Genomic DNA, 56024 nt, shown 5'->3' with positions numbered 1-56024 from the left:
TGCGGGAGGGCCGGAAAGTAGACGCGCCATCTTGGCGCGTTCTTTGAGCCAACGAAAACCCCAAGAACGCGCCAAGATGGCGCGTCTACTTTGCGGGCGTTCTCGCCGACTTACTTCATTAGCAGCGAAGCGAAGACGAGGCCGGCGGTACGGCAAGGGCGCGCCGCCGGATGCTTTCGTACCGCTGGCGTCCCGCCGGCCTTGTCTTTGGGTGCTCGCCACCGCCCCGAAGAACGCGCCTGGAAGGCGCGTCTACGGTGCGGGCATGCTGCCGGGGTTTGTGGCGTCTGCCGAAGCCGTTCCGACAAGAGACTGCCGCGCTTCGCTCGCAGTGACGGGGGAGGCGCGTGTTTCCGTCATTGCGAACGAAGTGAAGCAATCGCTTGCACGCAGAGCGTCGGCGGGAACGAGACTGCCGCGCTGCGCTCGCAGTGACGGGGGAGACGCGCCGCGCGCCGCAAGAAATGTAGACGCGCCTTCCAGGCGCGTTCTTTGGGTTAACGCATGTCCCAAGAACGCGCCTGGAAGGCGCGTCTACGGTGCGGGCATGCTGCCGGGGTCAATTCCGGGACACCGGGCAGGTGCAAGGCGACAGCCGTGGTGAAAGCCCGGGGCGCGGCAAGCAGCGCCCCTACTGGAGGTGGCCGAGGTCATCGGTCCGACCTCCGGCACGCGACCGTAGGGGCGCTGCTTGCTGCGCCCTCTTCTTCAGCATCATGACGTGCCCCTCCCTCATCACGTCACCCATCAGTCCGGTCGTTTCCCGACAGGTGTGACCCTTCTCTCTGTCTGATCCCGGGCCTCGGACGTCCCCCTGCGTTGGAACTCCCCCCCTTGAGCGGCTATACTTCGCCCGGTTGTATGCCGCCTGAAGAAGAGGAACGCCGCATGATCCCGCCGCGCCATGCCCCGGCGGTCCCTGTGGGGCCGCTGAAAACCTTTGGCCCCGCCAGCCTTGCCGTCTATGAGACCCCGTTCGCCTCGATCCCGGTGCTGCGGGTGTCGGGAACGCCGCGGGAGATGGGGTGGCAGTACGGGTTTCTGGTCGGGGACCGGGTGCGGCGCATCGCGGACATGCTGGTGTCCATTTTCACGGAGGCGGGGCTTCCGGAGTTTGTGGTCCACAACCTTCTGGACAACGCGTGGGCGCGGATGCTCCCGCACACGCCGGAGCGTTTCCTGGAGGAAATCACCGGCATCGCGCAGGGGGCGGCGGAGGCGGGCGTTTCGCTGGCGGAGGAGGACCTGTTCCGCATTGTGGCGGCGACCAACCTCGACCTGTACAAGCGCGACGAGCGCGCCTTTGAGTTTGTCAGCCCCGAGATCCTTGAGATGCTCCAGAATCCCCCGGAGTTGCCGGAGGGCCCTTCCTGCACCATGTTCGCGGTGTGGGGGGCGCGGACGGTGGGGGGCAAGATGTTCTCCGTGCGGAATCTGGACTGGTTGTCGCAGTCGGGCATGCACACGGAGCGCCTGGTCACGGTGTACAGCCCGGCGGACGGCATCCCCTGTGTCACCACGGGCTACGCGGGGGTCATCGGCGCGCTGGCGGGCATGAACGCCCGGGGCATCACGCTCTCCGAGGTGGGGGCGTTCAGCGTGCGCGAGGAGCTGGACGGCACGCCGTGGACGCTCATGGCGCGCCAGCTTCTCGAGGAGTCCGCCTGCCTGGAGGACGCCGTCCGCATCATCGCCTCGGCGCGGCACACCATCGGCTACAACTACCTCATCGCCGACGGCGACCCGGAGAACTACGGCACGGCGGCGTTCCAGCCCCGTGCGGCGGCGTTCGAGACCAACCACGAGGTCTGCGAGGTTTTCCTCGACAACGACCCGAAGGAGGCCGCCGCCGTCTGGCAGGCCCCGGACGGGCGCGAAACGCCCTACGGCCTGCCCCTGACGGAGGCGGTGATGCGGGCGGACACGGCCTTCGGGCCGAAGGCCCGCGCGCTTCAGGCGGCGGACGACGGCCCCGGCGACCCGGAGAACACGGGGAACCCGCTGGGCCGGGACGGCTCGGGCAGCACCTACACCACCTGCCACAAGCCCATGCACGACATGATCCGGGCCTACGAGACGGGGTCGGAATACATTTTTCCCGTGCGGAACACGAAAGTCGTCGAAGCGGGCGCCCCGCGCAGGATCGGCCCGGAGGAGGCCATGACCATCGCGGCCACGGTGGCCCACAATACGGAGATGCTGGCGGAGAACGACTGGAACGTCATGAGCGTGGTGTACGCCCCCACAGACGGCAAGCTGTGGCTCGGGTTTGAGCACCTTCACAAGGACGGCCACTGGACCAACGCCCCGGACAGTGGCTACATGGAGTTCGGCGCGGCGGACCTTTTCGGCTGAGCCGTCGGCGTGCCGGCGCATCCAATAGGAGACTGAGACATGATGACCTGGGTGGGTGTGATTCTGGCGCTGGCCGGGGGAATCCCGGCGGCCATGATGTTCTTCGGCATCGCCCCGGACCTCCTGGAGAAGATTCCCCTGGGCATGACCCCGCTCATCGGCATCGCCGTCATCGGCGTGGGCATCGTCCTGTGGAACCGGCGTCCGGGGAACTAGGGCCGATGAGAAGGGACGAGGACACCCGCAACGGAGAGGGCCCCCTGCTGGTCCGCGCGCTGCGCGGCGACGCGGTGGAGCGCACTCCCGTTTGGCTCATGCGCCAGGCGGGGCGCACCGACCCGGCCTATCTCGCGTTCCGCGAGGCCCATCCCCTGCCCCTTCAGGACCTGTTTTCCAGCGCGGAGGCCGCCGCGCAAATCACCCTGCTGCCCGCGCGCCTGGGCGTGGACGCCCTCATTGTCTTCCAGGACATCCTGACCCCCCTGGGCCCCATGGGCGCGCCATTCCGCTTCGCGCCCGAACCGGTCATTGAGAACCCCCTGGACGGGCCGGAGGCCCTGCTCGCCCTTCGCCCGCTCGACCCCGCCGCCGACATGCCCCATGCGGCGCCGCTCTTCCGTTCGGTGCTCCAGGAGGCCGATGGTCTGCCGGTTCTGGGCTTTGCGGGCGCGCCGCTCACCCTGCTGGCCTTTCTCGCCGAGGGCCGGGGCTTCCGGGACGGCATCCCGCGCACCCGCGCCCTGCTGTCGGAACACCCCGACGCCGCCGAGGCGGTGCTGGGTGTGCTGGCCGATTCTGTGGCGGCGTGGCTCGGGCACCAGTTCGACTGCGGCGCGGCGGCGGTCCAGCTCTTCGAGTCCGCCGCGCACCTGTTCATGCCGGAGGAGTACCGGCGTTTCGCCCTGCCCTTCCAGCAGCGCGTCTTCGGCGCCCTCCGGGGCCGGGGCACGACCATCCACTTCGCCCATTTCCCCGACGCGGCGCCGCCGCCGCGCCTGCTCGCCGACGCGGGGGCGGACGTCCTCAGCCTGCCCGTCCCACTGTCCGTCGCTGAAGCGCGCGCGGAACTCGGCGCGAACACGGTGGTGCAGGGGAATCTGGACAACCAGCTGCTCGCGTCCGGCCCCCTGGACGCCGTGGACGCGGCGGCGCTGGAGTGCCTGCGCCAGGGCGGCGGCAGGGGCCATGTCTTCAACCTCGGCCACGGCCTGCTCCGGGAAACGCCCCACGAACATGTAGTACACTTGCTCTCCCTGGTGCGCTCCGTGCGGTGGGACCGTTAACACCACCCCTGCCCCACCGGGAACCACCGGCAATGACAAGACAACGGAGGAACATCCAATGGCGCGAGTGGGATTCGGCATCATCGGCTGCGGGAACATCGGCCCCGTGCACGCGGCGGCCATCGCCGCCTCCAAGTCCGCGAAACTGGTCGCGGTCTCCGACGTGTTTGAGCCTGTCGGCCGCCGGCTGGCGGACAAATACGGCGTGGAGCTTTACACCGACTACAACCGCCTGCTGGAGCGGAAGGACATCCAGGCGGTGTGCCTGTGCGTGCCCAGCGGGCTGCGCATGGAGATCGCCGTGGCCTGCGCGCGGGCCGGGAAACACGTGCTGTCGGAGAAGCCCCTCGATGTGACCACGAAACGCATTGACAAGATCATCGCCGCCACGGAAAAGGCGGGGGTCCGGCTCGGTTGCATTTTCCAGAGCCGCTTCGCCGAGGCAAACCGCCTCATCAAGCAGGCCATTGACCAGGGGCGCTTTGGAAAACTGGTGCTCGGCGACGCGTACATCAAGTGGTACCGGTCGCCGGAATACTACGCCAGCGGCGCGTGGCGCGGCACGAAAAAACTGGACGGCGGCGGCGCGCTCATGAACCAGGGCATCCACCAGATTGACCTGCTCCAATGGTTCATGGGCCCCGTGGCGAAGGTGCGGGCGCAGACCACCCGCGCCCTGCATGCCGGACTGGAGGTCGAGGATCTGGCGACGGTCATGCTGGAGTTCAAGAGCGGGGCCTTCGGCGTGATCGAGGGCAGCACCGCCATCTGGCCGGGCCATCCGGCGCGCGTGGAGGTCCACGGCACCGACGGCAGCGCCTATGTCGAGGACGGGGCGATCAAGTTCTGGCAGTTCAAGAAGGCGCGGGCTGTGGACAAGAAAGTGGCGGCCATGATGAACTGCGAGTCCGAGCTGGGCTCCGGCGCGGGCGACCCCCTGAGCAGCCTCAAGATCGGGGGACACCTGCTCCAGATCGAGGACTTCGCCCAGGCCATCCTGAAGGACCGCCCGGCGTACATTGACGGGCGCGAGGGCCGCAACGCCGTCGCGCTCATTGAGGCCATTTACAAATCCGCCGAAACCGGCAAGGCGGTGACACTGTGAGAGCCGCGGGCGCACTTCTGGTCTGGGCCGTTCTTCTCCCCGCCCTTGCGGGGGCCGGGGAAGCCGCGCCGCCTGAACTCCCCCCGCTGCCGGAAAAAATCGCGCAGGTTGGTCAGTACGTCATCACAGGCGAGGAGTTCCAGCGGGATTTGACGATCCGCGCGCGCCAGCTCGCCGCCCGCACGGGCCGTCCGGTGATCCGTGACGGGGCGTTCCGCCGCGAGACGCTGGGCGCGCGGATTGACGCCGTCGTTCTCCAGCAGATCGCCGAGGCCTCGGTTTCCATCGAAGACGCCGCCGTCGAGAAGGAGTTCGCGCGGGCGCGGGCCGGGTTCCCCTCCGAGGAGCGCTTTCAGGAGTGGATGACCCGCACGGGCGTCAATGCGGACACCCTGCGCCGGGAAATCCGGGCACGGCTGGCCATCCGCGCCTATTCCGACCAGAAGACCGCGAACCTTTCCGTGACAGAAGACGAGGTCCGGGCGCACTACGACGCCCTGAGCGCGGAGGGCCTCATGCGCCGCTCCGTTCGGACTGCGGACGTCTCCCACCTCGTGGTGACTGTCAAAGGGGACACCCCGGAGGACTCGCAGCACGCCAAGGAGCGCGCGGAGGCGGCGCGCAGCCGCATTCTGGCGGGCGAGGCCTTCGAGGAGGTCGCCCGGGAGATGAGCGAGGACCCCGCGGTTTCCGAGCATGGCGGGCGTTTTCTTGAGGCGTCGGGCGCCGGCTTCCCGCCGTTGATCGCCGAGAAGATATTCCTTCAGCCCGCCGGTGAGCTGCCCGAGCCCTTCGAGGGGGGCGGCGCGTGGCATCTGCTGCGCGTGGACGGCGTGAACGAGCCGGGGGTGGTCCCCTACGAGAAGGCCTCGGAGCGGCTCCGCGCGGCCGTCCTCGCGCGGAAGAAACAGGAGGTGCTGGAGACCCTGGTGGACTCGGCGAGGAAGGTCACGCACATCGAGGTGTTTTCCGGGGACATGGCCCCCGATGTGAGGCCGCCGCTCCCCGAAAAGAAGGAGGCGCCATGACGGAACGTGTCCTCACCATAGGACTCGTCGGCGCCGGCATGTTCGGCGGCGACGTGCATCTGCGCACCTATGCCCAGCTCCAGCGCGGCGGCCTGCCACCCTGGCTGGGACGTCTCGGGCTGGATGACCGCGCCCGGGAACTGGGCGACATCCGCGTGAATTTCGTCGCCCTCGCCACGAACACCGAGGCCAGCGGCCTGCGCAAGCGGGAGGAGTTCGCCGCGCACGGCCCGGACTTCGCCCTGTACCACGGCGAGACCCCCTGGGTGGACCTTCTGAACGGCTTCCCCGACCTCGACATCCTCGCCGTGGCCACGCCGGACCACCTGCACACGGCGCCCATCCTGGCGGCGCTGGAGCGCGGCGTCCACGTCATCACGGAAAAGCCCATGACGCTGGACGCCAACGAGGCGGACGCGGTGCTCGTGGCGGCGCGGAAGGCCAACCGCATCGTGGGCGTGGACATGCACAAGCGCTACGACCCCGACCACCTGCGCCTGCGCGACGACATCGCAAACCGCATCGGCGACCCGCTCTACGGGCGCGCCGTGCTGGAGGAGCCGCTGTCAGTGTCCACCGGGGCCTTCGCGAAGTGGGCCGGGAAGAGCGACCCCTTCAGCTATGTGGGCTGCCACTGGACCGACCTCTATGTCGCCTACTTCGGCGTCAAGCCCGTGTCCCTCCACGCCGTCGGCCAGAAAAAGAAGCTCCGCCGCGACTTCAACCTGGACGCGTTCGACGCCGTGCAGGTGAAGGTCCAGTTCGACAATGGCATGAGCATTGACTTCATCAACAGCTGGATCCTGCCGGAGGGTTTTGAGGGGCCGGTCAACCAGGAGAGCCAGCTTTTCGGCACCGACGGGCTGGTGGAGTCCGACAGCCAGTACCGGGGCCTGCGCTTTCTGCACCGGGGCGGGGGCATGCGCACGGCCAACACCCACTTCACCCGCGACGTGCCCCGGGAAAGCGGCCCGCCCGCCTATGTCGGCTACGGCGTGGACAGCCTCGTGGTCTGTGTGGAAAAGGTGGCGGAAATGAAGTTCCTGGGGAAAACCCTGGACGAGCTGGCCCCCCACTATCCCAACGCCGAACAGGCCCGCGTCTCCGTGCTCATCGTGCACGCCGCCCGCGAGGTGGTCCGGCGCAACCACGAATACCTGGAAAAGGGCCTCGGCGCGCCCGTGACGGCCATCTTCAACCGGAACGGCATCACGGTCTTCGACCCCTACGCCGGACCGGCGCGCATCTACACCAACCCGGTGTGATCCCCCGGCAAAGAAGAAGCCTCCGCAACGCGTTGCGGAGGCTTTCATTGTCTGAAATGGTGCCCGAGGCGAGACTTGAACTCGCACCCCGTGAGGGACTAGATCCTTAGTCTAGCGTGTCTGCCAATTCCACCACCCGGGCATAAGTTATAAACGCCGCATTATCAAGCGTTTAGAATATGCCGCCCTGTTCTAATTCAACTATCGCCAGTAGTGAATAATGCCCAAGTTTTCGGCCTGTTTTGGCACACTTTTTGGGCACACATTCAACCCGGTCTGTTCAATTGTCGGCGTTCAGTCTACCGTTTCCGCCGTCCCGTGTCAATGTAAAGCGCGCTTTACCCTCCCCGGGTGTCTGGTAACGTCCTAATTTTAGGGTTTTATCAGGCCCTGAAACGGCTGGTGTCACTTGATTTTTACAGGGGGTGTCTGATACACTTTGGACATGTTAGGCTAAGGTAGTACAGAATAGGAGACAGCAAATGTATTTACGGGTTGCCCAAGTCGCCGAAGAACTTCAATGTTCCCCGGTTACAGTTTACCGCTTGGTTGCCTCCGGGCGGCTGGCCGCTGTCCGTCTTGGGCGCGACTTGCGCATATCCCGCGAGGCGCTGGCCGCGCTGGCCGTCGGATTTGAATCCGCCTCCGGGGCTGTAACTCCAGGGGCAAAAAGAAAAGGCCCCGCCAGCTGTAACTAGCGAGGCCAGAATGTCGCCGGGTTCCCTGATTGTGCGTTCCCGGGACGGAGGTAACAAAATGAGTCTAACTGATCACGCCCAAGAAGTCAAGCAGGAAAAAAGGGGTGGCGTGTACGAGTACACGGACCACCCAATCGCGGAACTGTTCCCGCTCATGTCTGACGCCGACCTGGCCGAACTCGCAAAAGACATAAACGAGAACGGCCAGCGCGAGGACATTGTTGTCTACCAGGGGAAAATCCTAGACGGGCGCAACAGATACCGCGCCTGCCTTCTGGCGGACGTGGAACCGCGCGTCACGTCCTACGTTGGCACGCAGCCTGTCCTAGACGTTCTGTCGTGGAACCTTCACCGCCGCCACCTCACCCCCGGACAGCGGGCCGCAATAGCAACAGACGTCTTGCCCCTGCTGGAACCGGAGGCGCGGGAAAGAAAGGTTGAGGGCGCCAAAAAGGGCGCAACAATCGGAGGCAAGGGAAGGCCTGGAAAGACGCCCGATAGGGATAGTGCAAATTTGCACGGAGGCAATCCCGAGACGGAGAGGGAGCACCGCGCCGCAGACGACGCGGCTGCAATGCTGGGTGTGTCCGCCCGCTCTGTCGCCACCGCCAAGAAAATCCAGCAGGAGGCCCCCGAGCTTCTGGAAAAGGTGAGGGCCGGGGAAGTCTCATTGAACGCCGCTGACCAGCAGGTGAAGAAGGCGGAACGAAAGAAAAAAGAGGACGCGCGACCCGTCTATGACTTCCGGGTTCTGGCGATTTACCCCGACTGGAACATGGAGCACAAGACGCTCCGCCGCCTTGAATTTCCAGACACGGAAGAATGCTTCCATGCCTTTGTCGTGGTTCCCAATGAACGCATGAATGACGGGCTTTGCCTGTTTCGTGATTGGTTCGGCGTTCCCCCGTCCTGCATGTTCACTGTTAGGCGCGAGGCCGTGGTGAAGGTGGACGGCGTGTCCACGGACACGGACATTGTTTTCTACGCCCCTATCGGGGCGCCGGAATGGGTCAATGGGGGACCGCAGAGCACCCGAGAGACAGGAGCCCTTTCCGAGTTTTGGCAGAAGGTTGAGTCATGGACGGACGGCCCGCGCGTGTCTGTCGGATTCGAGGCGGAGGGCTTCAAATGTCTGCCGCTGTAATGTCCCAAGATTCAGACCTTTCGCGGATTGTCCGCGCCAGTTTCGCCCCCGCCGAAAGCCAGCCGCCTGTTGAGGCTGAGCGCGCCCTGCTGGGAGCCCTGCTACTCTCCCCGGACCGCGCCTTGCCGGAGGTGCGCGGAATCTTGGAGGCGACAAAGGACCCCTTCGCCGTCGGCCAACACCGCGAGGTCTGGACCGCGATTGTTGACCTTGCCGACTCCGGGAAACCTGTTGACCCCGCCACGGTGACGGAGTACCTCCGGGCGCATGGGGGACCGCTGGCCCCAAATGCCGAGCAGGTGTCCGCCCTGACAGATTCCGCGCCGACCTCATGCCATGCGCCCGCATACGCGCGGGACGTTGCCGCCGCCGCCCGTGCCCGTGACGCCGAACGGACCGCCGCGTTGCTGGCCGGGTGCCTGCGGAACGGAGACACCGCAGACGCCGCCGCGCTGGCCGCGCGCGTGGTGGAACTCACCACCGGGTCCGCAGACGAGGGCCTTGTGCCGTCTGACATTCTCGGCGCGCCGGAACCGCCGGAACCGCTTTTCCGGAACGGTCCACCGCCGGGAACGTTCGGCGTGCTCTTAGGTGACAGTGGCCTCGGGAAGTCTCATTGTGTTCTAACGCTGGCCGTGTCCAGCGCGACAGGCTTCACTGTCTGGCCGAGCTTCGCACCCGCCCGTCCGTTGCGTGTCGCCGTTGTCGCCGCTGAAGATTCGCGCGAGATTGTCCGCAAGCGACTGCTTACCTTGTGCGCATACTCCCGCGTCCCGCAGAACGCTCTCCGCGAGGCGTTCAATGAGGGCCGTCTTGCCGTGTTCAATGACATGGGAACCCTGTTCACTCTGTCGGAAAACGGGGCCGTCGTACAGACTGCGGCATACGAAAAGCTCCGGCAATGGGTGCGCCAGAATAAACCGGACGTGCTTTTTCTTGACCCGCTGGCGTCCATTATGGAGATTCAGGAAAACGACAACGGGAGCATGAACGCCATAGCCCAGGAGCTGGCGCGTCTGGCCGAGTCTACCGGGTGCGCCGTGGTAGTGAGTCACCACGTCAACAAACTTAGTGCCGCAGCCGGAGGCCGTGCCGACCAGCACGCCGCGCGTGGTGGAAGTGCTCTGACATGTCGGTCTCGTTGGGTAGCCCTTCTGGCCCGTGAGGACAGAAAAGGCCTGTTCCTGGGAATCGTGAAAAACAGCTACGGACCCGGTGCGCATGTCGCGCTGGAAAGGACGGAGCACGGCGCGCTTGTTGAGGTGGACACCCGCCGCAACGCCGAACAGGCCGCGCATGAGCTTGTCCAGTGGCTACGCGACAACCCCCGCGCCGCCGTCACGGAATCGGGTATCCGAAACCAGCGCAACGCTGGCCGGGAACTGACAGACGCTTTGGACTGGACACCCGCGCACGCGCTGGAAGCTCTCAAAACCGCCGAAGCTCACCGCCTTGTCCGCAGGGAACAGCGGACACCGGAGGGCGGTGGAAGGGCCTATGAGGCGATTGTTCCCACTGGAACATTCCAGAGCATGGGGGAGGTGGCGGACAATGATTGCCCATTCTGACCCCTATCAGTATAACAATACAGACGGAACGGCGTACGCGGGCCTTAAAGAAACCGCAACCGCATACGACGTGAGAGAGGGAGAAATCCCCCCTAAGAACCCCCCTGTTCCGGAAGGTGCGCAAGAGGTGGCGCACCGTTCCGGAAACGGAAGAGGGCCGGACGGACGAACGCTTTCAGCGTCTCGCCCGTCGGCCCAAGACATGGAGGCAGGCCCCGCCGCCGGGACGCCGGAGGCGTCCGGCTGTCGGGCCGTCCATGACTTCGGTTCCCAGCTTCGGGCCGGAACTCTTGGGCCGTGCCAACTGGCCAGCCTGTTCCGGCAAACGGTCCCGGGATTCATGGAGTACAAGCCCGCCACATTGAGGGAGGATAAAGACGGGGTTGATTACTGGCTGGCCGTCACCGGGGAACCGCGCCTTGTCCCGTGCCAGCTCAAAATCAGGCCGTACAGGAAACGGCTGTCAGACGTTCTGGTGGAGCTTGCGCACATCGGCCCGCGCCGTGTCTGGCCGGGGTGGATTCAGGACCGCCCCGCCCGGGTGTTCCTGTACTACTTGCCGACCCCCAAGAGGTGCCTGTCTGTCAATGGCCACGAGCTTTACGGAGCATGGCGGAAGCACGGCTTGCAATGGGCTGATCACTTCGGGGCCCGTCTGGCGCGGAACGCGGATTACACCACCGTCTCCGTCCCGGTCCCTGTCGCCGAAGTGCGGGCCGCGTGTCCGTCCGCGCGCGTCTTGGAGGTGAGGCTGTGAACAGGGAAACCGAACTCCGCGCCGAAGTCGCCCGCATGGAAGCTGCTGGCCGCCCGTTCTATGAAGTCCGCGCCGTTGTCGCCCAGCTCCGCGCCGAAGTCGCGCGCCGCGTGGAAAAAGAAACCGCCGCAGAGGCCCGTAGAGGCGCGATCACCTCCGAGGCCTTGTCTGTATCCGCTGAAACCCTAAAAACGCCCCAAGGGCCGGAAACAGGCCAGAACGGGCAAGCCGTGAAAGGAAACCACAATGACCCATGCTAACCCCCATTTTGCCGCGCATCCTCCACAACCGAATGACCCGCCGAGGCCGCGCCCCATTGGTAAGCCGACCCCGCCGCCCTCCGGTCTGTTTGGTCTGGACCTTGACGGCGAATTGACCGCCCAGGAGGAAACGGAAAAGTTTCTGCGCCTGCTGCCGTGGTGTGGAATCCATGGCCAGCCGTTCCGACCGCGCCTGTCGCGTGCCCAGTGCCTTGAAGCCGAAGCCAAGATTTTTTTGTGCCGCTGATCATCAACTGAAAGGAATCTAACAATGACCGCTAAGACCAAACAGACCGCCCGCGCTGATCACTTCATGCCCGCCGAAGTCCACGCCACCGCCGACCGCCTCCGAGACGCCCGCGCGCTACTGGCCCAGGCCGAAGCCAACGCCGCCAAATTGTGGACGGCGTATCAGCATGAATTGCGCATGAACACGAAAGACCCGGAGACGCCGCGCACCCGCTGGGAAGCCGCCCAAGCTGACCGCGAGTCCCGGCGCATGGCCGTTTCCCTTCTGGAGTCCGACCTTGCCGCCGTGCTGCGCGACCTGGCCGAAGGTGCCCACCGTCCCGGAAGCCCGTTCCGTGACGCGCAGACCGAAGACCACCGCGCCGCGCTGGCCGCCGAGGGTGCCCGCCGTGACATGGTGCGCGAGGCTGTGGACCTGCTACAGCGCGCCGCCGCCATCGGCGCGGACGAACTCGGTAGCCCGCGCACCGCTGCCGCTGAAAGTGAATACCGCGCGCTGGCCGAGCTGCTGCCCGATCACGCCGTAGACCTGATTGCACGGTGCCGCGTGTCCCGCGTATCTCTCCCCGGTTCTGCGCCGCTTCTGCATGAGGTGGTGTTGCGCCTGCGAGGCGCGACGGTGCCCATCAACTAACGCTTTCAGTCGCTTCGTCTGGGAAGGCCCTTTATGCCTCTCCCCCGGTCGGGGTCCAACCCCCCGCCGGATAAATAGAACGCCGTATAAAGCCGCAGGAGGCGCGCAAACATGCCGGACGTATGCAGACCCCCAAAAGATACTAAATGCCCGTCATGGGCCTATATGGTGCCTTGCTGGGGCACTGGGAAAAAATGGCGGGTCCTTCCTAGGGGGGGAGGGGCTGAGAGGCTTTCCCTGCCAACTACGCAAACATTTTGCATACCGACACAAAAAGACATTACGGTATACATAACGCCATGATAACCGCGCCGCCATTGTGTAAGGCGCACTTTACAAGGGGTAATCCCATGCTGAAAACTTCCGAGTCCGTCACCGCCGAGGGTGTCCGCATGGCCCCCCGGCGCAAGTGCTTCTGCGGATCATGGCACAGTGCCGCAGTCAATGACAAACCGGGATTTAGGCGGTGCCTGTCCTGCGGGAAGGTGTTCAACGCCGAGGTGCTCCGGGAGGTGCCGCCACCGGAACCGGAACGGCGTGTAAAGGTAACGCGACACAACCCCGCGCGGACTAGGCGGACGGATACGACCGTTGGATACTTGGAGGCGCACGGCGTCAGGCCAGAACCGCGAGAAATGGCGACGCCCAGCATCAGGCGCAAGGGGTAGCGATTGCGCCGCCGTACAGGCCCGCCACGGGCCGAACGGTGGCCGGGTGTGGTGTGGACACGTCCAGACGTAGCAAGGGCGCGGGGACATTTGACAAACCCCGCGCCCTTTCCCGCGTGCAAGTGGGGGCCTGCCTGCGGGTGCTGCTATTCTATCACACACCACGCGCGGACAACCTCCGCCGCGAACCCTGCAAGCTCCGCCTCCGTGTAGCGGGGCGGCTCCCCGGGAAACATGGCGGACATGTTGTCCGTTGTGAGGTACGCCCGCACCTCTTCAATTGTTAGGCTGTCCCCGTTGAAAATCCCCGTCACTTCCGCCATTTCTTGAAACCTTGCCTTGTCCATGTCATGCCCTTTCGCGTTGCGCCGGAGCTTCCGGCAATCCGAAACTGAAACGCGGGTCAACAATCGCCGCGCAATGCACATATCCCTCCGTTGTGCTGATAGAGCTGTGCCCAAGCCATGCCTGTATCAGGAAAGGCGGGACGCCGTTTGCCGCCCATAACGAGGCGCAACTGTGCCGGAGGCCGTGAAAGCACACACCGGGCGCGAGGGTGTCCTGTATGAGCTTCCAAGGCTTCCGGGGGACGGACTCCGCCCGGAGCACGCGGCCCAAGTCGCGCCTATGCCGCAGGAGACAGGCGACAAGCTCCGGGTGCAAGGGGACCGTCCGCGAGCGTTTCCCCTTCGGCGTGAATCTGGAATCACAACGGACGGTTATTGTCCCGGCGGTGAAGTCGAACCAATCCCAGGACGCCGCCGCCACTTCCCCGGCCCGGAGGCCCGCGAGGCCCGCGAGGTGGACCGCAATGTCCATGTCCCCGCCCATGTCCCGCGCCATGTCCAGAACCGCCCGGAGGCCCCCGGCGTCAAGCGTTGCGCGCTCTGTCTTGGGGACTCGGATTGCCTTTACCTTCTGGAAAGGATTCTCCGCTATCCAGCCGCAGGAAACCGCCACATTGAACGCGGCCCGCAGGGTGCGCAAGTCGCCGTTTGCGGTAATGGGGGACACGTCCCGCGCCCGTGCTGAAATGAAGTCTTGCGCGTCACGGTCTGCGGGAAGCACGTCCGCGCGCATGAACCGGGACAAGGCAAGAAATGCGTATCCCGTCCGCAGTCTACTTTTTGGGGTGTGGCGCGTTGCCGCCCATTCCGCGTGCCTTGCCTCCAACTGGGAGAGGGAGACGCCGGGACGGCGCGCGGGCCGGAGGCCGTCCTGTTCCAGCCCCGCGACAATGCGCAAGGCCGCAAGCTCCGCCCTTCCCTTGTCCCCTTCCCCGGTACTGCGGCGCATGTCGAGGCCGCTTGAAAGCCGCAGACGAAACCACCACGCCCCGCCCCGCCTGAATAGAGTCAACATGCCTTTTCCCTTTCGCGTTGTGGCGCGATTCTTGGGCATTATTGGCTACTGGGAGTAGAACAGGGGGGAGAGTACCGCGCAACGTGAAAGAGCTGTAAACCGTTACGCTGTGGGGGGATAAGAAATGGTGCCCGAGGCGAGACTTGAACTCGCACCCCGTGAGGGACTAGATCCTTAGTCTAGCGTGTCTGCCAATTCCACCACCCGGGCACGGGGGTTGACACCCGCTATCATACCCGAAAAGCCCCCATTTGTGCAACTGCACTGCGGCCCGTTCATTCGTCGGATGGAAGCGCGCGCACCGCGCAGTCCACGGCGAAGGGCAGCAGCACCTCCAACGTTTCCGGGCCGCGCGGCAGGGAGATGCCGGACACCCTCTCCCCTTTCACAGGGTCCCATACCTCCACCCTCACCGCGCCGGGCGCGGGCGTCATGGGCAGCGACAGCCGCGCGCGCACCGGTGCCGGATCTGTTGCCGTCGCCCCGTTCGGATAGTGGCAGGCGGGGTCCACCACATACGCCAAGGCGCTTGCGCCGTTGGCCAGGGCGAACACGTCACATGGCGCCCCCGGCGTTCCGTCCGGCCCCACGATGACCGCCGTGGCCCCCTCCACCGGTGCCCAGCCGGGGCCGCCCACCCCGGTCCCCTCCAGGAAACGGGCGAGGGCCGCCCATGTCCCCCATCCCCCGCGCGGGTGAAGATGGTTCCACCACCACGGAAACACGGTGCCCGCGCTGCCCGAAAGCAGCGCGCTCCATACCCCCTGCCGGACGCCACGCAGAAGCGGATCCTCCTCCGTGCCCGGTCCGCGGAAGCTCACGCCGTACTCTCCGAAAAGCATGGGTTTGTCGTACCGCTCATGAAACCGCCGCACGATCTCCCGGATTCGCAGCCCCGCGGGGGCGCTCTTTTCGCCCAGATACAGGTGGTACTGGGCAATGTCCAGTCCGGGCAACGCCCACAGGCCCTGGTCCTCCAACGACCCGGTGAGGCTGGTGGTCACCGGCCGCGGCCAGGGGTCTGTCCTCTTGAGAAACGCCGCCATGTCCCCGTGCCACTGGATCACGTCGGGCCGCCGCAGCTTGGGGAAGACATTGTCGTACTCGTTGAAGAACTCCCAGGCGAAAACCGCCGGAGAGGCCCCCCACCGCGCCACGATGTACCGGAGCCGCTTCTGGTAGAGCGCCCGCGCCTCCGGGTGGGTGAAAAAGTCGTTCTGCTCTTCGCACGGCCCCCCGTTTGCGGCATTGTACGGGTGCGAGGGCCAGAAGTCGTTGCCGCCCCACATGTCGGGGGCATCCTGGAAGATGCCGTGGAAATCCAGACAGAGCATGACATAAATGCCCCGCGCCGCAGCCAAGCGCAGCACCGCGTCCAGTGCCGTCGCCCTGTCCTGATCGTAGTTCAGCCGGGAGCCGGGCCGGTCCTCAATCCCGAAGCCGAAGGGGCACATCCAGAGGCGCGTGCAGTTCATGCGGGCGGCGGCCATGCCGTCCAGCCAGGTCTCGTAGTCCTCCAGCCGCCCCCAGCACACATTGGCCCCCAGCAGGACCAGCGGGGTGCCGTCGTCCCGCTGGAACCAGCGCCTCTTCGTGGGCTCCACCCGGACGCGCCGCATCGCCGGACGCTCTCCGGAGGCCACCGTGAACTCCCCGGTGCCGACAGTGGCCGAGGCCGCCCCATCCAGGCCGGCGTGGACCGTGTACGCCACCCGTCCCGGCGACTCGGCCTGCCACCGCACCCGCCAACTGCCGGGATTCTCGCCCATCCGCATCCAGAACGCGGGCACACGCAGCGTCGGCGCGCCTTCAGGGGAAAACACCACGTCAACGGCAATTTGGTCCGGATCGCAGGGGTTCTGCTCCCCCGCCTCCACGCCGCCAACCTCGAATTCCGTCCAGCCCCCGGCTTTCGGGGGATCCAACGGCGTCAGGGCGCCGTTTCCCAGCGCAACGACACACAGCAACAACGCTCCGACCATGCAAGCCTCCGTCAACGGGTTCGGTCCGTTTCCCGCCCCCCTTTCTGACCCACCGGAACGGTTTCCGGTGACAGCCGGCCGCCGCGCGCCGCCAATGTCCTATACTATCCGCATGGAGAAACGAAAAACGCACACCTATTCCTGGCCCCGGCCCAACGTCACGGTGGACGCGGTGGTGTTCCGCCCGGGAGCGGGGGGGTGCCCGGAGATTCTGCTGATCCGCCGGGACCGGGCCCCCTTCGCCGGGCGCTGGGCCCTGCCGGGCGGGTTTGTGGAGGAGCACGAGCCCCTCGAAACGGCGGCGGCCCGGGAACTGGCGGAAGAAACGGGGTTGGAGGGCGTGGCGCTGCGCCAGCTGCACGCCTTCGGCGACCCGGGCCGCGACCCGCGCGGCCACACCATCTCGGTTGTCTACACCGGCGAAGCCCCTCCGGAGGCCCGGGTTCGCGGGGGCGACGACGCCCGTGAGGCGGCGTGGTTTCCCGTGGACACGCTCCCTCCGCTGGCGTTCGACCATCTCAAAATTGTAGAGTATGCCCTTGCATGCCGCAGTGAGGAGCCCCAGATTTGAAACCCCTCGAGACAGACGCTTTGCTGGTGGTGGACGTTCAGAACGACTTTTGCACGGGCGGCGCGCTGGCCGTGCCCCGGGGCGAAACGGTGGTCGGCCCCATCAACCGGCTGGTGGACAAGTTCCGCCATGTGACCTTCACCCGCGACTGGCACCCCTCCGACCACTGCAGTTTCGGGTTCCCGCCGGAGTTCCGCGATGGGAGCTGGCCCGTCCACTGCGTGCAGGACACGCCCGGCGCGGAGTTCCGCGGCGACCTGCGCGTGCCGCTGGACGCCATCTTCATCAACAAGGGCGACGATCCCGGCAGCGAGGCGTACAGCGCCTTCGAGGGAACCCGCCTGGCCGACGAGCTGCGCAGGCGCGGCGTGACCCGGGTGTACGTGGCGGGTCTGACACTGGACTACTGCGTGCGGTCCACGGCCCTCGACGCGGTGCGCCTCGGATTCTCCGCGGCGGTGGTGCGGGACGCGGTGCAGGCGGTGAACCCGGACCAGTCCGACGCGGTGTTTGCGGAACTCACGGCGGCGGGCGTGGACCTGCCGGTGACGGAAGACCTGCTATGAACGACCCCTCCGCGGGATGGTTCCGGCGCGAGGGCACGGCCCTCCTCACGGATTTCTACCAGCTGACCATGATGGCCGGCCAGTGGCGCGAGGGGCGCACGGGCCAGCGGGTGAGTTTCGACTACTTCTTCCGCGCGCTGCCCCCCCACACGGGGTTCGCGGTGACCGCCGGCCTCGAAGTCTTCCTCGACTTTCTCGAACACCTCCGCTTCACGGACTCGGACATCGCGTATCTGCGCTCGCTGGGCGTGTTCGGCGACGACTTCCTGGAGTACCTCGGCGCGTTCTCCCCGCAGTGCGCGGTGCGCGCCCTGCCCGAGGGCACGCTGGCCTTCCCCTTTGAGCCCGTCGTCCAGGTGGAGGGAAACATCCTGGAGGCCCAGCTGCTTGAGACGGCCCTCCTCAACTTCATGAACTACCCCACCCTCATCGCCACCAAGGCGGCGCGGGTGTGCCAGGCGGCCGGGGGCGAGCCGGTCATGGAGTTCGGCCTGCGCCGCGCCCACGGCCCCGACGGCGGGGTGCTCGGCGCGCGCGCCGCCTGCATTGGCGGCTGCGCCTCGACGTCCAACGTCCTCGCGGGCAAGGTGTACGGCGTCCCCGTGGCGGGCACCCACGCCCACAGCTGGGTCATGAGCTTCCCGTCGGAGCTGGAGGCGTTCCGCGCCTTCGCCCGGCAGTACCCGGACCGCTGCATCCTGCTGGTGGACACCTACGACCCCGTGAAAAGCGGCATTCCCAGCGCCATCACGGTTTTCAGGGAACTCCGGGAACAGGGCGTGAACGCGCGCCCGGCCATCCGGCTCGACTCCGGGGACCTGGCGAAGCTCAGCAAGACGGCGCACCGCATGATGGCCGAGGCGGGGCTGAACGACCCGCTTATCGTCGCGTCCAACGACCTCGACGAGGATCTCATCGCCGACCTCAAGCGCCAGGGCGCGAAGATCAACGCGTGGGGCGTGGGCACCCACCTCATCACGGCCTTCGACTGCCCCGCCCTCGGCGGGGTCTACAAGCTGACGGCGATTATGAACGCCGACAGCGGGTGGCAGCCGCGCATGAAGCTGAGCTCCAACGCGGACAAGGCCACGGACCCCGGCCGCAAGCAGATCCTGCGCTGTTTTGACGCCGAGGGCCGCCCGCTGGGCGACGTGCTCGCGTTGGAGGACGAGTGTCTGCCGGGCTCCGGCACCGTTGCCGGACGCCGGCAGAAGAATCCGCACCTCCCCGCGGCCATTGAGGGCGTGGCGCGGACCGAGCCGCTGCTGGAGACCGTCTTCTCGGAGGGGCGCCGCACCGCCCCCGCCGGGGGGTACCAGGCGGCCCGCGACCGGGCACAGCGGGAGATGGCCGCCCTGCCGGAGGAGCACAAGCGCCTGCGGAACCCGGAGATCTACCGGGTGCTGCTTTCGGAGAAACTGGGCGCCCTCAAAGAGCACATGATGACGCATCCGGAACTGGCCTGACCGCCGGCGCGCGCACGGGAGCACGGACACGATGAGATTGGTAAAGATCGGCGTCGCCTCGGTTTCGGTCAAGGTGGGCGACTTCTCCGGAAACGCCCGGCGGCTGCGCGAGATCGTCAGGCAGGCGAAGGCCTGCGGCACCCACCTGCTGGCGCTGCCCGAACTGTGCATCTCCGGCTACAGCCTGGAGGACCGCATCTACTGGCCCGACGTGGCGCGGTGCAGCTGGGCCTCCCTGGCGGAGCTGGCCGAGGAGTGCGCGGGCATCAGCGTCTTCTTCGGCCTCCCGGTCCGCGTCGGGGCGATGAACTTCAACGCCGCCGCCCTCGTGGGCGACCGCCGCATCCGCGGGCTGGTCCTTAAGAAGTACCTGCCCACGTACAGCATCTTCTACGAGGGCCGCAACTGGACCGCCTGGCCGGGCGGCGTCACCGAGATCAACGGCGTGCCCGCCGGGGACCTCGTGTTCCGCATGCCCTTCGGGCTGGTCTCGGCGGAGATCTGCGAGGACCTGTGGAGCTCCGACTCCCCCGGCCGCGAGCGGGCGCGCCTCGGCGCGGAGGTCATCTGCAACCCCAGCGCCTCCCCCTTCACCCCCCTGAAGAACGAGGCCCGCAAGCGCCTCGTGCTCGGCGCGGCGGACACGCTGAAGGTGGTGTACGCCTACGCCAACCTGCTCGGCTGCGACTCCAGCCGCATGGTCTTCGACGGCGGCGGCCTGGTCGCCACCCCGGAGGGCCTCGTCTGCGAGGGCCCCGTCCTCTCCTCCGACTACCACACGCTGGCGACCGGCGTGGTGGACCTCGACGATGTGGTCCGCGCCCGCGCCGAGAACACCACCTGGCGCCAGGACGCCGTCAAGGGACTGACCTGCGCCAACGGACACCTCGTGGACTGCACGGACATTCCCCACAGGCCGGCACCGGTGGACGAGTATGCCGCGCAGATGCCCCGCGCGTTCTATTTCCCCGCCCTCCCCGCGAGCCGGCCCTGCGGCAGGGAGGCGGCCCTCGACGAGCTGTTTGACGCGCTCTCGCTGGGGTTGCGCGACTATTTCGAGAAGGTCGGCGCATTCGAGCGGTTCCTGATCGCCCTTTCCGGCGGCCGCGACAGCGCGCTGTGCCTGCTGATGGCCGTGCGCGCCGCCAAGCTCCTCAAGGGCGGCGCCGAGGCCGCGCGCTTCGCCGGGCGGGTGGCCACGGTCTATCTGCCGAACAAGGCCTTCAGCAGCGGCGCGACCCTCGACGCGGCCCGCTCCCTTGCGGAGGAGCTCGGGGTGCCGTTCAAAGTGGTCAGCATCAACTCCGAGGCCGACCTTGCGCTGCGCAAGGCGGCGGAAATGGCGGGGGACGAGGACCGCGTGACGCCCATGGCCAGGCAGAACCTCCAGGCCCGCGTGCGCGGGGCGATGATGCTCAACTGGGGCAACAGCGCGGGCGGCCTCCTGCTGGTCACCTCCAACCTCAGCGAGGCGGCCGTGGGCTACAGCACCACGGGCGGCGACAACCAGGGCGGCTACTCCCCCATCGCCAACGTGCCCAAGACCGTCGTGTCGGAGCTGCTGGAGCACCTTGCAAAACGGGACGGCATCCAGGCGCTGGCGAAGGTGCTGGCCATTCCGCCCAGTGCCGAACTCGCCCCGGACCAGCAGGACGAGAAGGACCTCATGCCCTACGCCGTTCTGGACGACCTCCTGTACCTCTACGCGCGCAAGCGCCTTTCCCTCGCCGACTGCTGGCGCATTGTCTGCCGCAGGCACCCGGACCACACACCGGCCCAGCTTCGGGCCTGGACGGCGGACTTCGGGCGGCGCTTTGTGCAGAGCCAGTGGAAGCGGGACCAGCACCCCGTGGCCATGAAAGTGCTGGAGCTGGACCTCGACCCGAAGACGGGGTTCCGGTTCCCGGTGACCCAAAGCATTCAGGACGAGCTGGACGACCTCGCGCAGGCCGAACTGCGTCCCTGACCCAACCCCTCCGGAAGTGACCATGCTGCTTGACCCCACCCCTGTGAAGGCTGTTGTCTTTGACTATGGGAACACCCTCATCGCCTTCGGGCGGGAGCAGGTGGACCAGTTTGACGCCCTGCTGCTGGAGGCGGTCACGGCCGAATTCGGGCCGCCCGACCCGGCGCAGTACAAGGCCCGCCGGGATGCCGACCGCATGTTCCCCTATCAGGGCGACCCGCCGTCCTACCGCGAAAACGATGTCCGCGAGATGACCGCCGGGCTCATCCGGGAGGTCTACGGCAGGGAGCCCTCCGCCGAAACACTGGACCGCCTGATCGCCGTGCGCCAGGAGGCGTTTGTGCGCGTGGTGCGGGGGGAGCCCCAAGTGCTGGACGTGCTGGCCCGGCTTTCCGCCCGCTACCGTCTGGCCCTGCTGTCCAATTACCCCGATGGCGACGCCATCCGCGCCAGTCTGGACGACACCGGCATCGCCCCCTTTCTGAAGCATGCGCTGGTCTCCGGCGACCTGGGCCTGTGCAAGCCCCACCCCGATGTCTTCCGGGCCGCGCTCGACGCGCTGGCCCTGCCGCCGGAAGCGGTGCTGTTCGTGGGGGACAACTGGCTGGCGGACGTGCAGGGCGCGCGCCGCGCGGGCATGCAGGCCGTTCATTTCCGCCGGTGGATTCCCCCGGAGCATTTTCCCGAGCAGCCCGGCGACCTCACGCCGCATGCGACCATCACGGCCCTTGAGGAACTGGCCTCCCTGCTTGGGGTATGATCCCAACGGCGGCGGCACGGTGACCTCCGCCCGCGCGGGGGTGAACCGATGACCGCAGAGAACGCCCTAGAAAGCACCGTTTCCTGTCCCGTTTGCGGGGCGCGAACCTTCTACGTGAACCAGAACGGCACCATGATCTTCTTTTCCCTAGACAGTACCGGGCGCCCCGCAGGGGTCGCCCCGCCCGACGCCGCGCCCGCCCTGTCCGCTGACACCCTCATCAACTGCGCCCACTGTTCCTGGTCCGGCACGGTCGCCGGACTCCTTGCAGAACTCCGGGCGAAGGAGTAGGCTTTGCCGCCCCAATGCGTCCATTTCGGCCTCTGCGGCGGCTGCGCCGCGCAGGACGTCCCCTATCCCGAACAGGTGGAAGCCAAACAGGCCGCCCTGCGGGAGCTGCTGCTCCCCCATTACGACGGGGAACTCCCCGTGACGCCCTCGCCCGTGGTGTGGCACTACCGGAACAAGATAGACCCGGTGTTCACGCCGCAATGGTACGAGACGCCGCCCGAAGAAAGCTTCGTCCGCGAGACGGTGCTGGGATACAAGCGCCGGGGCAAGTGGTTCTGGCCCATGCAGGTGGACGAGTGCCTGATCGGGCCTGAGGGCACGGCGCCGCTCTTCGCCGCCGCGCGGGAGTGGGCCGCGGGCTCCGGGTTGCAGGCCTTTGACACGCGCCGGGGCGGCGGGTTCCTGAAGACCCTGCTGGTCCGCGACGCCAAGCGGTCGGGCGAGCGCATGGTGGTGCTCATCACCGCCTCCGGCCCGATGGACACCGCCCCCTTTGTGGAGGCGGTCCTCGGGGCCTTCGGCCCGTGCTCGGTCTGGCGGGGCACCCGCGAGGGCACCGCCGACAACGCGCAGGCGGACACCTTGGAGCTGCTCCACGGGGCGCCGCACATCACGGAAACGCTGGAGATCGCCGAGTCTCCGGGTCACGGGACCTGCACCACGCCGGCCGAGCATCTTTCCGGCCCGTGCGCGCCCGGACCGCTTCGGCGGCTGGACTTCCGCATCTCCCCCATGAGTTTCTTCCAGACCAACCCGCTGGGCGCGGAGCGCCTCTATGGGCGCATCCGGGCGCGGGTGCGCCGGCTGGCCCCCGGGGTGCTGTACGACCTCTACGGCGGCATGGGCAGCATCGCCCTCGTCTGCGCCGACCTGGTGAGCGGGGTGCGCTCGGTGGAGAATGTGCCCGCCGCCTCCGAGGACGGACGCGTCAACTGCGCCGAGAACGGCGTGGACAATGTGGACTTTATCACGGAGTCCGTGCCGGACCACCTGCGCCGGCTCCGCGAGGACGGCGGACTGCCGTTGGGCGCGCTGGTGGTCACCGACCCGCCGCGCTGCGGCATGAACCCCAAGACCATCCGCCGCCTGCTGGAGCTTGCCCCGGAGCGCCTGGTCTATGTGTCCTGCAACCCCCGCGTGCTGGCTTCGGAGCTGGCCCTCCTCGCGCCCGCCTACGGGGTGGTGGACGCCGAGGCTGTGGACCTTTTCCCGCACACGCCGCACCTTGAAACCATCGTGGAACTTGCCCGTGTCTAACAAGGCCGCTTTCCTCCCAACATCGGAGATGAGAACATGAAAAACATGCCGATTCCTGTGGCCCTCCTGCTGGCAGCAGCCCTGTTGCTGCTCCAGCCCCTCGCCACGGCCCTGGACCCGCAGGAGGAGGCCGTCCTTGCGGCCCCCGAACCGCCCGCCGTGCCCACGGGGTTCACGGACGACAAGCAGCTCATGCTGGCGGCGGCGGGCGGTCTCCTGACGCTGCTCGACATCAACGGGGAGATTCCCGTGCCCGACTCTGTGGAGATGATTCCGGATGTCGAGTACGGGCGCGTGGGCGACCGGCCCCTCCTGCTCGACCTGTATCTGCCGAAGAACCTGGACAAGCCCGCGCCCGGCCTCCTGTTCATCCACGGCGGCGGCTGGAAGAACGGCGGCAAGAAGGACTACAAGTACTACTGCGTCCGCTTCGCCGCGCGCGGCTACGTGGTTGTGTCCATCTCCTACCGGCTGATCGGCGAGGCCGTCTTCCCCGCCTGCGTGCAGGACGCCAAGTGCGCCGTCCGCTGGATGCGCGCCAACGCCGAAAAATACACCATTGACCCCAACCGCATCGCCGCCATCGGCGGGTCGGCGGGGGGCCACCTCTCCATGATGCTCGGCTACTCCGCCGGCGTGCCGGAACTGGAGGGGAACGGCGGCCACGCGGAGTTCAGCAGCGCGGTGAACGCCGTGGTGGACCTCTACGGCCCCGTGGACATCACCCTGCCCGAACACCGCGGCAACCCCACCGTGCTCGGCTTTTTCGGGGGCAAGACCTACGATGAAATCCCCGACCAGTACAAGCTGGCCTCGCCGTGGTTCCATCTCGACCCCAAAGACCCGCCCACGCTCATCCTCCACGGGACCATAGACACCACCGTGCCCGTCTCCCAGAGCGACATCCTCTTTGAAAAGCTCAAGGAGTTGAAGGTGCCCGTGACCTATGACCGGCTGGACGGCTACCCCCACACCATGGACATCGCCAAGGAGGTTAACCTCCGCTGCCAGTGGTTCATGCTCCGCTTCTTCGAGGAGCACTTCAAGACGAAGGCGGAAAAGTAGGCGGGGGGCAGAGAGTCACGGATCCCGCACCAATCGGATGCCCACATCATCGGGGAGTGTCAGTTCGCCGGGGGAATAGAGGCCCCGGGCGGCGCAGCGGCACTGGGTTCCCGTGCTTTTCCAGCTCCCGCCCCGGTACACCTGCGCTCCGGCCAGGATGGGAACGCACCATTCTGCGGCGTTCCCGTGCATGTCCCGCAGGTTCCAGGCGTTTGGTTTGAGCCCGCCCACCTCTTTGGGGCCGTCCCCGCTGTTCCCCTGGTACCAGGCGTATTCCCCCAGAACGCTCGGGAAATGACCGAACGAATAGGCGCTTCTCGCGTCCGCCCTGCATGCATGCTCCCACTCATCCTCCCGGGGAATGCGGCAGCTCCCCCCGCCTTTTTGGGAGAGCCTGCGCGCGAATTCCTCCGCCTGTTCAAACGTCAAGCCGATGGCCGGAAACTGCTCCCGGCCGGGAACAAGGCTTTCCCCGCTCTCGGGACACATCTGGCAGTATTGCTCCCAGGTGATTTCGTCCCGGCTCATCCAGAATCCGCGCCTGAACGAGACGGGCCTCTGCGTCTCCTCCGGCTGGCGTCCCGTCTCGTCCGGCGGGCTTCCCACCACCGCGCCTTCCAGCGGGGAGGGCACCCAGACGAACATGATTCCGTCAAATTCGCGGAGCGTGCCCGGCGCGCGCCGGGAGTCCGCCCGCCACCAGGGCCCCCTCGGCGATTCGCGCTCGGGATTGAGGGAATGAAACAGGGGGAGCGCGATGAAATAGAGCACCAGCAGCGCAAGCCCCGCCGCGCCCACGGCGCGCTGCTGCCCCCGGCTGAAGTGGCGCGCCTCCCACATGAAGAAGTGGGCGAAGGCGCCGATTGCCAGTCCGACCAGTGCCCAGGAGACAAAGGCCGGAAAGGGGGTCAGGAACGCGAGGACGCGGTCCACCGTGGCCAGCACGGACAGGGCGTAGTTCCCCGCGTTGTCCAGTCCCGCGGTGAAAATGGTCAGCACACCGGTCAGCACCAGCAATCCCCCGGTGATCAGCAGATGCGCTAGAAGGCGGGAGGAGTTCATCCGCCGCCCTCCCCGCCGTCGCCGGACCGGTTCAGGCGGATCACAGAGATCAGACACAGCCCCCCCACGATGACCGCGTTGGTCAGCAGCATCAGGAGCACGAGATACGCAAGAACCCTGTCCCCCCGAAGAACCTCATCACCGCGCGGCCAGGGGACGACCATCAGGTTCCGCGCGGGGTCCACCGCGGCGACGGTAAGCCGGAACAGGCCCATGACCGCCGCAACGACCAGGCCGGACCGCAGCGTTCTTCCCAGGGCGCGCCAGCCGGGCCGGGCCACCTCGAAATGGACGGGGATGACGAGACGTCCCCCGTTGGTTTCGGCGACAATACGCGCGTCCTGCCGGGATCCGGGCTCCAACCCCTGCCCCGTCAAATGCACCACCGCCGTGACGGCGTTGCCCTCGATGGTCACATCGGCCATGGCGAACCCGGCGGAGACCGTCTCGAGGATGACCGTGCCGGAGAGGTGGCCGCGGCCGCCGTTGAAAATGTTCACCCGGACAGTCCCCGTGTCCTCCACCGTGAGCCGCCCGCCGTCCAGCTCCTCCGCGTCGGCCAGCACGACGGGCCCCCCCATGTCGGGGTTGAGCAGCTTGAGCACCGCCTCCAGCTTCCGGCTCCACGAGGAGACGGGATCGGCGATCACCTCGTCAAAGGCCGCTGTGTCCTTCATGCGCCCCGTATCAACAAGCCAGGCGCGGATCCAGCCGCGGGACAGCATCCGCGCGCCGTCCTGCATGCTCTGGGGCGTGCGCGCGATGACGGCGGAGAGCTCGGCGGGCGTGGCGGCGGTGGAAATGCCCAGACGGAAAGGGGTCTCCGGGTCGAAATGGCAGCAGAAGCGGAAGACCGCCAGTTCCGCGTCGGCCCGGGTGTGCTCCCGGACGCAGCGGTCCAAAAACGCCGCATCCTCGGCGCGGTCCGGAAACACCGCGCGCATCCACTCGGCGAGGCGTCCGCTGAACAGGTGGTTGACCAGCCTGCCGGTTTGCGCGGGATTGCCCTGAATCAGCCCCGGAAGCTCCTCGGGGGCCTTGACGCGCGCGGGTCCGAAGGCCATCGGCCGGGCGGGGTCCAGGGTGTGCATGAGGGCGAACAGGGCGACATCGGAATCCTTCACGCGGACCCGGACGTCCCGGATGCGCCGGGCGAGGGTTTCAACCGCCGCCGGGTCGCCCCCCAGGGCCTTCACCCAGATTTCGATGCATCCCGCGCGGAACAGTTTCACCAGCTCGTCCCGGCTGGACAGGAAGGGGGCGGCCAGCAGGGTGACCAGCTGCTCAATGTTCACCGCCTGGCTGTCGCCAAACTCCAGGGGGAGCGTCGGGTCGAGCAGGTACTTCAGCTTGAAGGCGCCGAGGTCCAGGTGGTCGGCGTACTGCTCCTCGATGCGGGCGACCTCTTTCCCGAGGCCGGTGTCGAAGAGCATGACCCACTGGGAGACAAATCCGCGCAACATGTCCCGCTTCACGTCGAAGTCGCCCATCCGCCGGGCCATTTCCCGGGGCGTGGTGATTTCGGGCAGGCTGCGGTAGGGAACGCGGCGGCCGGCGGCCACCTCCTCGCGGTCGGGAACCCCCTCGTCCGTGAAGACGGGCTCGCCCTTGACCCACGCACGCACCTGGGCGTAGCCCCAGCGCGATTCGGGGCTCACGCGCAGCAGGCCGCTGATGAGCCGCGCGAAGGCGGGGGACATGCCCTCGGGCCGCGGCACCCGGCCCCGGAAATGCGCGCCGAGCACGGCGGTGCGGTCCATGCCCTGAAAGGGCGACCGCCCCGCCCGCAGGTGCAGCAGCGTGACGCCCAGGGCGTAGTAGTCCGTCTTGGGGCCGACCTCCTTGCCGTCGAGCAGTTCGGGGGCGGCGTAGTCCAGGGTGAAGAAGTGCGCGCTGGCCGTCTTGCGCACGCGCTCGCCGGACTCCATCATGGAGCTCACGCCGAAATCGCCGATGACGATGTCGGTCCGGCCGGCGTCGAGGAAAAACAGGTTCGTGGGCTTGATGTCCCGGTGGATGATCCCGTTCTGGTGCAGGTGGTGCAGCCCGCGCACCACACTGCGGCACACCCGCCGCAGCGTCTCCTCGTCAAAAGGCATGAAGTCCGCCAGGCTTCCCCCCTCGCAGTAGTCCATGACCTCGTAGGCCCGCCCGGCCCACACGCCCCATCCGCGGATGGCCACTATGTCCCGGTGCCGGATGGACAAAAGCTGCGTGACGACAGAGGCCTTGGGGGACATCTTCTCGTGGTAGTGCTTCAGCGCGACCGCGCCCCCGCCCTCGAGGTCGGCGCAGCGGTAGACCATGGCCTCCCCCGACGGATCGCCGACGGGGCCCTCCTCCACCCGGTACCGCCCGTCCACCGTCTCTCCCGGAACAAGCGCGCCGGGTGCGGGCGCGGACCGGGGAACGGCGTCTGCGGAGGCCGCCTCCTCGAACCGCGCGGTCGCGCGCGGCTCGTCAAACCGCTCGGTGGCGCGTTCTTCGGGGAAACGCTCCGTCAACCTGGGTTCCTCCCCGTTTCCCCTCTTGTCGGCGCCGTCGGTCACGATTCAGGCTCCGGTTCCGGCTCGCCGCCGCTGTACTCCACCAGGACAATGGAGATGTTGTCCGGACCCCCGGCGTCCAGGGCGAGGTTCTTGAGGCGGTTCGCCCGGTCCAGAAGAGGGGCCCGCTCCGACAGCACCCGCTCCGTGTCCTCAATGGACACCACATCGTGGAGCCCGTCGGAACTGACCAGCAGCACGTCGCCCGACCGCGCGGTCTGCGGCTCGGACACGTGCATGGTGAAGGACGCCGTGCCGATCCCGTTGGTCACGACATGCCGCATCGTGCTGGAGGAAGCCTGCTCCGGCGTAAGCTGTCCCTCCCGGACTGCCATGCCGACCACCGTGTCGTCCTCCGTGAGCTGGCGCAGCACGCCCCGCCGGAACCGGCACACCCGGCTGTCGCCTGCGTGAAAGACCACATACTCCGCCCCCAGCATGCACACCCCGGCGATCACGCACCCCATGCCGGCGTGCTCCGGCTTCGCCCCGGACACCTGCCGGACCATGAAATTGCCCCGGTCGCCCCCCTGGCGCAGGGCGGCGAGCGTCGGGGGCCACTGCCCGTTCTTCTCGGCGCCGTAGAACTGCTGGTCCATGCCGCGCAGGGCGATGCGGGCGGCCAGGGCGCCCGAGGCGTGGCCCCCCAGCCCGTCGGCCACGGCGGCGAGAAACCCGTAGCGGACCATGAAGTCGTCGTTATCCGCGAAGGACATCTCCAGGTACCCCGCGTTCTTCACCACGCGCCCGAGCAGGAGCATGTCCTGGTTTTCGGAGCGCTTCACGCCCGGATCCGTCACACCGCACAGGCGCACTGTCTTCATGGGGCGATGATCCTCACCGTGAACTGGACCCCCGAAAGGGCGAGACTGTCCCCGTTGCGCAGCGCCATCCGCCCGCCCGCGGGCACGCGCCGCCGGTTGACCAGGGTGGGGTTCGTGTAGTCCGGCTGCTCCAGCGCCTCCACCTCCCACACGCCCCCCCCGTGAAGAAACCGGCAGTGCCTGCGGTGAACATACTGAATGCCCGGCCGCTCCCCGAGCTGCACCTCCGCCATGTTTTCAGGATGCTCCTGCCCGACCACCCACCCCGGCCGCAGCAGATAACACTCGCCCGTGGCGGCGTTCTCCAGGTACAGCACAATATCCTCGCCGTCCGCGCGGGCGGCTTCCACGGCGGGCGCCGCGGGGGCGGGGGGCGCGGCTTCCGGCCGCGGGGGCGCCGCGGGGGTCGCGGGCACCATGCCGAGGAACTCGCCGTCCCTCAGGCAGATCTCCGCCATCTCGTCGTTCTCCGCCCCGCAGCGCGGGCAGACTTTCACATAGCGCATCGAAATCGTCCCCGATTCGGGCCCTGGCCGCGGGCAGTCCTTCCGCCGCGCCCGCAGACATTATGCAGAAAACCGGCGCCCGGGGAAAATCACTGAACAAGGGGGGGGACTTGACATCGGGCGGTGCCTGCGGAATAATGCCGGTCGCTGGTCCGCACGTTCCGCCAAAGGAACGCCGGCGGCCATAGGAGGGTTGTCTTCGTGGAGCCAAAGCAGCGAAAAGACCGGGAACCGGCGGCGGCGCCTCCGGGCAGGACCATACCGCCGGAGGGAACCCCCTATCTGACTCAGAAGTTCTGGCGGCGCGCCGCCCTGGGTTGCCTGACCGCCGCGGGGATCATGGCCTGGTACGGCGGCATGATAATGGACCCGAAACAGCACTGGCTCTGGCTCGCCGGGTACTGGGGAGTCTTCCTGTTCCTGCTGCTGGCGGCCCTCTACGCCGCTGTGCTCGACCTGCGCTTCATCCGTCTGCACTACGCCCTTGGCGCGCGGGACATCTACCAGGAGACCGTGGGCGACCCCGCCTTCCGCGAGGCCCTGCGCAAGGCGCTGGAGGAGGAGCGGCGCAACCCCACGGCGCCGCCCCGGCCGCGCGGCGGCGGCAACGGCGGCGCCCCCTGACACGCGGCCGCGTGAACCGCGCCGTCCCGCCGCGCTATAGTATGGCGTCCGCCAACCCCCGGAGGAACGGCCATGAAAGTCCACGATTTCGCCTGGCAGGTCGCGGAGCGCACCATGGAGCTGCTTGAGCAGAACCAGCACTACAAGGTCGCCGACAACCACCGCAGGGAGATTCACGCCACCATCCTGAAGGAGGTGGACGAGATCATCCGGAAGGCGACGGAAAGCGGAAGCGCGCCCAAGGGCGGAAAACACAAGAAATAAGCGCGTCCCGCGCGCGGGACCGCACGACCAGGGAAGGCATCTCATGTCCAAGCTTTGGGGCGGACGTTTCGAGGGAAAAACGCACGCGCTGGTGGAGACGCTCGGCGAGTCGGTGTCGTTTGACGCCCGGCTGGCCCCGTGGGACATCACGGCCAGCATCGCCCACGCGCGCATGCTCGGCGACTGCGGCATCATCCAGAAGGGGGACGCGGCAAAAATCATCCGCGGTCTCAAGGAGATCGCCGCCGACATCGCCGCCGGGCGCATGGCGTGGTCCGCCGCCCTGGAGGACGTGCACACCAACATCGAGGCGGCCCTCGTGGCCAAGATTGGCGACGCGGGAAAACGCCTGCACACGGGCCGCAGCCGGAACGACCAGATCGCCACCGACGTCCGCCTGTGGCTCCGCGACCAGACCGACGCCGTCGTCGCCCTCCTGCGGGAACTGCGCCTGGCCCTGGCCCGGTTCGCCGAGGCGAACCTCGACGTCATCCTGCCCGGATTCACCCACCTCCAGCACGCGCAGCCCGTGCTGCTCGCGCACCACTTGCTCGCCTACGCCGCCATGTTCGCCCGCGACCAGGAGCGGTTCACCCAGATGCGCCGGCGCGTGAACGTCATGCCTCTGGGCGCCGCCGCCCTGGCAGGCACCCCCTACCCTGTGGACCGCGCGCAGGTGGCGAAGGAACTCGGATTCGACGCCCTGTCCGGAAACAGCATGGATGCCGTCTCGGACCGCGACAGCCTGGTGGAGTTCTGCGCGAACAGCTCCCTCGTGATGGCGCACCTGTCCCGCCTGAGCGAGGAGCTGGTGCTGTGGTCGAGCCAGGAGTTCGGCTTCGTCGAGATCGGCGACGCCTTCACCACCGGCTCCAGCATCATGCCGCAGAAGAAGAACCCCGATGTCGCCGAGCTCGTGCGCGGGAAGACCGGCCGCGTCTACGGCGACCTCGTCGCCCTGCTCACGCTCATCAAGGGGCTTCCGCTCACCTACAACCGCGACCTTCAGGAGGACAAGGAGCCCGTCTTCCACGCGTCCGACACCGTCCAGCTCTGCCTGGCCGTGTACGCCGCCATGATCCCGTCCATTTCCGTGCGCCGCGACGCGGTCGCGCGCGCCCTGCGCCTGGGCTTCATGGAGGCCACCGACCTCGCCGACTATCTCGTCCGCAAGGGCATGCCCTTCCGCGAGGCCCACGGCGTGGTCGGGCGCATCGTCCGCCGCTGCATCGAGCTGGACACCTCTCTGCCGGAGCTTTCCCTCGAGGAGTACACGCGGCATTCGGAGTCCTTCGGCCCGGACGTTTACGAGGCGGTCACGCCGGAGACCATGGTGCGCCTGCGCGACACCCACGGCGCCACCTCCCCGCGCCGGGTCAAAGCCGCTCTGCGCAAAGTGCTGAAAGAACTCGGTGCCTGATCCTTCGGCCCCCCCCCTCTCCGCCCCTCTCCTCTTTTCGAAAAAGCGGGGAATGCGGTCTCCGCGTTTTCCGCAAGAAAACGTCTTTGTTGACTTGAATTCTCGAAATCTGTAAAATACCCCTGTTCGTGCGAGGAGTTTTGGCAGATTTGTCAGGTCAAGGGCGCGCGGCAACGAGGGAGACATCATGCTCGGAATACCGGATTTCTGGATTTGGCTCGCCTATGTGCTCTGCATCGCAAGCACGCTTGTTTCCGTGGTTTATGGGCTCGTCTTCTGGAACAAGGGCGGGGAGGCGGACCTGTCCACCGACACGGCCGCGTGGGCAGAGGAAGAGGACAAGATTTCCAAGGAACTCTAACCCGGGTTCCTGCCGATACTTCTACGTCGTCATCTGGAAGGAAACGCATCCATGAACAGTGTCATGACTTTGTCCATTTTCGCGATTCTCTACCTCTGCGCGGTGGCCTACCTGGGCTTCCGGGGCTACAAGGCCACCCAGACCACGGCCGACTACCTGGTCGCCGGCCGGAAGGCGCACCCGGTGGTCATGGCGCTCTCCTACGGGGCGACCTTCATCAGCACCTCCGCCATTGTCGGGTTTGGGGGCGCTGCGGCGGTTTACGGCATGGGGGTGCTGTGGCTCACAGTGTTCAACATTTTCGTGGGCATCTTCATCGCCTTTGTGGTGTTTGGCAAGCGGACGCGCCGCATGGGCCTGCACCTTCAGGCCCACACCTTTCCCGAGCTGCTTGGGCGCCGCTTCAACTCCCGGTTCATCCAGGCCGCCTGCGCCCTGATCATCCTCGTGTTCATGCCCCTGTACGCGTCGGCGGTGCTGATCGGCATCGCGCGCTACATCGAGTCCACGTTCATGGTGGACTTCGCCGTCGCCGTGACCGTGTCCAGCCTCGTGGTGGCCGCCTACGTCATCGCCGGCGGGCTCAAGGGCGTCATGTACACCGACGCCCTGCAGGGCGGCATCATGTTCGTGGGAATGATCATTCTGATCTTCTACACCTACGCGCAGCTCGGCGGGGTGGTGGACGCGCACAAGAAGCTGGACGTGATTCCGGCGGACACGGCGGCCCAGTGGGAGGCGGCGCTTCCGGAAGTGCGCGCGGCGGCCCCCGCCGGCCTGGAAGACGCGGCCCTGCTCGGCTGGTTTGCGGGGGTGGCGGAGGAGTTGAAGAAGACCGCCGCCATGGACGACGCGCAGAAGGCGGCCTTCTTCGAGAAGCTTCCGGAGGCCAAGGCTGTCGGCGGCATCCTCAAGGCGCACCCCGAGCTGGTGAACCAGCTCGTGATCGCCAAGCTCTCCAAGAGCGGGTTCCAGGGATGGACGCGCATGCCCAAGAAGGACTCCCCCATGCTCTACACGCTCATCACCAGCCTCGTCATGGGCGTGGGTCTGGGCGTGCTTGCCCAGCCGCAGCTCGCGGTCCGGTTCATGACGGTGAAGAGCGACCAGGAGCTGCACCGGGCCGTGCTCGTGGGCAGCGTGTTCATCCTGTCCATGACGGGCGTCGCGTTCACTGCGGGGGCCCTGTCCAACGCCTGGTTTCTCATGCCGGAACATGGGGGAAAGGTGGCCCTGGCCTCGGTGCCTGGGGGCAACATTGACTCCATCATCCCCGCCTTCATCAACGGCGCGCTCCCGAAATGGTTCGGCCTGCTGTTCATGCTCACCCTGCTGTCGGCGGCCATGTCCACGCTCAGCTCCCAGTTCCACACCATGGGGACCGCCATCGGGCGCGACTTCTTCGAGAAGGGCCTCATGGGGTCCAAAGCCGGCGCGGGCACCGTGCTGATCACCCGGCTGGGCATCGTGCTTGGCCTTGTCGCGACGGTGGTGCTCTGTTTCGTGCTTCCCGAGGGCATCATCGCGGCGGCCACGGCGATCTTCTTCGGCCTCTGCGCCGCGGCCTTTCTTCCGGCCTATGCCGGCGCCCTGTTCTGGAAGGGCATGACCAGGGCGGGGGCCGTCGCCAGCATCTGCACGGGGTTCCTCTTCGGCTTCTTCTGGATCACGTTCATCCAGATGCCCAAGACGACGCTTCCGGCCATTCTGTCCAACTATCTCCTCGGCAAGCCGACCCTGCTTCCGGAGCCCGTCTTCGGCATCCACTGGAACTGGGTGGAGGCGCTGTTCGTCGCCCTGCCGGTCTCCGCAGTGGTCGCCGTCGTCGTCAGCCTGGCCACCAAACGCGAGTCGGACGAGCATCTCGCCCTGTGTTTCGGCGGAATCGGCCGGAAACACGCAAAATAGCCCGGGGAAAAGCCCCCAGCCGCCGCGAGAACCCCGTGCTGCCATTGCAATCACAGGGGCCGCGCGGATAAAATCGCGCCAATGACTTCGAGTTCCACCATACAATTCTGCGCCCTGGGCGGCGGGTGCGAAGTGGGGGCAAACAGTTTCCTCGTTTCCCTCAACGGGCATCAGGTCCTTCTGGACTGCGGAACGCACCCCAAAAAGGACGGCGCGGCCGCGCTGCCCGCCTTCGACCTGCTTTCGCGCCGCCCGGACGCGTGCGTCATCACGCACGGACATGTGGACCACTGCGGCGCGGCCCCCCATCTTGCGCGCATGTTCCCCGGGATAAAGTGGCATGCCACCTCGGCCACGGCGCGGATCATGGACCGCATGCTCCACAACAGCGTGTCCGTCATGGAAACCCTCTCCAAAGAGCGGGGCATCAGCGACTACCCCCTCTACGAGCATGAGGATGTCGGCTATTTCCTGCGCGCAACGGAGCATCACGACTTCCTGAAGCCCTTTCCAATGCCCTGCGGCGACGGCGCGGAGGCCATGTTCATCGAGGCGGGCCATGTGCTGGGCGGCGGGAGCGTGCTGCTGCGCCTGCCCGGACACACGGTGTTCTACACCGGCGACATCTGCAAGACCCGGCAGCACCTCATGGGGGGCTACCGCCCCCTGCCCCGCGACATCCATGTGGACACCCTGGTGATCGAGTCCACGCAGGGCGCCACGGACGATGACAGTTTTGGCACCTACCGGGAGGAGATTGAGCGCCTCGGCGGGGCGCTCAACGCCACGCTCCAGGGGGGCGGATGCGCCCTGATCCCGAGTTTCGCCCTGGGCCGCACGCAGGAAATCGCCAACATTGTGGCCGACTTGCAGGAGCGGGGCGCCATTCCCTTCACGCCCATCTACACCGCCGGGCTGGGACGGGCCATCTATGAGGTCTACCAGACCTACTCCGACCTGCTCATGCCCCACGCAGAGCTGCGCCCGCTGCGGCGCTTCGAGCGCCTCGGCAACCTCTGGGAACCCGGCGAGGTGAAGCGTCTTCTGCGCGAACCCTGCGTGATTGTGGCCACCTCGGGCATGATGATGGAAAATACCCCGTCCGCCCTGCTCGCACAGGAAATGGTCCGCCAGACCCAGCACGGCATCTTTTTCGCGGGCTATCTCGACCCGGACACCCCCGGATACAAGCTGCTGCACGCCCCTGTCGGCGCCCCGCTCCAATTCGAGTTGAACCGGCCGCCCGTGGAGAAGGTGCTGGAAAACGTGCAGAAGTTCCGGTTCAGCGCCCACGCCACCCGCTCCGAGCTGGCGGACGTTGTGGACCGCATCCAGCCGGAGAACGTGGTCTACATCCACGGGGATCCCGACGCCGTCCGGTGGATGGAGGAGAACACCGGCGCCGGCCGGCGCACCTTTATGCCGGAGGTCGGGCAGGTGGTGACGCTGGAGGCATGACGTGAGCGACGCCAAGACAAAAGTATCCCCCCTGAAACGGGCGCAGTCCATCGCGGCAGTCCTGCTCTGCCGGCTCATGGGGGCGCTTCCCCTGACCGTTTCCAGGGTGTTGGGCGAACGCTTCTTCCTTCTGGCGCTTCTGGTGCTGCCGCGCCTGAAGAAAGTGGGTATGGCCAATCTGGACCTTGCGTACGGCGACACGCTGACCCCCTCTCAGAAGAAAAGCATCCTGCGCGGGGCGGCGAGAAATCTGGGGCGGGTGGCCGCCGAGTTCGCATGGATTCCGAGGGTTGCGTCGTCCACCCCCGGCGAACTGTTTCATGTGGCGGGGCTTGAACATGTTGACCGGGCGCAGGGGGGGGTCTTTGTCGGCGCGCACCTGGGAAACTGGGAGTGGCTCGCCCCGGCTGCGGCTGTCTGCGGGATCAAATCCATGATCGTTGTCCGGGGCTTTGACGACCCGGTTCTCGACCGCATGGTGGATGCGGTGCGCCGCGTTCCGGGCGTGGAGACGGTGCACAAGGACGCGGCAATGGGCGCCCTGGTCACCGCGGTGAAACAGGGAATATGCGCCGGGATTCTTGCGGACCAGAACCCGCGGGAAAACGCGCTGCCCGCGCCCTTCTTTGGAGTGGACACCTGGGCGACCATTGGACCCGTCATGCTGGCGAGACGGGCAAAATGCCCGGTCTATCCCGTATCCATGACGCGCAACGACGAGGGCAAGTACGTTCTGGAGTTTTGTCCGCCTCTCGAAATGGTCCACACAGACGACACCCTTGCAGACCTGGTGGAGAACACCCGGCGCTGTCAGGCGGCCCTGGAAACCCTCGTTCGGCGAAGCCCCGGACAGTGGCTTTGGTTCCATCGGCGCTGGCGCAAACGTGAGCGCCTCGAGCGGGAGTGGGCGGCCCGTCTTGAACGCCGGGAATCTGCCGAAAAGCAGGGGGACTGATTCGGGGAGAGCCCCGCCCTGACAACGCCCACCCTGTTTGTGTATCATCTTCCCGAAGGAACAACACGTGATGCCAATGCAACCCGACAACACCATCCGCCTCGGAGGCTGCGCCCTGGGCGGCAGGCCCCGCGTTGTTGTGGCGGTGCGCGCCGGTGTGGACAGGACCGAGGTGGAGGCGGCCCTCGCCTCCGGGGCGGACATCATAGAACTGCGGGCCGACCTCTTCCCCGGCCCCACGCCGGAAACGGTCGCCGGGGAATGCGCCCGGTTCGCCGGAATGCCCAGGCTGCTGACCGTCCGGTGCGCCGCCGAGGGCGGCGGATGGCGCGGTGATGAGGCGGGGCGTCTTGCATGCATTCTGGCGGGACTGCCGCACGCCGAGGCCCTGGACATCGAGCTCTCCGCCAAGGAAATCCTGGGCGCGGCGGTGGGCGCCGCCCGCGCCGCCGGCAAGACCGTGATCGGATCGTTCCATGACTTCACCGCCACCCCGGACCTTTCCGCGCTGGAGGCGGTGGCGGTCTCCGCCGACCAGGCGGGAGTGGACATTCTGAAGGTTGCGGTCACCTGCAACACGCCGGAGGATCTCCGCCGGCTGGCGACGTTCACCCTGGCCCATGCATCCCGCCCCCTGGCCGTCATGGGCATGGGGCCCGCCGGGATGACGTCCAGAATCTTCTTTCCCGCGCTGGGTTCCCTGATGACCTACACATTCCTCGGCGAGCCCAGCGCGCCGGGACAATTGAATTGCCTGGACACGGTCAAGTACATTAACCTTTTTTACGGGTTTGCCGGTTCCAAGGAAGGCTGACCGCCTGTGGCGGACATGAGGAGGCTTGTCATGCAAAAAGCGCTGATCATCCAGTCGAACGGTTCAGGAAAGAACGAGCTGGAGGACCTGCTCCGCGAAGGGTGGCGCGTGGTGTCCATCACCGCGAACAACGGCGGCAGCTACAACGATTTCCTGATCATTCTCGAAAAGGACTGACCCTGAAAACCGCGGTCCGGCGACACAGGGGCGGGGCGTGCGGGCGGACGGACCGTGCCATTACTGAAAGGTCCGTGCCATGGGCTGGCGGTTTTTCCTGACTACTGCGCTGTTCCTGCTTTTCTCCGCCGTTTTCTCGAACGCGTGGGCCGCGGACCCCGAAGCGGACGCGACCCACTCCGGGCGGTATCTCGTGACCGTCTTCGATGACGCCTCCGGATTCTCCCCCCACGGGGGATCCCTGTCCGGCGGCGTGTGGTCCCCGGATTTCGCCGCCGTCTCCGAGCCTTCCCTGGGCCACTCGCTCTCCCTATTCGGCCACCCCACGCGCCTGTTGCTGAAGGTGGCGTCCGCCGCGCCGGGTCTCCGCGTGAAGATGCTTATCGGCTCGCACTTCCAGTCCTTCGAGCGGATGGTTGGGGTGCTTGAGGGCGGCGCGCAGACCCTGGAGATCAGCATGCCGCCGGAGGGGTGGACCCACTCGGGCGCCGAAGAGAGCGCCCTCTCCTATCCGCTCCGCATCCTGCGCATCTCCCTTGAGAAGGGGGCGGAGCTTCCCGCCGAGCCCAGGGTGGCCCTGGAATCCCTCCACTGCGACACGGCCATCCCCACGGCCAATCTGGTGACGCTATATGCCACCCTGACCCCCGATCCCGCCGCCCCCGGCGCCATGACGGCGTTGTGCAGGGGCTGGAACCTGTCGGGCGGAGAGGCCGCAGGAACCCTCGTCATGTCCTTCCAAGACTGGGAGAAGAACGTGCTCAAGGAGGAGTCCCGGCCCTGGACCCTGCCCGGCGATGGCACGCCCCTCGACACCTCCTTTTCCGTGACCGTGCCGGAGGACCGGAACTTTGCGGATGTCTCCTTCCGGTTTGAGGCCGCGGGCCTTTCCCCCGCCTCGGCACGGGCCGGATACACCCGTCCCCTGGCCGATGCGGGCTCCGCCGCGCTGGCGCCGGAGTCCCCCTGGGGCATGGGTGTGTTCCTGTACCGCTACGGCGGGCACCCGGAGGGGCTCGCGGCCATGGGGCGGGCTGCGGAAATGGCCCGCGATGCGGGCGTGAAATGGACCCGCGAGGAGTTCAGCTGGGCGGGCATTGAGACCGCGCCCGGCGTGTACGACTTCTCCTACTACGACAAGGTTGTGGACACGGCGCGCCGGAACGGCATCAGCGTCTACGGGCTGCTGGCCTACTGGGGGCGGTTCACGGAACCGTACACCGAAAAAGGCGTGGACGACTTCTGCGCCTGGGCGCGCGCGTTGGTGCGCCATTTCAAGGACCGCGTGAGGCACTGGGAAGTCTACAACGAGCCGAACATCTTCTTCTGGACCGGACCCAAGGACCTCTACGCGACCCTGCTGGACAGGTGCGGCAAAGTCATCAGGGAGGAGGATCCGGAGGCCCTGGTGCTGGGCATGTCCACCGCCGGCATCGACACGACGTTCATCCGGAAGATGGAGGAGTTCTCCCCCGGCTACGACATCCTCACCGTCCACCCCTACCGCAACCGGCTGGATGAGCGGGCGTTCATGGGGGAGCTCCAGCGGGCCTCCAAAACGGCCCGCGGCCGCAGGGTGTGGATCACCGAGATGGGATGGTCCACGTATCTTAACGGCGGAAAGGACGAGCGGGAGCAGGCCGGGCTTTTGGCGCGGTGCTATCTGGGCGCCGTCGCGTCCGGCGTCATGGACAGCATGGGGTGGTACGACTTTCGCGACGACGGCACCAACCCCTTCTACTTCGAGGAGAACTTCGGGGTCATCCGCGCGGACATGGCGCCGAAGCCCGCGTACCGGGCCCTCGCCTCCGTGTGCCGCACCCTGCACTCCGGGAAGCCGCGCCTCGTGGAGACGGGCGACGACACGATCTTCGCCCTGTGCATGGGCGGAAACACGGCGATCTGGTCGGCCTCCCGGGACGCGCGTGTGCGCTGCTCCCTTAACCGGCGGCCCGGCCCGGTGCTTAACCTCATGGGGGAGCCCGCGCCGTTCACCCAGAAAGGGCGGACCGTGGAAATCCCGCTGAAGGCGGGCGCGCCCGTGTTCGTGTCGGACGCCGAACCCCGCCGTGTCACCGTTCTGGACTGAGCGCCGTTCCCACAGGCGCGAAACAACCTTTGAAAGCCTGCTGTGCAGTCTGACATCACCGTACTGATTGCCGCCGGGAGCCGCGCGGGCATCTTGCCCGTGCTGCTTGCGGCGCTTGAGCGCCAGACCCTCGCCCCGGGCCGGTTCGAGGTGGTGGTGTCCGGCCAGGCGGGCGGCGACGGCACCCTCGAGGAGGCGGAACGTTTCGCCCGGGGATCTCCAGTGCGCATCACCTGCGTTGAGTGCGCCGCGGAGGGGCAGGCTGCCGCGCTCAATTTGGCGGCAAAGACGGCAAAGGGGCGGATGCTCCTTTTTCTGGACACCCTCCTGCTCCCCTCCCCCCGGCTGGTGGAGCGGCACTTGGCCGCCCACACGGAAATACAGGACCCCGCCTGTGTCTTCGGGAGCATGGCCAACCACCCCAGGCTCCGTCCCGGGGCGCTCACCCGGTGGCTGCTGCCCGAGGAGCGCCCCCTTCCGGTGAAGGATTCCATGCCTTTCGCGGTCTGGCGGATGCAGAATCTGAGCATGCCCAAGGCGGTCTTCTCCGAACTCGGCGGCCTCGATGAGACCTATTCCCCCGCGACGGCGGCCATCCACCTCGGACTCCGGGCGGCCCGTCTGGACCTGCGGACGGTTGTTGACGGCGGGGCGCGCGCGCACATCTGGTGTGAATGCTCCCTGACCGGCGAACGGCGGCGCCTGTATTTTGAGGGGCGGGCGCTCCGCCGCCTCGCGGATGCCATGGACGTGGCGGGACTCGAGGCCCATTACCATCTGTCGCCGCCGTGGTGGGCCCGGTTTCGGGACAGGCTGCTCGTGCCCTATTATGTGCGCGCCGTGGAGGAGCACCGGCCGGATGACCGTCCCTTCGGCCTGGCGCGCCGACGCATCCTGCGAAGAGAGCGGTATGCGGGCTTCGCGCACGAGGCGGCGGGCACGCCCCCGGTGTGGCCGTCCGCCGTTTCCTGCACTGCGGAACCCGCCGTCCCCGGAGACCCTTTCCGGGACTTCGAGTAGAAACCGGCGCAAAGTTGGATTCCGCCGCCGGATTTGTCACACTATACGGGGTTCCCCCACTGCGGCAGGAAGGACGAAACGCGCATACATGTTGGTGGTGCACACAGCGGACATCCATCTTGACCACTGTTTTGACGGCCAGGGTTTTCCCCCGGCCGTCGGAACCCGGCGCAGGAAACGCCAGCGCGAGGCGCTGGCGGGTGTCCTGCGCCATGCGTGGGACCGCCAGGCGGACGCCGTGCTCATCGCCGGCGACCTGATGGACACGGAGAACCTCTCGCGGGACACGCTCTCCTTTGTGAGGGAGCAGTTCGCCCGCATCGCCCCGGTGCCCATCCTGATCGCCCCGGGCAACAAGGATCCCCACACCCCCGGCTCCCCCTATGCGGCGGAGGACTGGCCGGAGAATGTGCACATATTCCGCGAGTCCGAATGGCGGACATGGCACTCGCCGGAGGTGCCCCTCGTGGTGCACGGCTTCGCGAACACGGGCGGTCCGGCGCCTCCAGGCGCCTTCACGGGGCTGCGTGTCCCACGGGACGAGAAAACGCACATCGTCCTCGCCCATGCCGGGGAAACGGCGCACCTGCCCGAAGGGTATGAGCCCGTCGCCCCCTTCACCCTGTCCGACATCCTCCAACCGGGTCTGGACTATGCCGCCCTGGGCCATATCCACCGGTGCCTTTGCCTCCAGGAAAACCCCGGTTTTGCCGCATGGTACGCCGGCCCGCCGGAACCGCCCGGTTTTGAGGACTCCGGCCCGGGCTATTTTCTCGAAATCACCTTCGACGCGGCCAGCCCGCGCGGCGGGAGGACCGTCACCGTCACCCGGCGCCAGGCCTCCAACCGCCTGCATGTGTCCCTCGAACTGGACTGCACGGGCTTTCCAAACGGCGAGACCCTCGCCGCCACGGTCAAATCCCGCCTGCCCGGCCCCGACCTGTCCCCGCTGCTGCGCCTCGTGCTCAAGGGCCGCATTTGCCCGGAACTCTGGGCCGGGATGCCGGGAACCCTCGCGGGACTAAGGGAGGGGCTGGAGGCGCTGGTGGTCACGGACCACACCACGCTGGACGACGACCATGACGCCTGGGCCGCCGAGGACACGGCGCTCGGCGATTTTGTGCGCCGCATGGCCGCTGAAATCCAGGACGCCCCCACGCCGGACGACCGCCTGCGGCTGGAGCGCGCCCGCGATCTGGGCGTCTCGGCGTTTCTGGGACGCCCCCTGCGCCATGACACCCCGACGGGGGGCGTGGAATGAGAATCCAGGAACTGCACGTGGACGGGTTCGGCCGCCTGAGCAACGTCGCCCTCTCCCTCTCCCCCGGGTTGCAGGTGCTGATCGGCCCGAATGAGCGGGGCAAGTCCACCCTGCGCGCCTTCATCACCGACATGTTCTACGGCCAGCGCAGGGACCTCAGGTCGCCGGCCTACGATGAGGCAAACCTCCTGCGCCGCCCGTGGGAGAACCCGGAATCCTACGGCGGCCGCCTGACATACGCCCTCGACCGGGGGGGGGTCTACGAGATCACCCGGAGTTTCGTCCGCGACCGGCAGCATGTCCTGCTGCGCGACCACCAGGCGGGACGCGACATCACGGGCATGTTCCCCGCGATGCCCAATCAGGAGATCGGGTTTGCGGAGGCGCATCTGGGCCTGTCCAAGGGCGTCTTCATCAACACGGCGACCATCGGCCACCTGAACCTGGACGGGCTGGGGGACCAGCAGGCCCTCGGCCGCATCCGGGAGCGGCTCCTCGCCATCAACGACTCCGGCGCGGGCATCCGCTCCGCGGGCAGCACGCTCCAGGCCCTCCAGGAACTCCTGGACACCCTGCACCGGGACGGCATCGCCCCCGCCGAGACGGCCCTGCCCCCCCTCCGCGAGGAGCTTGCCGCCGCGCGCGGGGCCGTCCGCGAGCAGGCGCGCCTTAACCGCCGCCGCGGCGAAGCCCTCGCCCGCCTCGCGGAATGCGAGACGGAGCGGGCGCGGCTGGAACGCGCCGTCGAGCGGGCCTCCGCCCGCAGGCGTGTGGCGCGCATGCAGGAGATTGAGCGCATCCAGGAGGAGATGGACGCCGTCACCCAGCAGATGTTCCCCCTGCTTCCTTTCCGGGACACGTCCACGGCGGGCCTTTCGGAGGCGCAGCATCTGAACATGCTGGCGGAGACCATCCGCCTGCAGACGGACCGACGGGAGGCCGAAATGCGCCGCCTGACACCGGAACTGGAGCTGCTGGAGCAGGCGGCACCCGGCGACGGCCCGCCACCCGCGCCCATCCCCGAGGAAACCGAACGCCGCCTGCACGAGCTCCGGGCGCGCGAGGAACGGTATGAGGAGCGTTTCACCGAGGCCGATGCCCGGGTAAGGCAGTTCAACGACCAGGTCATGGTCACCCAGCGGCGCCTCGCCGAGGTGCCCGACTTCTCCCGCGTGGCCGCAGACCCGGTGGAGTGGATCAGCCAGCTGGCCAACGCCTTCACCCTCGCGCTGAAAACCCGCGACAAGGAGTGCGCCGACCGGGACCGGCTCCGGGAGATTGTCCGCCGCGAGCGCCAGCGCATCGCCCCGGACGCGGAGCTTTTCAGGCAGAGCGACTCGTTCTCCGAGCGCCTGCGCGAGTTTGAGGATTCCATGCGCGAGACCGCGCGCAGGAAGACGGAAACCGAGGGCCTCCAGCAGAGTCTGGGCGCCGGGCTGGAGGAGGTGCGCGAGCGCATCCCCGGCATGTTCTGGCTGGCCGCCGTGTGCGGCGTGTTCCTGCTCCTCCTGGCCGGGGTCTTCATCGCCTCGGGAAAACCGCCGGTGCTCTACGCCGGCGCCGTCATCCTCCTCGCCCTGGGATATTTCCTCGCCCAACTGGCCGCCGCGCGCGGCCAGGCCCGGCGCCTCCGCCAGGAATTCGAGGCAGCCAAGGCCGAGATGGAACGCCTGAACGCCGCCGAGGCCGGGGCCGTCCCGCCCATCGAGGTGCTGCGCAAGCGCGCCAACTGCCACTCCCTGCGGGAACTTGAGGCCCGCTTCGACGGATACCGCGAGGCCGTCGCGCGTCTGGACACCTTTGCCAGCGAGCTGGAACAGCAGGAACTCCGCGCCAGGGAAAGCGAGGAGCGCGTGCCAAAGCTCTTCGCGCGCATCCGGGAGGCCTTCGAGACCGCCGGGGAAACCCTCGAGGACATGAACACCGTGTCCGCCGCCGTCAACCGGGTCATGGGGCGCTACCAGGAATACCGTGACCTGAAGCGCCGCATGTCGGACCTGCGCAACCAGCTCCAGACCGCCATTGAGAACCAGCGCGAGTATGGGGAGGCCCTCGACAACACGCGGAAGGCCCTGGCCCAGGTGGAGGACCAGATACGGGGCATCATGCGGGAGTCCGGCTGCCCCGGCCAGGCCGACATGGAGGACCCCCTCGCCGCCCTGCGCGCCTATTCCGAGCATTGCGCCGCCTGCCAGACCGCGCGCGGCCGCGTTGAAATGCTCCGCCGCCAGATGCAGGAAACCCTTGACCAGCTGGAAAGCGACCGGCGCGAGCTCGCCCAGTGCGCCGCCGAGCTCCGCAGGCTCCTGGACGCCGCCGGGGTGGACTCTGTGGACGACTGGCAGGCCCGCGCCGAGAAGGCGCGGGAATACCGCAGCCTCCAGCAGACCCATGCCGCGCTCTCCGAGCAATTGAACCTTCTGCTGGACGGAACGCCCCTCGCCGAACTCCGCCGCATCGCCGCGGAACTTGGACCGGAGGAGGACGGCCCGGCGGAGGAGGAGGCGGAGCGGGACCTCGTCCATGTGCGCGACGAGATCAAGCAGCTTCAGCTTGAGATCAACCATCTGCAGGTGGCCGCCGTGGAATGCGCCGCCGACCTGCGCCCCCTGGCCGAAATCCGGGAGGAGATCGCCGACGGGGAGCGCAGGCGCGACCAAGCTGCGGCGCTGCGCGAGGCGGCGCTCCGCGCCGCCACCCTCATTGAGGAGGCCGCCAACCAGCGCCACGCCCGCATCGCCCCCGTCATCGCCCGGGACGCCTCCCGCTTCCTCCGTGACATCACCCTGGGCGCCCACGGAGAAGTCTCCATCGGCGAGGGGTTTGAGATTCGTCTGGGGCCAAAACATGCCGGTCTCCCCGCCGTTTCCACGGAGAGCCTCAGCAAGGGGGCGCTGGACCAGGTGTACCTGTCGCTTCGTCTTGCCCTGGTGCGGCTCCTCAGCGCCTCCGGTGAGACACTGCCCATGCTGATGGACGACCCCTTCGCCAACTACGACGACCAGCGTCTCAAGGCGGCGATGGGCGTCCTGAAAGACATAGGCTCGGAGAACCAGATACTGGTCTTCACCTGCCGGGAAGATGTCGCACTGGCGGCGGTCGGAGTGGGCGCGCCGGTCATTTCGATGATGTGATTATCCGCAAGTGTCTTTATGCGGCTGTTATTATCTGTTTGGAAATGCGCCTGATAGGGCGGTTTCTATTGCCTCTCCGAAAAACGTGTGGTATAATCTTGGTGGTCAGAGCCACATGTGGCGTTTCTCCTTCCGCGGAGGCCTGGTGCGAAAACGTATCAGGCCTCTTCTATTTGTGGCCACACCGCGAAATCATTCCCCGCAATCCGGTAGAATGATCCCCACAACCAGCCAATAACCGCCAGGAGATTCGCCGAGTTGCCCGAAAACACCGGATACCGCATTGCGGCTGTGCAGATGCGCATGGGCCCCGACGAGCAGGAGAATCAGGCGCGCGCTGTGGACCTGGTCCGTCAGGCCGCCGCCCAAGGCGGCCAGGTCATCTGCCTTCCCGAACTCTACCAGTGGCCCTACCTCTGCCAGAAGGAGGACATCACCCTCTTCGATCTGGCCGAACCGGCCGACGGTCCCGCCGTGACGGCGTTTCGAACCCTGGCGGCGGAACTGGGAGTGGCGGTGATTGTTCCCTTCTTTGAGCGGCGCGGCCCCGGCCTGTGCCACAACACGGCGGCGGTCATTGACGCGGACGGCGCGCTCCTCGGGCTGTACCGGAAGATGCATATTCCCGACGACCCCGCGTATTACGAGAAATACTACTTTGCGCCGGGGGATCTCGGTTTCCGGACCTTTGACACGGCCTTCGGCCGGGTGGCCGTGCTGATCTGCTGGGACCAGTGGTACCCCGAGGGGGCCCGTCTCGCCGCCCTGTCCGGTGCCACCAGCCTGTTCTACCCCACGGCCATCGGGTGGCACCCCGCCGAGAAGGAGCAGCATGGGGCGCTCCAGCATAACGCCTGGCAAACCGTCCAGCGCGGCCACGCCGTGGCCAACGGCATTTATGTGGCTGCGCCCAACCGCTTCGGCCTGGAACGGCCCTACGCCGACCTGCCAGGCATCGAGTTCTGGGGCGGTTCCTTTATTGCCGGACCCCAGGGGGAACTCGTGGCGGAGGCGTCCTCCGACAACGAGGAGGTGCTGGTCTCCGAGGTGGACACGGTCCACCTGGAGGAAGTCCGTCGAAACTGGCCTTTCTTCCGCGACCGCCGGGTGGACGCCTACGGCGGCCTGACCCGCCGCTGGCTGGACGGATCGCCGGAATGACGCCCGCCGTCCCGGACACCGCCCTCCCCTTCCCCCCCCGTCTGCCCGCCGAATGGGAACCCCAGCGGGCGGTGCACATCGCCTGGCCGGTGAACACCGCCGACTGGCCCGGCAAGTACGCGCCGGTGCCCTGGGCGGTCGGCGAGATCATCCGCCATATCGCCGCAGACGAGGAGGTCTTCCTGGCAGCCGCCACAGAGCGCCACGCCGAAACGGCGCGGCGCTGCCTGCGCCGGGCGGAAGTGAACCTGTCCAATGTCCAGATCGCCGTGTTCCCCCTCGACCGGGGGTGGATGCGCGACATTTCCCCCCTGTGGGTGCAAGGCTCCTCCGGCGAATCGGCCGCCGTCCGCTTCCGCTTCAACGGGTGGGCCAAATACGACAACCACCGGCTGGACGCGAAATGGCCGCCCTTCATGGCGCGAAAGCGCGGCCATCGGCTCGTGGAGGCGCGCTGGAACGGGAAGCCGGTCTTCATGGAGGGGGGGGCGCTCGACCCGAACGGCGCGGACGCGCTCCTGGTCACAGAGGAATGCCTGCTCGACCCCGCCACCCAGCGCCGGAATCCGGGCTTCTCCCGCGCGGACTACGAGGGCCTCTTCGCGGAGTGGCTGGGCATATCCCGGGTCATTTGGCTGGGGAAAGGCATCGCAGGGGACGACACCCACGGCCATGTGGACGACCTCTGCCGCTTTGTGAATCCGCACACGGTGGTCCTCTGCCGCGAGCCAAACGGCGACGACCCCAACCACGCCCCGCTGGAGGAGAACCGCGAGCGGCTCCAGGGGGTCCGGATGCGCGACGGCCGCGCCCTGGAAGTGGTGGAGCTGCCGATGCCCGCGCCCGTTGTCTTTGACGGCATGCGCCTGCCCGCGAGCTACGCCAACTTCCTGATCACGAACGCCAAGGTGCTCGTGCCCACGTTCAACGATCCCAACGACCGGAAGGCCCTCGGCATTCTCGCCGAGTGCTTCCCGGGGCGCGAAGTCGCCGGCATCCACGCCGTGGACCTCGTCTGGGGACTTGGCACCATCCACTGCCTCACCCACGAAGAACCGGCGACGCCGTCCCGGACGTAGCCCTTCGACGAGGGAACTTTCCCGGGACTTGCCGTATCCATCCCCCCATGCACTACAATAGGGGCGGTGCGGGGGCGTTTCGACGGCGTCCCGCCCCCGCGTTCCCTCAACCCTCCCCTGCCCCCGCCAAGGGCATGAACGGTTTAAGACGATGAACAGCACGCATTTTCGGGTGGCCGTCCTGATGGGCGGCGAAAGCCTTGAACACGAGGTTTCCCTGCGCTCCGGCGCGGGTGCGGCGGCCGCGCTGCGGCGCATGGGCCACGAGGTCCTGCCTGTGACGATCGGCAAGGACGGCGGCTGGTCCTTCGGGGAGTCGGCGCCCGTGCCCCTGCCGCAGGCCGTGTCCCGCCTGGCGGAGGAGCGGCCCGACTGCGTGTTCGTGGCACTCCACGGGGGCGCGGGCGAGGATGGCCGCATGCAGGGGCTCCTCGAACTGCTGGGACTGCCCTACACCACCAGCGGCAGCGCCGCCAGCGGCCTGTGCATGGATAAGATCCGTGCCAAGACGGTGGTGGAGGCGGCCGGCATCCGCGTGGCCCCGCAGGCAGTCGTGACCCTGGCCGAATGGCGCGCCTGTCCCGAGGCGGTGACTGCCCGAATCCGCGACGAGATCGGCGTTCCCTGCGTCATCAAGGCCCCCAACCAGGGGTCGAGCTGCGGTATGGCCATTTGCCGCGCCGGGGACACCCTGGCCGACGACATTGAGAGGGTCCTGGCCGTCGAGGGGAGGCTCATGGCCGAGGCGTTTGTCCCGGGCACCGAACTCACCTGCGCCGTTCTGGACGTCGAACCTGGCGCGCGGCCCCGCGCTCTTCCCATCACGGAAATCCGTCCAAAGACCTCCGCGTATTTCGACTACGAGGCGAAGTACACGCCGGGGGCCAGCGAGGAGATCACCCCCGCGCCGATCCCGGAGCCCCTCGCGGAGACGGTGCGCGCGGCGGCGGTGGGGGCGCATGAGGCGCTGGGCTGCCGCCTTTGGAGCCGCAGCGACTTCATCCTCGGGCCGGACGGCCCCGTCTGGCTGGAGGTCAACACGGTCCCCGGGCTGACGGAGACCTCCCTGTTCCCGCAGGCGGCGGCCGCGGCAGGCATTTCCTACGACCGGCTCATGGACCTGTTCGTGCGGGCGGCGGTAGAATTGGGCAAGAACTCCTGAGGAAACATGTCATGGGCATCCCCTTCACGAAACTGCACGGTCTGGGCAACGACTACCTGTTCATTGACGCGGCGAAACACCCCGTGGCCGACCCGGCGGCGCTCTCCCGCGCCATGAGCCACCGCCATCTCGGCGCGGGCTCCGATGGGATCATCCTCGTGCTTCCCGGCGACGCCCACCCCTTCAAGATGCGCATCTTCAACGCGGACGGCAGCGAGGCGGAGACCTGCGGCAACGGCATCCGCTGTTTCGCGAAGTATGTCTATGAGCGAGGCATGACCCGCGACACCGAGTTCACCATCGAGACCCTGGCGGGCCCCAACCGGGTGACCCTCGCCGTGGACGGCGGCAAGGTGCTGACCGTGCGCTCCAACATGGGCCGCCCCAGGTTTGAGCGCGCCGACATACCGATGACCGGCCCGGCGGGCGAGGTGCGCGAGGAGCCGCTGACGGTGGACGACGGCCGGGTCTTCCGCGTCACCTGCGCCAACATCGGCAACCCTCACGCCGTGGTGTTCGTGGACGACGCGGCTGCGGTGAACCTGGTGGACATCGGCCCCCGGATCGAGAACCACCCGGCCTTCCCGAAGCGGACCAACGTGGAGTTCGTGAACGTGGTGGACCGGGACAACATGGTCATGCGCATCTGGGAGCGCGGCAGCGGCATCACCATGGCCAGCGGCAGCGGCTCCTGCGGCTCCGCCCTTGCCGCCATGATCACGGACCGGGTAAACCGGCGCGTCAACGTCCATCTGGTCTACGGCACGCTGGGCATCGAGTGGGCGGAGGACGGCTGCGTCTACCAGGAGGGGCCGGCCACGGAGGCCTACTCCGGGGAGTGGCCGGGAGGCGACTGACCGGCGGCGGAGTGGAAAACCGCGCGGCGCGGGGCTAGAATGCCGGGGTGTGCCGACAACCGGGGAGCACCGCCGCATGATCGTCATCAACGAGGAATCCCAGCGCTGGCTGCGCGAGCTGGCCCGCTTCAGCAGCATTAAAAACGTCCTCTTCCTCTACGGAAACACCTACGACCTGGTCTCCTTCCCCGTGCAGGGCGAGGGGGAGGAGGAGCCCCGCTGGTCGGAGAGCGACCTGCCCGGATTCCTGCGCCGCTGGCTCATGGGGCTGAAGTACGAGATCGTGGGCTGGGCCGACCCGCTGGAAGACCTCTCCTTTCTAACCCCGGAGATGGAGGCCCTTTTCGACAAGGTGCTCCGCGGCACAGGAGCCTGCGCGGACCCGGAAGAGCAGGCCGACCGGCACCCGCAGCTGGAGGCGGGCCGCTCTTTGGGCACACCGGACCAGAAGGGCGCCGCGGCGCGCATGGCGGACCGCGTCCGGGGCATCCGTCCCCGTCCCGTGGACTGGGACACCGTCATCCACCGCATCGGCATCGCGCTGCAGAACCCGCAGGTGCCCTGCGCGTTCATCGTGGATTTCGCGTCCCGCCTCACCTCCACGCCGGACCGCATGCCGCGCGACGAGCGCATGCTGCTCACGCGCATGCTCAAGGCGAGCCTGGCCTCCCGCGAGGTGGTGCGCGAGAAGGGCCGGTGGAACAACCTGCTCATCCTCATCTGCGAAAAGCTGAACGACCTGCCCGCGTTCCTCTACCTCAACAACCCGCGCGCGCGTTCGATCCATGTCGAGCCGCCGGACCGGGACGAGCGCGCCCGCTTCATCACGCGCTACTACCGGTACTTCTACGGCGCGCCGCGCGGCGACAGCGCCCCCGCGGCGCCGACGGCGGTGGTGTCGGATTTCGTGGACTTCACCGAGGGGCTGTCGAACTATGAAATGCGCAGCCTGCTCAGCCTCTCCATGCGCGAGCGCATCCCCGTGGTGGACGAGCTCACCGGCGTTTCCAATGTCCGGCGCATCTCGGAGATGTACAAGTACGGTGTGACCGTGAGCGAGTGGGACCAGATGGACCCGAAGCGCCTGAGCAACGCGGAGGACTTCGTGCGCGGGCGCATCAAGGGACAGGAGGCGGCGGTGGCCCGGGTGCTGGACATCGTGAAGCGCGCCAAGATCGGCATCGCGGCGGGCGACACCAAGCGCACGAACCGCCCGCGCGGCGTGCTCTTCTTCGCGGGGCCGACGGGCGTCGGCAAGACGGAAATGGCCAAGGCGCTCGCCGAGCTGCTTTTCGGGCGCGAGGAGCGCCTGATCCGCTTCGACATGAGCGAGTATTCCGTGCAGCAGGCGGACCAGCGGCTCCTCGGCGCGCCCCCCGGCTACATCGGCTACGAGGAGGGCGGACAGCTCACCAACGCCGTCAAGAAGAACCCCTTCTCCGTCCTTTTGTTCGACGAGATTGAGAAGGCGCATCCGAGCATCTTTGACAAGTTCCTCCAAATCCTCGACGACGGACGGATCACGGACAGCAAGGGGGACACGGTCTACTTCTCCGAGTGCATCATCATCTTCACCAGCAACCTCGGCACCGTGGCGCGGACCGAGGAGACAGGGTCGAAAGTTCTGGTCACTCCGGAGATGCCCTATCCGCAAATGCGCGGGGTCGTGCTGGACGCCATCCGGGACCACTTCAACTTCACCCTGGGCCGTCCGGAAATCCTGAACCGGTTCGGCGACAACTTCGTCGTCTTCGACTTCATCAAGCCGCCGCTGGACGAGCAGATCGTGGACCTGCTCCTGTCGAAGCTCGACAAGGCCACGCGGGAAACGCGCAAGACCCCGGTGGTACTGGATCCGCCGGCGCGGGAGAAGCTGGTGGCCCTTGCGCGGGAACAGCTCCACCACGGCGGGCGCGGCATCCGCAACGCCGTGGACGCCACGCTGATCAACCCCCTCAGCCGGTATCTCTTTGACAACAACGTGGAGATGGGCAGGCGGGTGCGCGTGCTGGACCTTTTGGTCCACGGCGAGGAGACGGGCACGCGCGTGGAGCTTGTGGTGCGGGTGGAGGATCCATGAGCTCCCTGCGGCTCTTCGCCCTGTCCTGGCCCGTGACCGCACTGGGCCCCGGGAACCGCCTCGTGCTCTGGGTGGCCGGGTGCGGGAGGAATTGTCCCGGCTGCATCAGCCCCGAAATGCAGCCCGCCAGCGCGGGACGGGAGGTGCCTGTTCCGGTGCTGGCGGAGCGCATTCTGCGGATCGAGGCGCCGCTCTCGGGGGTGACCGTCTCGGGCGGCGAGCCCTTCGACCAGGCGGAACCCCTCGCCGGGCTGCTGGAGGCGCTTCGGGAGACCCGGCCCGACTGGAACGCGCTCCTGTATACCGGCTATCTGCTCGGAGAACTGGAACCGCGCGAGGAGACGGCAAAACTCCTGCGCCTTGTGGACATTCTGGTGGACGGCCCCTACCGGTGCGACCTCCCGCAGACCCACCCCCTGGCCGGGTCGGGGAACCAGCGGGTGCATTACCTGACCGACCGGGGCCGTACCCTGCGCGGAGCCGTCGAATCCCTGCCTGTGGGGGGAATGAACTACGGCCTCAGCGAGGACGGAACGCTGGACATGGTCATCGGGGTCACCTCGGAGGAGCAGCGGCGGAACACGCCCCTGCGCGCCGCCCCTCCCGGCCCCTGCGGCGAAGCCCCGCCCCGCAGGTAAGTCACGGGGCAAGACCCTCCGGCAGGCAGCTCACCTCCGTGTTGCTGCGCTGCTCACCGCCGCTCCCTACGCGATAGATGGCGTCCCCCTGCAAACAGGCCACCGGGCTGTCCCCGCCCGGAATCAGGCGGTAGACCACTGTGACCGGAAGGGGGGGCGGGGTAATCCAAAGGATGCCAAGGGTAGAGGCGCCTTCCGGAACCCCGGCGCCGGCCGGCGCCGTGGGCGAGGAGACCACACCGTCAAAGACCCATCCTTCGGGAAGCGCCTCCTCCAGTCCAAACGCGGTGACCGTCCCGGTGAACCCTCCCACTGCGGAAATACTCAGGGTGACCTCCACGGGCTCTCCCTGCCGCCACACGCCCTCACCGCCAATGGTCCGGTCCAGCACCAGCCCGCCGGTGCCCGGCGGAAAAAGGAGCGTGGTTTCGGTGTTTGACTCCAGCATCCCGTTGCCCGCCTCATAGAGCGCCTTTCCGGACAGTTGCGCGGTTCCGGCCGCGTCGGCGGGAACGTTCAGGAGGTAGGAAAAGGTCAGGGGAAACATTTGCGGGGCCTCCCAGGAAAAGGCGAGGGAGGCGGTGTCCCCCGGCAGGGGGGCGCTGTCGGGCGGCTCCCCGTCCAACCATCCGGCATAGGTCCATCCGGCGGGCAGGGTTTCCGAAACATCGAGCTGGGATACAGGCTTGGCCCCCGTACGGTCCAGCGTCACTGTGACGCTTGCCTGACCGCCCTGCACATATCCCGCAGTCGCCTCACTGGACCGCGACAGGTGAAGCAGCGTTGCTTGCGCATATTCCGAAAGGCTCACCGCCACCGCCGAGCCCACCGGTACCATCTCCCCCGCCGCAGGATCCTGCGCCACGATGCGTCCGATGTCCACAGTCTCCGACCACACCGCGGTGATTCCCCCCTGCACAAGCCCGCTGTCGGCCAGAAGCCCCGCCACCTCCTCCACGGGACGATCCAGAAGATCGGGGACCTGAGTCAGGGCCGGTTCTCCTTCCCCTTCACCCTCGCCTTCGCCTTCGCCCTCCCCTTCGCCGCCGCCCGCAGGGGGCATGTCGGTCACACAGGGCTGCGATACCTGCTCGCCGCCAGAGGTCCGATAAAGCACCTGCCCGGTGAAGAGAGCCGTGCCGGAAGCCGATACCGGGGGCAGGGCAAGATAGGAAAACGCCGCGGGGAATCCGGGAACCGTGATATAGGCAAAGTCCAGGGTGCCGCCGCCCTCTGTCTGCTGAGACACCGGCGGCGCGCCGCCCCCGGAGAAGCCGGCATAGGTCCAGCCGTCGGGCAGGGTCTCCTGAATGCCCAGCGCCGTGATTTCCCCGGTGCCCGTGTAGAGAATTCGCAGCGTGACCGTCACCGCCGCGCCGGGGGTGTAGGCCGTCGGCGACACCGTCCGCTCCAGCACGGGCCCGGCGCCCGGATCGGGTGTCTCCGTCACCACCACATATCCCGCCTTTTCCTTCGTCTGCACAGCCGGCCCCACCTGCGCCGTCAGCCGGACCGTAAAGGTGCCTGGTGTGGCGTAGACATGGGCGGGCGACACCTCGGCGGACAGGGCGGACCCGTCCCCGAAGTCCCACGACCAGATGGCATCGCATTTTCCGGAGAACACGGTCTTATTGGCAAATTGCGTCGCCAGAGGGGCGGCGCCCACCGTCGGGGAGACGGAGAAATCCACGGTAAAGACCGGGACTGAATCCGGAGCCGTCCCCACCGACACCGGCCCACCCACTGTGGAACGGTCCCCGCGCCAAGTCTTCATGGTCAGGGTGACGGAGTATTCCCCCGGGGCCGCGTACACATGGACGGGGCTTTCCGCCGTGTCCGCCGGGGAACCGTCACCGAAATCCCAGGACCATGCCACGGCGAAGGGCCCGCCGCCGGTGGAGGTGTTGGTGAACTGCACCGACAGCGGCGCGGCGCCGCTCTCGGGGGAAAAGGTGAATCCCGGCACCGGACGGCCCAGACTGCACCCGCCCAGCAATGCAGCCGCCCCGACCGCCATCACCCATGCAAACCGTCCTGCCATGCCGATCCCTTCGCCCGCCGGGGCCGTTGTGGTCCTTTTCCAGTATACCAGAGGAACGCGGCGGCGTTTCCCGGCCTACTGCCGGAGATTCCAGGCATCCAGCAGGTATTTCTCCCCCACCAGACGGTGCATGGCCTCCATTTCGCGCGGGGAGGGCGGTTGGGCGGGAGGCCGCGCCCCAAAGACGCCGCGCAGCATGTCCCGCAGGCGTTCCGGATCAGCATTCACCGCGCCCACGAACTCGGCATGGCTGCGTCCGCCCCGGTACTCCGGACGGTCCGCGGGTTCGGCGAGGTAGCGGGCCATGCCCGCATAGTCGGGCCGGTAGAGCAGTGTGCCGTGGTGGAGAAAGGCGTGCTTGCGGCGGCGCTGGGCGTTTCCGGAGACTTTCAGCCCGCCCACGGCCAGATCGCACACCCCCTCCTGCGAGGCCGCCAGCCCGAGGCCTTTCAAACCTTCCGTGACCCGCGACAGGAGGAGGCAGTAGGATGGACGCAGGTCGCGGGTGCCCGGCCAGTCGTCATAGCGGACCGCCAGGCTGAAATTGAGGCTTCCCGGCCCCTGGAGCACACACCCCCCGGCGGTGCAGCGCCGCAGCACCGGAACACCATCCGCCGCGCAGGCCTCCAGACGCACCTCGCGCGCGGCTTTCTGCGCGGACCCCATCACCACGAAAGGAACGTCCGCCTCCCACAACCGCAGGGTGGACGGGGAATCCCCCGTCTCCACGGCGTCCAGCACCGCCTCATCCAGGGCCAGGTGCTCCCTCGGCCCCAGGCCTTCGGATGCGATGAGCCGGAGCGCGCCCGTCTCAGGCAAGACTGGCACAGTTGAGGTCCTTGGCGGCCTTCACCTCGTCCAGCCGGGTGACGGGCAGGCCGCGGGGCGCGTCCTTCAGCGTCTCCGGGGCTGTTTCGGCGATCCGCGCGATGTCCAGCATGTCGTCGCAGAAGGCGTCCATCGTCTCCTTGGACTCCGTCTCCGTCGGCTCGATCATCAGGCACTCTTTCACCGTGAGGGGGAAGTACACCGTCGGGGCGTGGCAGCCCCGCTCCAGCAGCGCCTTGGCGATGTCCAGGGCGCGGGCGCCCTTCTCCGCCTGGGCCGCCGCCGAGAACACGCACTCGTGCATGCAATACCCGTCAAACGCGGGGTGGTAGGCCCCGCGCAGGCGCGCCAGAACATAGTTCGCGTTCAGCACGGCGCTCTCCGCCACGGCGGCGAGCCCGTCGCCGCCGTAGCGCAGCAGGAAGGCGTATGCCCGCACGGCGATCAGGAAATTGCCGAAGAACGGCGCCATGCGCCCGATGGATTTGGGCGGCTGGGACAGGACAAAGCCGTCCGCCGTCTTCTCCACGCGCGGCCCGGGCAGGTACGGCAGGAGCCGGTCCCCGACGGCGATGGCGCCGGCCCCGGGTCCGCCCATGCCATGGGGGGTGGCGAAGGTCTTGTGGAGGTTGAAGTGCATCACGTCGAACCCGAGGTCGCCGGGGCGGCACTTGCCCACGATGGCGTTCAGGTTCGCGCCGTCGTAGTACATGAGGGCGTCCACGGCGTGGGCGATTTTGGCGATTTCCGCCACCTGCGGCTCGAAGAGCCCGTGGGTGTTCGGGCAGGTCAGCATGACCGCCGCCACATTGTCGTTCATGGCCTCGCGGAAACGGTCCAGGTCCGCCAGCCCGTCGGGGGCGGAGGGAATCTGGACCACGTCGAAGCCCGCCATGGCGGCGCTCGCCGGGTTGGTGCCGTGGGCGGAGTCGGGCACCAGCACTACCCGTTTGTGCGTGTTGCCCCGGTCGCGGTGGTACGCGGCGATGAGCAACGTTCCGGCCAGTTCACCGTGCGCCCCGGCCATGGGCTGGAGGCAGCCGGCCTTCATGCCGCCGACCTCCGCCAGAATGCCCTCCAGATCATGGACCAGCTCCAGGGCGCCCTGGCACGCGCCCCAGTAGGCCGGCGCACTGGACAGGTGCGGGTGCAGCGCCGCAAACCCCGGATCGGCGGCGACCAGCTCCGAAACCTTGGGGTTGTATTTCATGGTGCAGGAGCCGAGGGGGTAGAAATGGCTGTCCAGCCCGAAGTTGCGGCGCGACAGGTGCGTAAAATGCCGAACGACGTCAAACTCGCCGACCTCGGGGAGCGCGGGCGGCGTCTCCCTGCAAAACCCTGCGGGAAGCTCCGCCTTCGGAACATCCAAAGGGTCCAGGGTGAGGGCGCGGCGGCCGGGGCGGCTTTTCTCAAAGATCAGTTGCATGACACGCATCCTCCAGCGCGGCGGCAAAG

Annotated in this window: 49 protein-coding genes and 2 tRNA genes; 39 read left to right on the top strand and 12 right to left on the bottom strand. The window is 67.4% G+C overall.

Features of this window, described 5'->3' with window-relative positions; all coding sequences use genetic code 11:
* Positions 1-888: 888 nt before the first annotated feature.
* The 6 genes from GXY15_07760 to GXY15_07735 are packed head-to-tail and all read left to right on the top strand — an operon-like array spanning position 889 to position 7036.
* A complete protein-coding gene (locus GXY15_07760; protein NLV41109.1) occupies positions 889-2355 on the top strand; it encodes a hypothetical protein in 1467 nt (488 codons plus the stop codon).
* Positions 2356-2394: 39 nt separating this feature from the next.
* Positions 2395-2571, top strand: coding sequence for a hypothetical protein (locus GXY15_07755; protein NLV41108.1), 177 nt, complete (start codon positions 2395-2397; stop codon positions 2569-2571).
* 5 nt (positions 2572-2576) lie between these two features.
* On the top strand, positions 2577-3638 hold the full coding sequence (locus GXY15_07750; GenBank protein NLV41107.1) for a uroporphyrinogen decarboxylase: 1062 nt from the start codon (positions 2577-2579) through the stop codon (positions 3636-3638).
* Between the two features lie 58 nt (positions 3639-3696).
* Positions 3697-4743, top strand: a complete 1047-nt coding sequence (locus GXY15_07745; protein NLV41106.1) for a Gfo/Idh/MocA family oxidoreductase — start codon at positions 3697-3699, stop codon at positions 4741-4743.
* On the top strand, positions 4740-5771 hold the full coding sequence (locus GXY15_07740; GenBank protein ID NLV41105.1) for a hypothetical protein: 1032 nt from the start codon (positions 4740-4742) through the stop codon (positions 5769-5771). The genes GXY15_07745 and GXY15_07740 overlap by 4 nt, the downstream gene beginning before the upstream one ends.
* Positions 5768-7036, top strand: a complete 1269-nt coding sequence (locus GXY15_07735) for a Gfo/Idh/MocA family oxidoreductase (protein NLV41104.1) — start codon at positions 5768-5770, stop codon at positions 7034-7036. Before GXY15_07740 ends, GXY15_07735 begins: the two co-directional genes overlap by 4 nt.
* Before the next feature lie 57 nt (positions 7037-7093).
* On the opposite strand, the gene GXY15_07730 is transcribed toward GXY15_07735, so the two are convergent.
* A tRNA-Leu gene (locus tag GXY15_07730) sits at positions 7094-7178 on the bottom strand.
* 340 nt (positions 7179-7518) lie between these two features.
* Between GXY15_07730 and GXY15_07725 the strand changes: the two genes are divergently transcribed.
* From GXY15_07725 to GXY15_07700, 6 genes are all read left to right on the top strand, one after another.
* Positions 7519-7734, top strand: a complete 216-nt coding sequence (locus tag GXY15_07725; GenBank protein ID NLV41103.1) for a helix-turn-helix domain-containing protein — start codon at positions 7519-7521, stop codon at positions 7732-7734.
* Positions 7735-7792: 58 nt separating this feature from the next.
* Complete coding sequence (locus GXY15_07720; GenBank protein ID NLV41102.1) at positions 7793-8878, top strand: hypothetical protein; 1086 nt, start codon at positions 7793-7795, stop codon at positions 8876-8878.
* On the top strand, positions 8863-10446 hold the full coding sequence (locus tag GXY15_07715; GenBank protein ID NLV41101.1) for an AAA family ATPase: 1584 nt from the start codon (positions 8863-8865) through the stop codon (positions 10444-10446). Before GXY15_07720 ends, GXY15_07715 begins: the two co-directional genes overlap by 16 nt.
* 753 nt (positions 10447-11199) lie before the next feature.
* Complete coding sequence (locus GXY15_07710) at positions 11200-11463, top strand: hypothetical protein (GenBank protein ID NLV41100.1); 264 nt, start codon at positions 11200-11202, stop codon at positions 11461-11463.
* Complete coding sequence (locus GXY15_07705; protein NLV41099.1) at positions 11450-11710, top strand: hypothetical protein; 261 nt, start codon at positions 11450-11452, stop codon at positions 11708-11710. Before GXY15_07710 ends, GXY15_07705 begins: the two co-directional genes overlap by 14 nt.
* Positions 11711-11734: 24 nt before the next feature.
* Positions 11735-12346: a hypothetical protein gene (locus tag GXY15_07700; GenBank protein ID NLV41098.1), complete on the top strand. Its 612-nt coding sequence runs from the start codon at positions 11735-11737 to the stop codon at positions 12344-12346.
* A gap of 814 nt (positions 12347-13160) precedes the next feature.
* Here the strand turns inward: GXY15_07700 and GXY15_07695 are convergent.
* From GXY15_07695 to GXY15_07680, 4 genes are all read right to left on the bottom strand, one after another.
* Positions 13161-13337 carry a hypothetical protein gene (locus GXY15_07695; GenBank protein NLV41097.1) on the bottom strand — a complete coding sequence of 59 codons (177 nt, stop codon included), beginning with the start codon at positions 13335-13337 and terminating at the stop codon, positions 13161-13163.
* Positions 13338-13362: 25 nt separating this feature from the next.
* Positions 13363-14106: a site-specific integrase gene (locus tag GXY15_07690; GenBank protein ID NLV41096.1), complete on the bottom strand. Its 744-nt coding sequence runs from the start codon at positions 14104-14106 to the stop codon at positions 13363-13365.
* A 395-nt stretch (positions 14107-14501) separates the two neighbouring features.
* Positions 14502-14586, bottom strand: a tRNA-Leu gene (locus tag GXY15_07685).
* Positions 14587-14651: 65 nt separating this feature from the next.
* Positions 14652-16358, bottom strand: a complete 1707-nt coding sequence (locus GXY15_07680) for a glycoside hydrolase family 5 protein (protein ID NLV41095.1) — start codon at positions 16356-16358, stop codon at positions 14652-14654.
* A 112-nt stretch (positions 16359-16470) separates the two neighbouring features.
* Here GXY15_07680 and GXY15_07675 point away from each other — a divergent pair, with 112 nt between their 5' ends.
* Genes GXY15_07675 through GXY15_07640 form a run of 8 tightly spaced genes read left to right on the top strand, consistent with a single transcriptional unit; the run spans position 16471 to position 24300 of the window.
* Entirely contained in the window at positions 16471-16929 is a 459-nt protein-coding gene (locus GXY15_07675) for an NUDIX hydrolase (GenBank protein ID NLV41094.1), read from the top strand.
* Positions 16926-17495: a nicotinamidase gene (locus GXY15_07670; protein ID NLV41093.1), complete on the top strand. Its 570-nt coding sequence runs from the start codon at positions 16926-16928 to the stop codon at positions 17493-17495. The genes GXY15_07675 and GXY15_07670 overlap by 4 nt, the downstream gene beginning before the upstream one ends.
* Positions 17492-18961: a nicotinate phosphoribosyltransferase gene (locus tag GXY15_07665; protein NLV41092.1), complete on the top strand. Its 1470-nt coding sequence runs from the start codon at positions 17492-17494 to the stop codon at positions 18959-18961. The genes GXY15_07670 and GXY15_07665 overlap by 4 nt, the downstream gene beginning before the upstream one ends.
* 31 nt (positions 18962-18992) lie before the next feature.
* Positions 18993-20927, top strand: coding sequence for an NAD(+) synthase (gene nadE, locus GXY15_07660; GenBank protein ID NLV41091.1), 1935 nt, complete (start codon positions 18993-18995; stop codon positions 20925-20927).
* 22 nt (positions 20928-20949) lie between these two features.
* Positions 20950-21687, top strand: a complete 738-nt coding sequence (locus GXY15_07655; protein NLV41090.1) for an HAD family hydrolase — start codon at positions 20950-20952, stop codon at positions 21685-21687.
* 48 nt (positions 21688-21735) lie between these two features.
* Positions 21736-21978 (top strand): hypothetical protein, encoded by a 243-nt coding sequence (locus GXY15_07650; protein NLV41089.1) that lies wholly within the window; start codon positions 21736-21738, stop codon positions 21976-21978.
* A 3-nt stretch (positions 21979-21981) separates the two neighbouring features.
* The gene (locus GXY15_07645) at positions 21982-23235 is read left to right on the top strand and encodes a class I SAM-dependent RNA methyltransferase (GenBank protein ID NLV41088.1); all 1254 of its coding nucleotides are present in this window, start codon (positions 21982-21984) and stop codon (positions 23233-23235) included.
* Between the two features lie 36 nt (positions 23236-23271).
* A complete protein-coding gene (locus tag GXY15_07640; GenBank protein ID NLV41087.1) occupies positions 23272-24300 on the top strand; it encodes an alpha/beta hydrolase in 1029 nt (342 codons plus the stop codon).
* 15 nt (positions 24301-24315) lie between these two features.
* Here GXY15_07640 and GXY15_07635 read toward each other — a convergent pair whose 3' ends face one another.
* The 4 genes from GXY15_07635 to GXY15_07620 are packed head-to-tail and all read right to left on the bottom strand — an operon-like array spanning position 24316 to position 29238.
* Entirely contained in the window at positions 24316-25362 is a 1047-nt protein-coding gene (locus tag GXY15_07635) for a formylglycine-generating enzyme family protein (GenBank protein ID NLV41086.1), read from the bottom strand.
* Positions 25359-27866, bottom strand: coding sequence for a serine/threonine protein kinase (locus tag GXY15_07630; protein NLV41085.1), 2508 nt, complete (start codon positions 27864-27866; stop codon positions 25359-25361). The genes GXY15_07635 and GXY15_07630 overlap by 4 nt, the downstream gene beginning before the upstream one ends.
* Before the next feature lie 41 nt (positions 27867-27907).
* Positions 27908-28732 (bottom strand): serine/threonine-protein phosphatase, encoded by an 825-nt coding sequence (locus GXY15_07625; protein NLV41084.1) that lies wholly within the window; start codon positions 28730-28732, stop codon positions 27908-27910.
* A complete protein-coding gene (locus tag GXY15_07620) occupies positions 28729-29238 on the bottom strand; it encodes an FHA domain-containing protein (GenBank protein NLV41083.1) in 510 nt (169 codons plus the stop codon). Before GXY15_07620 ends, GXY15_07625 begins: the two co-directional genes overlap by 4 nt.
* A gap of 201 nt (positions 29239-29439) precedes the next feature.
* On the opposite strand from GXY15_07620, the gene GXY15_07615 reads away from it, so the two are divergent.
* The 19 genes from GXY15_07615 to GXY15_07525 all read left to right on the top strand — a co-directional run bounded on the left by GXY15_07615 (position 29440) and on the right by GXY15_07525 (position 51700).
* Entirely contained in the window at positions 29440-29862 is a 423-nt protein-coding gene (locus GXY15_07615; protein ID NLV41082.1) for a hypothetical protein, read from the top strand.
* Positions 29863-29934: 72 nt separating this feature from the next.
* Positions 29935-30126, top strand: coding sequence for a hypothetical protein (locus GXY15_07610; protein ID NLV41081.1), 192 nt, complete (start codon positions 29935-29937; stop codon positions 30124-30126).
* A gap of 43 nt (positions 30127-30169) precedes the next feature.
* Positions 30170-31546 (top strand): argininosuccinate lyase, encoded by a 1377-nt coding sequence (gene argH / locus GXY15_07605; GenBank protein ID NLV41080.1) that lies wholly within the window; start codon positions 30170-30172, stop codon positions 31544-31546.
* Positions 31547-31733: 187 nt separating this feature from the next.
* Positions 31734-31907, top strand: a complete 174-nt coding sequence (locus GXY15_07600; GenBank protein NLV41079.1) for a hypothetical protein — start codon at positions 31734-31736, stop codon at positions 31905-31907.
* Positions 31908-31958: 51 nt separating this feature from the next.
* Entirely contained in the window at positions 31959-33815 is a 1857-nt protein-coding gene (locus GXY15_07595; protein NLV41078.1) for a sodium:solute symporter family protein, read from the top strand.
* A gap of 81 nt (positions 33816-33896) precedes the next feature.
* A complete protein-coding gene (locus GXY15_07590) occupies positions 33897-35273 on the top strand; it encodes an MBL fold metallo-hydrolase (GenBank protein NLV41077.1) in 1377 nt (458 codons plus the stop codon).
* Position 35274: 1 nt separating this feature from the next.
* Positions 35275-36228 carry a lysophospholipid acyltransferase family protein gene (locus tag GXY15_07585; GenBank protein NLV41076.1) on the top strand — a complete coding sequence of 318 codons (954 nt, stop codon included), beginning with the start codon at positions 35275-35277 and terminating at the stop codon, positions 36226-36228.
* A 70-nt stretch (positions 36229-36298) separates the two neighbouring features.
* Positions 36299-37042 (top strand): type I 3-dehydroquinate dehydratase, encoded by a 744-nt coding sequence (locus tag GXY15_07580; GenBank protein NLV41075.1) that lies wholly within the window; start codon positions 36299-36301, stop codon positions 37040-37042.
* A 30-nt stretch (positions 37043-37072) separates the two neighbouring features.
* Positions 37073-37219: a hypothetical protein gene (locus GXY15_07575; protein ID NLV41074.1), complete on the top strand. Its 147-nt coding sequence runs from the start codon at positions 37073-37075 to the stop codon at positions 37217-37219.
* A 79-nt stretch (positions 37220-37298) separates the two neighbouring features.
* Positions 37299-39308, top strand: a complete 2010-nt coding sequence (locus GXY15_07570) for a hypothetical protein (GenBank protein NLV41073.1) — start codon at positions 37299-37301, stop codon at positions 39306-39308.
* Positions 39309-39350: 42 nt separating this feature from the next.
* The gene (locus GXY15_07565) at positions 39351-40328 is read left to right on the top strand and encodes a glycosyltransferase family 2 protein (protein ID NLV41072.1); all 978 of its coding nucleotides are present in this window, start codon (positions 39351-39353) and stop codon (positions 40326-40328) included.
* Positions 40329-40416: 88 nt separating this feature from the next.
* Entirely contained in the window at positions 40417-41589 is a 1173-nt protein-coding gene (locus GXY15_07560; protein ID NLV41071.1) for a DNA repair exonuclease, read from the top strand.
* Entirely contained in the window at positions 41586-44723 is a 3138-nt protein-coding gene (locus GXY15_07555) for an AAA family ATPase (GenBank protein ID NLV41070.1), read from the top strand. Before GXY15_07560 ends, GXY15_07555 begins: the two co-directional genes overlap by 4 nt.
* A 258-nt stretch (positions 44724-44981) precedes the next feature.
* Entirely contained in the window at positions 44982-45884 is a 903-nt protein-coding gene (locus GXY15_07550) for a carbon-nitrogen hydrolase (protein ID NLV41069.1), read from the top strand.
* A complete protein-coding gene (locus tag GXY15_07545) occupies positions 45881-46963 on the top strand; it encodes an agmatine deiminase family protein (protein ID NLV41068.1) in 1083 nt (360 codons plus the stop codon). The genes GXY15_07550 and GXY15_07545 overlap by 4 nt, the downstream gene beginning before the upstream one ends.
* Positions 46964-47114: 151 nt before the next feature.
* Positions 47115-48125, top strand: coding sequence for a D-alanine--D-alanine ligase (locus GXY15_07540; GenBank protein NLV41067.1), 1011 nt, complete (start codon positions 47115-47117; stop codon positions 48123-48125).
* 17 nt (positions 48126-48142) lie between these two features.
* Positions 48143-48982 carry a diaminopimelate epimerase gene (locus GXY15_07535; GenBank protein ID NLV41066.1) on the top strand — a complete coding sequence of 280 codons (840 nt, stop codon included), beginning with the start codon at positions 48143-48145 and terminating at the stop codon, positions 48980-48982.
* A 76-nt stretch (positions 48983-49058) separates the two neighbouring features.
* Positions 49059-51062, top strand: a complete 2004-nt coding sequence (locus GXY15_07530; protein ID NLV41065.1) for an ATP-dependent Clp protease ATP-binding subunit — start codon at positions 49059-49061, stop codon at positions 51060-51062.
* Positions 51059-51700, top strand: coding sequence for a radical SAM protein (locus GXY15_07525; protein ID NLV41064.1), 642 nt, complete (start codon positions 51059-51061; stop codon positions 51698-51700). Before GXY15_07530 ends, GXY15_07525 begins: the two co-directional genes overlap by 4 nt.
* A 1-nt stretch (position 51701) precedes the next feature.
* Here the strand turns inward: GXY15_07525 and GXY15_07520 are convergent, their stop codons facing one another.
* From GXY15_07520 to GXY15_07510, 3 genes are all read right to left on the bottom strand, one after another.
* Entirely contained in the window at positions 51702-53741 is a 2040-nt protein-coding gene (locus GXY15_07520; GenBank protein ID NLV41063.1) for a PKD domain-containing protein, read from the bottom strand.
* A 75-nt stretch (positions 53742-53816) separates the two neighbouring features.
* On the bottom strand, positions 53817-54569 hold the full coding sequence (locus GXY15_07515) for a lipoate--protein ligase family protein (GenBank protein ID NLV41062.1): 753 nt from the start codon (positions 54567-54569) through the stop codon (positions 53817-53819).
* Positions 54553-55995 carry an aminomethyl-transferring glycine dehydrogenase subunit GcvPB gene (locus GXY15_07510; GenBank protein ID NLV41061.1) on the bottom strand — a complete coding sequence of 481 codons (1443 nt, stop codon included), beginning with the start codon at positions 55993-55995 and terminating at the stop codon, positions 54553-54555. The genes GXY15_07515 and GXY15_07510 overlap by 17 nt, the downstream gene beginning before the upstream one ends.
* Positions 55996-56024 lie beyond the last annotated feature (29 nt).

The organism is Candidatus Hydrogenedentota bacterium, from assembly GCA_012730045.1.
GTDB lineage: Bacteria > Hydrogenedentota > Hydrogenedentia > Hydrogenedentales > CAITNO01 > JAAYBR01.
The sequence above is the reverse complement of the archived record's forward strand: the minus strand, read 5'-3'. Positions and strand labels throughout refer to the sequence as shown.

Coding starts and splice junctions, on each gene's coding strand:
- GXY15_07555 (NLV41070.1), top strand. CDS start 41,586: ATGAGAATCCAGGAACTGCACGTGGACGGGTTCGGCCGCCTGAGCAAC.
- GXY15_07560 (NLV41071.1), top strand. CDS start 40,417: ATGTTGGTGGTGCACACAGCGGACATCCATCTTGACCACTGTTTTGAC.
- GXY15_07745 (NLV41106.1), top strand. CDS start 3,697: ATGGCGCGAGTGGGATTCGGCATCATCGGCTGCGGGAACATCGGCCCC.
- GXY15_07510 (NLV41061.1), bottom strand. CDS start 55,995: ATGCAACTGATCTTTGAGAAAAGCCGCCCCGGCCGCCGCGCCCTCACC.
- GXY15_07530 (NLV41065.1), top strand. CDS start 49,059: ATGATCGTCATCAACGAGGAATCCCAGCGCTGGCTGCGCGAGCTGGCC.
- GXY15_07540 (NLV41067.1), top strand. CDS start 47,115: ATGAACAGCACGCATTTTCGGGTGGCCGTCCTGATGGGCGGCGAAAGC.
- GXY15_07580 (NLV41075.1), top strand. CDS start 36,299: ATGCCAATGCAACCCGACAACACCATCCGCCTCGGAGGCTGCGCCCTG.
- GXY15_07620 (NLV41083.1), bottom strand. CDS start 29,238: ATGCGCTATGTGAAAGTCTGCCCGCGCTGCGGGGCGGAGAACGACGAG.
- nadE (NLV41091.1), top strand. CDS start 18,993: ATGAGATTGGTAAAGATCGGCGTCGCCTCGGTTTCGGTCAAGGTGGGC.
- GXY15_07735 (NLV41104.1), top strand. CDS start 5,768: ATGACGGAACGTGTCCTCACCATAGGACTCGTCGGCGCCGGCATGTTC.
- GXY15_07760 (NLV41109.1), top strand. CDS start 889: ATGATCCCGCCGCGCCATGCCCCGGCGGTCCCTGTGGGGCCGCTGAAA.
- GXY15_07600 (NLV41079.1), top strand. CDS start 31,734: ATGCTCGGAATACCGGATTTCTGGATTTGGCTCGCCTATGTGCTCTGC.
- GXY15_07595 (NLV41078.1), top strand. CDS start 31,959: ATGAACAGTGTCATGACTTTGTCCATTTTCGCGATTCTCTACCTCTGC.
- GXY15_07680 (NLV41095.1), bottom strand. CDS start 16,358: ATGGTCGGAGCGTTGTTGCTGTGTGTCGTTGCGCTGGGAAACGGCGCC.
- GXY15_07545 (NLV41068.1), top strand. CDS start 45,881: ATGACGCCCGCCGTCCCGGACACCGCCCTCCCCTTCCCCCCCCGTCTG.
- GXY15_07750 (NLV41107.1), top strand. CDS start 2,577: ATGAGAAGGGACGAGGACACCCGCAACGGAGAGGGCCCCCTGCTGGTC.
- GXY15_07525 (NLV41064.1), top strand. CDS start 51,059: ATGAGCTCCCTGCGGCTCTTCGCCCTGTCCTGGCCCGTGACCGCACTG.
- GXY15_07575 (NLV41074.1), top strand. CDS start 37,073: ATGCAAAAAGCGCTGATCATCCAGTCGAACGGTTCAGGAAAGAACGAG.
- GXY15_07625 (NLV41084.1), bottom strand. CDS start 28,732: ATGAAGACAGTGCGCCTGTGCGGTGTGACGGATCCGGGCGTGAAGCGC.
- GXY15_07520 (NLV41063.1), bottom strand. CDS start 53,741: ATGGCAGGACGGTTTGCATGGGTGATGGCGGTCGGGGCGGCTGCATTG.
- GXY15_07570 (NLV41073.1), top strand. CDS start 37,299: ATGGGCTGGCGGTTTTTCCTGACTACTGCGCTGTTCCTGCTTTTCTCC.
- GXY15_07700 (NLV41098.1), top strand. CDS start 11,735: ATGACCGCTAAGACCAAACAGACCGCCCGCGCTGATCACTTCATGCCC.
- GXY15_07715 (NLV41101.1), top strand. CDS start 8,863: ATGTCTGCCGCTGTAATGTCCCAAGATTCAGACCTTTCGCGGATTGTC.
- GXY15_07675 (NLV41094.1), top strand. CDS start 16,471: ATGGAGAAACGAAAAACGCACACCTATTCCTGGCCCCGGCCCAACGTC.
- argH (NLV41080.1), top strand. CDS start 30,170: ATGTCCAAGCTTTGGGGCGGACGTTTCGAGGGAAAAACGCACGCGCTG.
- GXY15_07725 (NLV41103.1), top strand. CDS start 7,519: ATGTATTTACGGGTTGCCCAAGTCGCCGAAGAACTTCAATGTTCCCCG.
- GXY15_07695 (NLV41097.1), bottom strand. CDS start 13,337: ATGGCGGAAGTGACGGGGATTTTCAACGGGGACAGCCTAACAATTGAA.
- GXY15_07590 (NLV41077.1), top strand. CDS start 33,897: ATGACTTCGAGTTCCACCATACAATTCTGCGCCCTGGGCGGCGGGTGC.
- GXY15_07720 (NLV41102.1), top strand. CDS start 7,793: ATGAGTCTAACTGATCACGCCCAAGAAGTCAAGCAGGAAAAAAGGGGT.
- GXY15_07640 (NLV41087.1), top strand. CDS start 23,272: ATGAAAAACATGCCGATTCCTGTGGCCCTCCTGCTGGCAGCAGCCCTG.
- GXY15_07635 (NLV41086.1), bottom strand. CDS start 25,362: ATGAACTCCTCCCGCCTTCTAGCGCATCTGCTGATCACCGGGGGATTG.
- GXY15_07610 (NLV41081.1), top strand. CDS start 29,935: ATGAAAGTCCACGATTTCGCCTGGCAGGTCGCGGAGCGCACCATGGAG.
- GXY15_07650 (NLV41089.1), top strand. CDS start 21,736: ATGACCGCAGAGAACGCCCTAGAAAGCACCGTTTCCTGTCCCGTTTGC.
- GXY15_07755 (NLV41108.1), top strand. CDS start 2,395: ATGATGACCTGGGTGGGTGTGATTCTGGCGCTGGCCGGGGGAATCCCG.
- GXY15_07665 (NLV41092.1), top strand. CDS start 17,492: ATGAACGACCCCTCCGCGGGATGGTTCCGGCGCGAGGGCACGGCCCTC.
- GXY15_07705 (NLV41099.1), top strand. CDS start 11,450: ATGACCCATGCTAACCCCCATTTTGCCGCGCATCCTCCACAACCGAAT.
- GXY15_07655 (NLV41090.1), top strand. CDS start 20,950: ATGCTGCTTGACCCCACCCCTGTGAAGGCTGTTGTCTTTGACTATGGG.